General features: G+C 62.5%; 53 protein-coding genes and 1 pseudogene (1 of these 54 cut by a window edge). 38 read left to right on the top strand and 16 right to left on the bottom strand.

Annotation, left to right across the window (positions count from 1 at the left end):
• Positions 1-1019 carry the 3' portion of a hybrid sensor histidine kinase/response regulator gene (locus tag HKK57_RS12330; protein WP_029297680.1) on the top strand. It extends 1759 nt beyond the left edge of the window, so the window shows 1019 of its 2778 coding nt (coding positions 1760-2778); the start codon falls outside the window, past its left edge; the stop codon is at positions 1017-1019.
• A 242-nt stretch (positions 1020-1261) separates the two neighbouring features.
• Complete coding sequence (locus tag HKK57_RS12325) at positions 1262-1858, top strand: MarC family protein (protein WP_029297681.1); 597 nt, start codon at positions 1262-1264, stop codon at positions 1856-1858.
• A gap of 8 nt (positions 1859-1866) precedes the next feature.
• Here HKK57_RS12325 and HKK57_RS12320 read toward each other — a convergent pair whose 3' ends face one another.
• From HKK57_RS12320 to cobG, 5 genes are all read right to left on the bottom strand, one after another.
• Positions 1867-2649 (bottom strand): hypothetical protein, encoded by a 783-nt coding sequence (locus HKK57_RS12320; protein WP_092233159.1) that lies wholly within the window; start codon positions 2647-2649, stop codon positions 1867-1869.
• A 297-nt stretch (positions 2650-2946) separates the two neighbouring features.
• A complete protein-coding gene (cobJ, locus tag HKK57_RS12315; protein ID WP_169390221.1) occupies positions 2947-4584 on the bottom strand; it encodes a precorrin-3B C(17)-methyltransferase in 1638 nt (545 codons plus the stop codon).
• The gene (locus HKK57_RS12310; protein WP_370694595.1) at positions 4584-5318 is read right to left on the bottom strand and encodes a precorrin-2 C(20)-methyltransferase; all 735 of its coding nucleotides are present in this window, start codon (positions 5316-5318) and stop codon (positions 4584-4586) included. The genes cobJ and HKK57_RS12310 overlap by 1 nt, the downstream gene beginning before the upstream one ends.
• Entirely contained in the window at positions 5315-5941 is a 627-nt protein-coding gene (locus tag HKK57_RS12305) for a precorrin-8X methylmutase (RefSeq protein WP_029297694.1), read from the bottom strand. The genes HKK57_RS12310 and HKK57_RS12305 overlap by 4 nt, the downstream gene beginning before the upstream one ends.
• Positions 5934-7238, bottom strand: a complete 1305-nt coding sequence (gene cobG, locus HKK57_RS12300; RefSeq protein ID WP_169391194.1) for a precorrin-3B synthase — start codon at positions 7236-7238, stop codon at positions 5934-5936. The genes HKK57_RS12305 and cobG overlap by 8 nt, the downstream gene beginning before the upstream one ends.
• A gap of 111 nt (positions 7239-7349) precedes the next feature.
• Here cobG and cbiE point away from each other — a divergent pair, with 111 nt between their 5' ends.
• The 13 genes from cbiE (at position 7350) to HKK57_RS12235 (ending at position 20292) form a co-directional block, all read left to right on the top strand.
• Positions 7350-8555, top strand: coding sequence for a precorrin-6y C5,15-methyltransferase (decarboxylating) subunit CbiE (cbiE, locus tag HKK57_RS12295; RefSeq protein ID WP_154907282.1), 1206 nt, complete (start codon positions 7350-7352; stop codon positions 8553-8555).
• Positions 8552-9277 carry a cobalt-precorrin-6A reductase gene (locus HKK57_RS12290; RefSeq protein ID WP_169390220.1) on the top strand — a complete coding sequence of 242 codons (726 nt, stop codon included), beginning with the start codon at positions 8552-8554 and terminating at the stop codon, positions 9275-9277. Before cbiE ends, HKK57_RS12290 begins: the two co-directional genes overlap by 4 nt.
• A gap of 56 nt (positions 9278-9333) precedes the next feature.
• Positions 9334-9666, top strand: coding sequence for a type II toxin-antitoxin system RelE/ParE family toxin (locus HKK57_RS12285; RefSeq protein ID WP_029297703.1), 333 nt, complete (start codon positions 9334-9336; stop codon positions 9664-9666).
• 5 nt (positions 9667-9671) lie between these two features.
• The gene (locus tag HKK57_RS12280) at positions 9672-9995 is read left to right on the top strand and encodes a helix-turn-helix domain-containing transcriptional regulator (protein ID WP_057958200.1); all 324 of its coding nucleotides are present in this window, start codon (positions 9672-9674) and stop codon (positions 9993-9995) included.
• A gap of 102 nt (positions 9996-10097) precedes the next feature.
• Positions 10098-10490 (top strand): DUF2946 domain-containing protein, encoded by a 393-nt coding sequence (locus HKK57_RS12275; RefSeq protein WP_029297708.1) that lies wholly within the window; start codon positions 10098-10100, stop codon positions 10488-10490.
• Between the two features lie 45 nt (positions 10491-10535).
• Complete coding sequence (locus tag HKK57_RS12270) at positions 10536-11018, top strand: copper chaperone PCu(A)C (protein WP_029297710.1); 483 nt, start codon at positions 10536-10538, stop codon at positions 11016-11018.
• Positions 11019-11037: 19 nt separating this feature from the next.
• Entirely contained in the window at positions 11038-11460 is a 423-nt protein-coding gene (locus HKK57_RS12265; RefSeq protein WP_029297711.1) for a DUF2946 domain-containing protein, read from the top strand.
• 94 nt (positions 11461-11554) lie between these two features.
• Positions 11555-13630, top strand: a complete 2076-nt coding sequence (locus HKK57_RS12260; RefSeq protein ID WP_070994292.1) for a TonB-dependent copper receptor — start codon at positions 11555-11557, stop codon at positions 13628-13630.
• Positions 13631-13778: 148 nt separating this feature from the next.
• Positions 13779-15161 carry a PepSY-associated TM helix domain-containing protein gene (locus HKK57_RS12255; RefSeq protein ID WP_169390219.1) on the top strand — a complete coding sequence of 461 codons (1383 nt, stop codon included), beginning with the start codon at positions 13779-13781 and terminating at the stop codon, positions 15159-15161.
• A gap of 153 nt (positions 15162-15314) precedes the next feature.
• Positions 15315-17423: a TonB-dependent receptor gene (locus tag HKK57_RS12250; protein WP_169390218.1), complete on the top strand. Its 2109-nt coding sequence runs from the start codon at positions 15315-15317 to the stop codon at positions 17421-17423.
• Positions 17424-17552: 129 nt separating this feature from the next.
• Positions 17553-18341, top strand: a complete 789-nt coding sequence (locus HKK57_RS12245) for an ABC transporter ATP-binding protein (protein ID WP_029297725.1) — start codon at positions 17553-17555, stop codon at positions 18339-18341.
• Positions 18338-19285: an ABC transporter substrate-binding protein gene (locus tag HKK57_RS12240; RefSeq protein WP_070994288.1), complete on the top strand. Its 948-nt coding sequence runs from the start codon at positions 18338-18340 to the stop codon at positions 19283-19285. The genes HKK57_RS12245 and HKK57_RS12240 overlap by 4 nt, the downstream gene beginning before the upstream one ends.
• Positions 19282-20292, top strand: coding sequence for a FecCD family ABC transporter permease (locus tag HKK57_RS12235; RefSeq protein WP_029297729.1), 1011 nt, complete (start codon positions 19282-19284; stop codon positions 20290-20292). Before HKK57_RS12240 ends, HKK57_RS12235 begins: the two co-directional genes overlap by 4 nt.
• Before the next feature lie 33 nt (positions 20293-20325).
• Here the strand turns inward: HKK57_RS12235 and HKK57_RS12230 are convergent, their stop codons facing one another.
• A complete protein-coding gene (locus HKK57_RS12230) occupies positions 20326-26220 on the bottom strand; it encodes a DUF4329 domain-containing protein (protein ID WP_169390217.1) in 5895 nt (1964 codons plus the stop codon).
• 284 nt (positions 26221-26504) lie between these two features.
• On the opposite strand from HKK57_RS12230, the gene urtA reads away from it, so the two are divergent.
• The 12 genes from urtA (at position 26505) to HKK57_RS12170 (ending at position 37911) form a co-directional block, all read left to right on the top strand.
• Positions 26505-27770, top strand: coding sequence for an urea ABC transporter substrate-binding protein (gene urtA, locus HKK57_RS12225; protein WP_029297732.1), 1266 nt, complete (start codon positions 26505-26507; stop codon positions 27768-27770).
• 96 nt (positions 27771-27866) lie between these two features.
• Complete coding sequence (gene urtB, locus HKK57_RS12220; protein WP_029297735.1) at positions 27867-29369, top strand: urea ABC transporter permease subunit UrtB; 1503 nt, start codon at positions 27867-27869, stop codon at positions 29367-29369.
• Positions 29369-30448 carry an urea ABC transporter permease subunit UrtC gene (urtC, locus tag HKK57_RS12215; protein ID WP_029297736.1) on the top strand — a complete coding sequence of 360 codons (1080 nt, stop codon included), beginning with the start codon at positions 29369-29371 and terminating at the stop codon, positions 30446-30448. Before urtB ends, urtC begins: the two co-directional genes overlap by 1 nt.
• A complete protein-coding gene (gene urtD / locus HKK57_RS12210; protein ID WP_029297738.1) occupies positions 30445-31305 on the top strand; it encodes an urea ABC transporter ATP-binding protein UrtD in 861 nt (286 codons plus the stop codon). Before urtC ends, urtD begins: the two co-directional genes overlap by 4 nt.
• A gap of 142 nt (positions 31306-31447) precedes the next feature.
• Complete coding sequence (gene urtE, locus HKK57_RS12205; RefSeq protein ID WP_029297740.1) at positions 31448-32146, top strand: urea ABC transporter ATP-binding subunit UrtE; 699 nt, start codon at positions 31448-31450, stop codon at positions 32144-32146.
• 30 nt (positions 32147-32176) lie between these two features.
• Positions 32177-33016 carry an urease accessory protein UreD gene (locus HKK57_RS12200; RefSeq protein ID WP_070994284.1) on the top strand — a complete coding sequence of 280 codons (840 nt, stop codon included), beginning with the start codon at positions 32177-32179 and terminating at the stop codon, positions 33014-33016.
• 176 nt (positions 33017-33192) lie between these two features.
• On the top strand, positions 33193-33495 hold the full coding sequence (locus HKK57_RS12195) for an urease subunit gamma (protein WP_032862374.1): 303 nt from the start codon (positions 33193-33195) through the stop codon (positions 33493-33495).
• 9 nt (positions 33496-33504) lie between these two features.
• Entirely contained in the window at positions 33505-34035 is a 531-nt protein-coding gene (locus HKK57_RS12190; RefSeq protein WP_029297747.1) for a GNAT family N-acetyltransferase, read from the top strand.
• Between the two features lie 5 nt (positions 34036-34040).
• On the top strand, positions 34041-34574 hold the full coding sequence (locus tag HKK57_RS12185; protein WP_029297748.1) for a GNAT family N-acetyltransferase: 534 nt from the start codon (positions 34041-34043) through the stop codon (positions 34572-34574).
• Positions 34571-34876 carry an urease subunit beta gene (locus tag HKK57_RS12180; RefSeq protein WP_070994282.1) on the top strand — a complete coding sequence of 102 codons (306 nt, stop codon included), beginning with the start codon at positions 34571-34573 and terminating at the stop codon, positions 34874-34876. The genes HKK57_RS12185 and HKK57_RS12180 overlap by 4 nt, the downstream gene beginning before the upstream one ends.
• A 111-nt stretch (positions 34877-34987) precedes the next feature.
• Positions 34988-36688: an urease subunit alpha gene (gene ureC / locus HKK57_RS12175; protein ID WP_029297750.1), complete on the top strand. Its 1701-nt coding sequence runs from the start codon at positions 34988-34990 to the stop codon at positions 36686-36688.
• A 95-nt stretch (positions 36689-36783) separates the two neighbouring features.
• Complete coding sequence (locus HKK57_RS12170; RefSeq protein ID WP_169390216.1) at positions 36784-37911, top strand: sensor histidine kinase; 1128 nt, start codon at positions 36784-36786, stop codon at positions 37909-37911.
• Positions 37912-38112: 201 nt separating this feature from the next.
• Here the strand turns inward: HKK57_RS12170 and cbpA are convergent, their stop codons facing one another.
• Positions 38113-39057, bottom strand: a complete 945-nt coding sequence (cbpA, locus tag HKK57_RS12165; RefSeq protein WP_070994280.1) for a curved DNA-binding protein — start codon at positions 39055-39057, stop codon at positions 38113-38115.
• Positions 39058-39329: 272 nt separating this feature from the next.
• Between cbpA and HKK57_RS12160 the strand changes: the two genes are divergently transcribed.
• A complete protein-coding gene (locus tag HKK57_RS12160) occupies positions 39330-40598 on the top strand; it encodes an Hsp70 family protein (RefSeq protein WP_029297755.1) in 1269 nt (422 codons plus the stop codon).
• A gap of 37 nt (positions 40599-40635) precedes the next feature.
• Here HKK57_RS12160 and HKK57_RS12155 read toward each other — a convergent pair whose 3' ends face one another.
• Positions 40636-40977, bottom strand: a complete 342-nt coding sequence (locus tag HKK57_RS12155) for a thioredoxin family protein (protein ID WP_029297757.1) — start codon at positions 40975-40977, stop codon at positions 40636-40638.
• Positions 40978-41086: 109 nt separating this feature from the next.
• Here HKK57_RS12155 and HKK57_RS12150 point away from each other — a divergent pair.
• Positions 41087-41266, top strand: a pseudogene (locus HKK57_RS12150) (Hsp70 family protein); the annotation flags it as partial.
• A 136-nt stretch (positions 41267-41402) separates the two neighbouring features.
• Here the strand turns inward: HKK57_RS12150 and HKK57_RS12145 are convergent.
• From HKK57_RS12145 to HKK57_RS12135, 3 genes are all read right to left on the bottom strand, one after another.
• Complete coding sequence (locus HKK57_RS12145; RefSeq protein ID WP_029297762.1) at positions 41403-42416, bottom strand: AI-2E family transporter; 1014 nt, start codon at positions 42414-42416, stop codon at positions 41403-41405.
• Between the two features lie 177 nt (positions 42417-42593).
• Positions 42594-42893: a PsiF family protein gene (locus HKK57_RS12140; protein WP_029297763.1), complete on the bottom strand. Its 300-nt coding sequence runs from the start codon at positions 42891-42893 to the stop codon at positions 42594-42596.
• A gap of 71 nt (positions 42894-42964) precedes the next feature.
• Positions 42965-43753 carry an AraC family transcriptional regulator gene (locus HKK57_RS12135; protein ID WP_029297765.1) on the bottom strand — a complete coding sequence of 263 codons (789 nt, stop codon included), beginning with the start codon at positions 43751-43753 and terminating at the stop codon, positions 42965-42967.
• Between the two features lie 97 nt (positions 43754-43850).
• Between HKK57_RS12135 and HKK57_RS12130 the strand changes: the two genes are divergently transcribed.
• Positions 43851-44729, top strand: coding sequence for a DMT family transporter (locus HKK57_RS12130; protein WP_029297767.1), 879 nt, complete (start codon positions 43851-43853; stop codon positions 44727-44729).
• 14 nt (positions 44730-44743) lie between these two features.
• Here the strand turns inward: HKK57_RS12130 and HKK57_RS12125 are convergent, their stop codons facing one another.
• Positions 44744-45634, bottom strand: coding sequence for an esterase/lipase family protein (locus HKK57_RS12125; protein ID WP_169390215.1), 891 nt, complete (start codon positions 45632-45634; stop codon positions 44744-44746).
• Between the two features lie 176 nt (positions 45635-45810).
• Between HKK57_RS12125 and HKK57_RS12120 the strand changes: the two genes are divergently transcribed.
• Positions 45811-46341 carry a ferritin-like domain-containing protein gene (locus tag HKK57_RS12120; protein WP_029297770.1) on the top strand — a complete coding sequence of 177 codons (531 nt, stop codon included), beginning with the start codon at positions 45811-45813 and terminating at the stop codon, positions 46339-46341.
• A gap of 124 nt (positions 46342-46465) precedes the next feature.
• On the opposite strand, the gene HKK57_RS12115 is transcribed toward HKK57_RS12120, so the two are convergent.
• The gene (locus tag HKK57_RS12115) at positions 46466-48535 is read right to left on the bottom strand and encodes an AsmA family protein (protein WP_070996403.1); all 2070 of its coding nucleotides are present in this window, start codon (positions 48533-48535) and stop codon (positions 46466-46468) included.
• Between the two features lie 371 nt (positions 48536-48906).
• On the opposite strand from HKK57_RS12115, the gene HKK57_RS12110 reads away from it, so the two are divergent.
• Both HKK57_RS12110 and HKK57_RS12105 read left to right on the top strand, forming a co-directional pair.
• Positions 48907-49245, top strand: coding sequence for a hypothetical protein (locus HKK57_RS12110; RefSeq protein ID WP_169390214.1), 339 nt, complete (start codon positions 48907-48909; stop codon positions 49243-49245).
• Positions 49246-49397: 152 nt separating this feature from the next.
• A complete protein-coding gene (locus tag HKK57_RS12105; protein ID WP_029300780.1) occupies positions 49398-50030 on the top strand; it encodes a TetR family transcriptional regulator in 633 nt (210 codons plus the stop codon).
• Positions 50031-50035: 5 nt separating this feature from the next.
• Here HKK57_RS12105 and HKK57_RS12100 read toward each other — a convergent pair whose 3' ends face one another.
• Positions 50036-50557: a C40 family peptidase gene (locus HKK57_RS12100; protein WP_029300782.1), complete on the bottom strand. Its 522-nt coding sequence runs from the start codon at positions 50555-50557 to the stop codon at positions 50036-50038.
• 309 nt (positions 50558-50866) lie between these two features.
• On the opposite strand from HKK57_RS12100, the gene ureE reads away from it, so the two are divergent.
• The 5 genes from ureE (at position 50867) to HKK57_RS12075 (ending at position 54692) form a co-directional block, all read left to right on the top strand.
• Complete coding sequence (gene ureE / locus HKK57_RS12095; protein WP_029300785.1) at positions 50867-51367, top strand: urease accessory protein UreE; 501 nt, start codon at positions 50867-50869, stop codon at positions 51365-51367.
• A complete protein-coding gene (locus HKK57_RS12090) occupies positions 51364-52038 on the top strand; it encodes an urease accessory protein UreF (protein WP_029300786.1) in 675 nt (224 codons plus the stop codon). The genes ureE and HKK57_RS12090 overlap by 4 nt, the downstream gene beginning before the upstream one ends.
• 9 nt (positions 52039-52047) lie before the next feature.
• Positions 52048-52662 (top strand): urease accessory protein UreG, encoded by a 615-nt coding sequence (ureG, locus tag HKK57_RS12085; protein WP_029300789.1) that lies wholly within the window; start codon positions 52048-52050, stop codon positions 52660-52662.
• 22 nt (positions 52663-52684) lie between these two features.
• Entirely contained in the window at positions 52685-53257 is a 573-nt protein-coding gene (locus tag HKK57_RS12080) for a HupE/UreJ family protein (protein ID WP_169390213.1), read from the top strand.
• A gap of 313 nt (positions 53258-53570) precedes the next feature.
• Positions 53571-54692 carry an AGE family epimerase/isomerase gene (locus tag HKK57_RS12075; protein ID WP_169390212.1) on the top strand — a complete coding sequence of 374 codons (1122 nt, stop codon included), beginning with the start codon at positions 53571-53573 and terminating at the stop codon, positions 54690-54692.
• A 120-nt stretch (positions 54693-54812) separates the two neighbouring features.
• Here the strand turns inward: HKK57_RS12075 and HKK57_RS12070 are convergent, their stop codons facing one another.
• Complete coding sequence (locus tag HKK57_RS12070; protein ID WP_029300498.1) at positions 54813-55718, bottom strand: cation diffusion facilitator family transporter; 906 nt, start codon at positions 55716-55718, stop codon at positions 54813-54815.
• A gap of 172 nt (positions 55719-55890) precedes the next feature.
• Positions 55891-56655: an SDR family oxidoreductase gene (locus tag HKK57_RS12065; RefSeq protein WP_029300500.1), complete on the bottom strand. Its 765-nt coding sequence runs from the start codon at positions 56653-56655 to the stop codon at positions 55891-55893.
• Positions 56656-56853: the final 198 nt, after the last annotated feature.

Genomic DNA, 56853 nt, shown 5'->3' with positions numbered 1-56853 from the left:
GCCACCTCGGCCTGGTGATCGCCCGCCAACTGATCCTGCTGATGAATGGCGAGTTCGGCATCAAGGCCGGCAGCCAGCAAGGCAGCACCCTGTGGCTGACCTTGCCGCTGGACCCCGAGCGCCTGGAGCACCCGACCTCCGATCTCGACGGCCCGCTACAAGGCGCGCGGGTGTTGGTGGTGGACGACAACGACACCTGCCGCAAGGTGCTGGTGCAGCAATGCACCGCCTGGGGCCTGAACGTCAGCGCCGTGCCATCGGGCAAGGAAGCCCTGGCCCTGCTGCGTACCAAGGCGCACCTGCGCGACTATTTCGACGTGGTGCTGCTGGACCAGAACATGCCCGGCATGACCGGCATGCAACTGGCGGCGAAGATCAAGGAAGACCCGAGCCTGAACCACGACATCCTGCTGATCATGCTCACCGGCATCAGCAATGCCCCGAGCAAGATCATCGCGCGCAACTGCGGGATCAAACGCATCCTGGCCAAGCCGGTTGCGGGCTACACCCTCAAGACCACCCTGGCCGACGAACTGACCCAGCGCAGCAAAGGCGTGGTCCAACCCCGCCACATCGCGCCGAACGTTCCTGTGGCCGTCACCGTGCCCAGTGATTTCCGCATCCTGGTGGCCGAAGACAACAGCATCTCCACCAAAGTGATTCGCGGCATGCTCGGCAAGCTCAACCTGCAACCCGATACCGCCAGCAATGGCGAGGAAGCCTTGCAGGCGATGAAGGCCCAGCGTTACGACCTGGTATTGATGGACTGCGAAATGCCGATCCTCGATGGATTCTCTGCGACCCAACAGCTGCGGGTCTGGGAAGTCAGCAACCAGCGCACCCGCACGCCGGTGGTGGCACTGACCGCGCACATTCTCTCGGAACACAAGGAACGCGCACGCCAGGCCGGGATGGATGGGCATATGGCCAAGCCGGTGGAGTTATCGCAACTGCGCGAGCTGGTGGAGTACTGGGTGACACAGCGCGAGCAGCCGGCGGAGCAGGCGCACACTTCCTGAGGCAAGGAGGCTCCCTGTGGCGAGGGGGCTTGTCCCCCGCTGGGCTGCGAAGCGGCCCTAAAACCTGCTATCCGGATTTAACTGAAAGAACTCAGTGAGGCGGGTGGGGCCGCTTCGCGGCCCAGCGGGGGACAAGCCCCCTCGCCACAAAAAGCCCAATCTCCACAGAAGCCCCCTAGCCACAGAAAGCCCACAAGCCTGATAGACTCCCCCTCGCCCTTCCTTCGCTGTGAGCTTCCACCATGCTCCATGTGTTGTTCAGCGTTTATTTGAAGATGCTGGTGCTGTATAGCCCCTTCTTTGTCCTCTCCTGCTTTATCAGCCTGACCCGCGGCTATTCCAGCAAGGAACGGCGGCGCCTGGCCTGGAAGGTCGCCCTGGCGACGCTGGTGTCGAGCGTGTTGCTCTACCTGTTTGGCCGGGTGATTTTCAGTGTGTTTGGCATCACCGTGGATGCCTTCCGCATCGGCGCCGGCAGTGTGTTGTTCATTTCGGCCCTGGGCATGGCCCAAGGCAAGTCAGCGGTACAGACCGACAATGTGCAGCAGGACGTGACCATCGTCCCCCTGACCATTCCCCTGACTGTCGGCCCGGGCACCATCGGCGCGCTGCTGGTGATGGGGGTCAGCCAGCCCCATTGGGACGACAAGTTCATGGCGATTCTCAGCATCGCCCTGGCCAGCCTGACCGTAGGCGTGGTGCTGTACCTGTCCAATCGGATCGAACGCATCCTCGGTGACCAGGGCCTGCAGATTGTCAGCCGCTTGATGGGCCTGTTCGTGTGCGCGCTGGCCGCGCAGATCATTTTTACCGGGATACGCGGTTATCTGGTGCCCTGAGGCAGCGGTCAAATCCGGTATTGGGCAATGGCCTGCAAGACCTTGTCGCCTGCACTCCTGCGCAACTGCTTGAGGGTTGCCTCGTTGACCACCGCCGGGTTGAGCATCAGGCAGGTCTGACCACTGAAGGCTTCGACCGTGGAGCTGTCCCATTCGAAAAACGGGACGCCCAGTTTCTTGCTGACGCCATGGGCGCTGTAGGTCACCAAAATCATCAGCACTTCGCCATCGACTTCAGAGCAGGACGCCAGGCCAAAGTCACCGCCTTCATGGGTGACAATGTTGCGCTTGAACAGATCAAACGGCGCCGCCTGCTGCTTCAGCGCGTCGAAGGCGTCCGCTGCCAATTTGGGCAGCGCCATGGCCAACGGGCCCGCAAGGGACGTCGAAGCCACGGTGGACGAGATGATGTTGAGCGCCGCCATCTGCACCGTCAGGCCTTTCCTGGAGGTCGTCACCCGCTCAAAACTGCTGCGTATCGGCAACCACCCCAGGCTGGTCATGACCTTGATGAACTCGTCATACCAGGCCTGGCTGCCGCGCGTCACGTTCAGCACGTCACTCACATAGCTGCTGGCCAACAGGTAGCTCTTGCGGGTGTATTCCTTGTTGAGATGGCTCATGCCCGCGACAAACGAGAACACACTGTTGTTAATCACCGCGCCATTGAGGTCGACCTGCGCCTCGGCGGGTAAAGGGCCCCCCGACGACTGCGCGCTCTCCGGTAAACGGTAAGTGGCAATCAACTTGCTCTTTTTCGCCATATTGATTCGTTTATGTTTTCGCTCCATGAATGTTTCTCCACAAAAACCCACACGGGTCTACTGCCAACACTAGCCGGCCCAGGCGTTTTTTTCAGGGGCCCGGGCAGCGCCGAATGCGGTGGGCAAAAAGCACCTGCCAGCGCCAGCTCCCGCAAACACTGGGGAGGGCGCCAAGCCTGATAAAGCGCAGGTTTGCTTCTGTAGCAATAAGGTGAGAAACCGTGGCTGGCGTGTCGAAACAGCCCCATCGGATAGGGAAACGTCATCGCCGGGAGTTGGTCTTTTCCTACCCGTCAGCGGCCCCATTGCGGGGCCGCTGTTGCATCAGGAGAGCGGTTTTTCACCGTACCAGCGTGGCGTGTACACCCACTCGCCACCGCCCAGCCGAGGGAACGCACAGGTGGTGGACGAACCGATCAGCACCATGGTGCGCATGTCCACCTGGTCCGGTGTCAGTTGGCCCAAGGTGAGGGTGCGCAGCGTCTGCCCAGGACGACCAATATCCCGCCCCAACACCACCGGTGTTGCCGCATTGCGGTGCAGGGCGACGATTTCCAGGGCGCGCCCCAGTTGCCATGGGCGCGAACGGGAGATTGGGTTGTAGAACGCCAGAGCCAGGTCGGCCTGGCATGCCAGGTCCAGGCGTTTTTCGATGATCGACCAGGGCTTGAGGTTGTCCGACAGCGACATCACGCAGAAGTCATGCCCCAGCGGTGCACCCGCCTGGGCCGCGGTGGCGAGGGAGGCAGAGACCCCCGGCAGGATTTCCAGCTCGACCCGCTGCCAGGCCGGGTCGCTGGATTCATGCAACGCCTCCAGCACCGCCGCCGCCATGGCGAATACGCCAGGGTCGCCAGAAGACACCACCACCACCGAACGCCCCTGGGCCGCCAGCTCGAAGGCGTGCCGCGCCCGCTGCATTTCTTCACGGTTGTCGGTGCAGTGCTGCACTTGGTCGGCGCGAAACGGCCCGGCCATGCGCACATAGGTTTCGTAGCCCAGCACATCGGTGCAACGCGCCAGTTCAGCCTTGACCGCCGGCACCATCAGTTCGGCAGCGCCGGGGCCCAGGCCGATCACGGCGAGACGGCCACGGGGGCGGCCCAGTTGCGCCAGGTCTACCGGCGCAGCAGCGCCATGGATGACGATATCCGGCCCGGCAGCCAGCGTCGTAAACCGCAGTGGCACACCCAGTTCCAGCGCAGCTTCCTGCAATTGGCCGCTGGCCATGTCGGCATCGTCGGCCAACAGGCACGCCAGCGACTGCACAGCGATACCGTCCTGCTGCAACGCCTGGCGAACCCGCGCCGCCAGTTCGGCGCCCGGGCGGCAGGCGACCCAGGTGTTCTTCGGATAGATCAGTAGCTCATTGGCCGCCGGCACACGTTCGGCGCTGCCCACATGAATGCTCAGGCGCGCCTGCTGGTCCTGCGCCAGATTAGCCTGATCCAGCCACGGCGCCGCGCCTTCGATACGCACTTGCTCACCGGCCAGCAGGTCCGAGACAAAGCGCTTGCCCAGCTCCAGGTCGGCCAGTTGATAGCCCTGGGGCGGGTTGAGCAGGCAGGTGCCAAAGCGCAGCTCGCCACTGGTGGTGATCGCGGCCGCCACACCCAGGGCCGCCGCGATTTCCCGCGCCATGCCATTGACCCCACCCAGGCCACCGAGCAACGGCACCACCGCGCTGCCGTCTTCGGCAACAGCCAGTACCGCCGGCTCTTCGCCTTTTTCCAGCAACAGCGCGGCCAACGTGCGGATCACAATGCCTGCCGCGCACAGGGCAATGATCGGCGTGCCCTGCTGATACAACTGGCGCAGGGTCGCGCCAAACTCACTGTAGGTCTGGTCGGCACCGTCCACCCGACCGGCCAAGCCGTGGATCTGCGCGCCGGGATACACCTGCTGGATGCTGCGAGCCGTGGCCAGGCTGCCCTGGCCGAGGATTACGATCGCCGGCGTCATCACCCTTGCCACCTTTCGCCCGGCACGATGATCAACGAGAAATACGGCGACGACATCGGCTCGACCTGATCCAGCGCGACGATTTTCTGGTTGGCCATGGTCGCGCGCTCGACATACAGCGCACGCCCGGCCAGCCCCAGTTCCTCAAGCACCTGGCGCACCTTGGTGAAGTTGCGCCCCAGCTTCATGATCACCGCCGCATCGGCATCCGCCAGGCGCCGCTTGAGCTCGTCATGGGGCAGCACCCCGGACAGTACCGACAGGCTCTGGTTGCGATACACCAAAGGCGCGCCCAGCACCGAAGCGCCGCCGAGCATCGAGCACACGCCGGGGATGACCTGGGCGTCGTAGCGCTCGGCGAGGCGGTCATGCAGGTACATGTAGGAGCCGTAGAAGAACGGGTCGCCTTCGCAGATCACCGCCACATCACGCCCGGCATCCAGGTGCGCGGCCACGTCGACACTGGCGGCGTCATAAAAATCGCTGATCACCTGCTCATAGGACAGCGGCGCCGGCAAGGCTTCGGTGGTCACCGGGTACACCAGAGGCATCAGCGTCTGCTGGGGCACCAGGTGCTCTTCGATAATGCCAAACGCATTACCCTTCTTGCCCTTGGCGACGAAGTACGCCACCACCGGCGATTCGCGCAGCAGGCGCAGGGCCTTGAGGGTGATCAGTTCCGGGTCGCCAGGGCCAACGCCCAGGCCGATCAAACGTCCACGCGCCTGCATCATTCGACCTCCGTGGCCAGGGCGTTGACCGCCGCAGCGGCCATCGCGCTGCCGCCCAGACGGCCCTGCATGATCACAAACGGCACCCCACGGCTGTCGGCGGCGAGCATCGCCTTGGACTCGGCGGCGCCGACAAAACCTACCGGGAAACCGAGGATCAGCGCCGGCTTTGGCGCGCCAGCGTCGAGCATTTCCAGCAGGTAGAACAGGGCGGTAGGCGCATTGCCGATCACCACCACACTGCCGGCAAGATGCGGGCGCCACAGTTCCAGGGCGGCAGCGGAACGGGTGTTGCCCAACTCGCGGGCCAACTGCGGCACGCTGTCGTCGCGCAACGTGCAGATCACTGGGTTGTTGGCCGGCAGGCGGGCCCGGGTCACGCCTTCAGAAACCATCCGCGCATCACACAGGATCGGCGCGCCAGCGGCCAGGGCCTCACGGCCGGCCTTGCCTGCGCCTTCGGAGAACTGCAGACCGTCGATCGCCTCGACCATGCCGCAGGCGTGAATCACCCGCACGGCGAGTTTTTCCAGGTCGGCCGGGATGCGATCAAGCTTGGCCTCTGCGCGAATGATCGCAAAGGAGTTGCGATAGATCTCCTGACCGTCGCGGATGTAATCAATCATCGGTGTTGCTCCGTGGACGGGCACGCAACACGGCGCCCGCCGCTTCAATAGAAAGGTTGTGCGCGTGCAGGCGGCCGAAACCCGGCTGGCCTGCATCGCGAAAATAGAGGTCGTAGTGCCCAACGCCCACCGCCAGCAAAGTGACCGGGGCAATGTGCGCCGCAGCGCAGGTGCGCGGGCAGCCGGACAGGTGCACGTCCAGGCCCTGGCCGTGGTCCTGGAGCAGCGTGGCCAGGTGCAGGGCATCGGCCTTGGTGTCGGCCTGGGCCTTGGCGCAGCCGCTGGAACCGGTGCAGGCAATCATCCGCGCCAGGGCCTGGTCGGCCGAACACAGGAAGCCCAACTGCGCCAGGCCGTCAGTCACGCGTGGGGCTGCGTGCGGCGCCAGGTTAGGTAGCAACAGGCCTTGCCACGGGGTGAAGCGTAATGTGCCGTCGCCACATTCGAGGGCCAGTTGCGCAGCGCCGCGCAGCATGCCCGAGTCCAGGCGCCCCAATGGCGCGACCGCAGCCACATAGACCCGCTCGGGTTGGCGCTGTGGATAAGTCCCCAGGCGCAAGCGGCTCGCAGTGGCGCGACGACGATAGCCATCGGCGGGGAGCAAGGGCAGGTTCAAACGCCCGACAAAGTTATCCACAGACGTTTGCGCCAGCAGGTCGCGCATGCGGTTCTGGTCGGGCCGGGCCAGGTCGAGAAACAGCTCCAGCACCGCGACGACCAGGTCATGCCCCTGATCCACGCGGACCGCGGCCAGCGGCAGGTCGCGCGCGGGGCAACCGGCCAGGCCGAACGCCAACAACGTCTGGCCCTGCGCGGCATAGGCCGATAACCACAGGTCGTGATGATGGTCGAGCATCGCCAGGGCTTCACCGCCATCCAGTTGCACGGCGAACTTGGCCGACAACTCATGAAACCGTGGATGGGCTTGCAGGGTGGCGAGGATCTGGTCCGCCAGGGGCCGGGTGTCCAGCAGCATCGCGCGGTCGATGCCAGCGCCGGGGCTGAGCATCACATTGCGTACGTCATCGCCGCCGGCGGTGGTCGGGCCCAAGCCCGCAGCCAGCAGGTGCGTGATCAAGCCATCATGCTGCGGGCCAATGCCGCGAATCTGCAAGTTGGCGCGGTTGGTCGCCTCGATCACCCCGCCGGCGTAAGCCTGCGCGGCGTGCGCCACGGCCAAGGCCTGCGCAGCGGTGATGGCCCCACCGGCCAATTTGACCCGGCAAATCCCGCCATCCAACGCCTGGACAATACGCAGCAACCCCGGGCAACCCGAGGGGCGTTTGCTATTGGACAGAGGAAGTGGCTTCACGGGGGCTACCGGTTCACGGGTAAAGGCGCGGTATTATGCCTGCTTTGTCCGGCAGCATGAAAAGCCTGCCCGTCGGATGTCGTTCAAGGAATCAATATGTCGCCCTGGCTGACGGTAGTAGGCATCGGTGAAGACGGCTTCAAGGGCCTGGGCAGGAATGCCCGGCATGCTCTGTTGCGCGCCTCTCGTATCATTGGCGGCCAGCGCCAGCTGGATTTGCTGCCGGTGTGCATTCGTGCTGAGCGCGAGTTGTGGCCCAGCCCGTTTTCCCTGGCGCCGCTGCTGGCGCGGCGCTTTGAGCCGATATGCGTGCTGGCCAGTGGCGACCCGATGTTCTACGGCGTCGGCGCCAGCCTGGCGCGGCAGGTGGCGGCGGATGAACTGTTGATCCTGCCGGCGCCCTCTTCCGTGTCGCTGGCGGCCGCACGTTTGGGCTGGCCGCTGCAGGATGTGGTGACGCTGTCGGTAGTCGCCCGCCCGGTGGCTGCGCTCAATGCCCATCTGGCCAGCGGTGTGCGCTTGCTGGTGTTGAGCAACGACGGCCAGAGCCCGGCCGCTATCGCCGCCATGTTGCGCAGCAGCGGTTTTGGCCCGAGCCGCCTGAGTGTGTTTGAACACCTCGGTGGCAGCGCTGAACGGCGCATCGATGGCAACGCCGAAAGCTGGCAGGACCCGCCGGTTGCGGCGCTGAACCTGATCGCCATCGACTGCCTCGCCGACGCCAATACCCGGCGCCTGTCGCGCCTGGCCGGCCTGCCGGATGCGGCCTTCAAGCATGACGGCCAACTGACCAAGCGCGATGTGCGGGCCATGACCCTCGCGCGCCTTGCCCCCGCCCCCGGCGAGTTGCTTTGGGACGTCGGCGCGGGCAGCGGCTCCATCGGTATCGAATGGATGCGCGCCCACCCCAGCTGCCGCGCCCTGGCGATTGAAGCCGACGCCGGCCGCCAGCAGTTGATCGAACACAACCGCGATGCCCTCGGCGTGCCCGGCCTGCATTTGATTCGCGGCAGCGCACCCCAGGCCCTTGCGGGGCTGGAAGCGCCCGATGCGATCTTCATCGGCGGCGGTGTGACCCGCGACGGCGTGCTCGACACCTGCTGGCAACACCTGCGCCCGGGTGGGCGACTGGTGGCCAATGCCGTGACCCTGCAAAGCGAAATGACCTTGATGAACTGGCGTGCACAACACGGCGGCGAACTGACCCGCATCCATGTGGCCCAGGCCCAGCCCCTGGGCGAGTTCGACACCTGGCGCCAGGCGCTGCCCATCACCCTGCTGGAAGTGATCAAGCCGCTATGAAGCGCATCCTGCTGCTGGGCGGCGTGACTGAAGCCCTGGCCATCGCCCGCACCCTGGGCCCGCAACATATCTACAGCCTGGCCGGGATCGGCCGGGTGCCCACCGACCTGGCATGCCAGGTACGCGTCGGCGGTTACGGCGGTGCCGAGGGGCTGGCGCAGTTTGTCCGCGCCGAGCACATCAGCCTGATCCTCGACGCCACCCACCCCTACGCCGCACAAGTCAGCGCCAACGCCGCCCAGGCCGCACAAAGGTGCAATATCCCCTGCTGGGCCCTGCGCCGCCCCGCATGGCAGCCACAACCCGCCGATGACTGGCGCGAAGTGCGCGACTGGGCCGGGCTGATCGAGGCCTTGCAACCCTTCCAGCGCCCGTTGTTCACCCTGGGCCGCGAACCGCTGCAACACCTCGACGAAATCCCCGCCGGGCAGTTCTGGACCTTGCGCGCACTGGACACCTACCCCGGCAACGAACGCTGCGAAGTGATCGGCGCCCGCGGGCCGTTTTTGCTCGCGGATGAACGGGCGTTGTTCGAACGCCGGCAGATCGATGTCTTGATCAGCAAGAACAGCGGCAGCAGCGCCACCGAACCCAAGCTGGAAGTGGCCCGCGAGCGCGGCGTACCGGTGCTGATATTGCAACGGCCGGTGTTGGCGGGGGTGGATCGGGAGTTTTTGACGCCCCAAGAAACACTCACAGCATTGGCAAGTTTCACTCAATAAGTCAGGATCGCCCGCTTGCTTGATTAGTAACCTATTTGTTACCTTCGAGGCGGGCGATGATTGAGATTGAGGAATATAAACGCGACGGCCAAACCAGCCCATTCAAGCAATGGTTTTTATCCCTGAGCGTCCAGGCACGCCTTAAGGTATCAACCTCATTGCTTCGGCTGGAAATGGGCAACACCAGCAATATCAAGTGGTTCGATGGTATGGGCGAGTACCGGATCGATTGGGGCCCGGGGTATCGAATTTATTTGGTACGGGAGGGCCTGCGCCTGATCATCCTGTTCGGCGGCGGTGACAAATCCAGCCAGAAAAAAGATATCAAAACTGCAAAGTCGCTGATCCGCGACTATCAACGCGACAAAAAACTGGAACAAAAGAGGTAGCCAGCATGGCACTTACCCGCAGTTATAAACTCACGATTGCCGAAGCCGCCCAGCGCGACCCAGAGTTTGCCCAGGCACTCCTCGATGAGGCTGCTACGCTATTTCTCAACGGCGAACCCGAATTGTCCCGCATCATTCTGCGCGACCTGGTCAACGCCACTGTTGGTTTTGAGAGTTTGGCAAAAGAGACGGCCAAACCGAGCAAAAGCTTGCACCGTATGCTTTCGGCCCATGGCAACCCCAGCATGGATAACCTGGCGGCGATATTTGCGGTACTCCGAAAGGGGCTTGGCGTCGATATGCAGGTGCATGGCGTTCCCGTCGCATAACTTGACATCACTGCGACACCAAACCACACCGCCACTTTTTACTTATGCCCCCCGATCAGGCTAAATACCTACCTGATCGCTTAACCCTACGGATTGTCCGCCATGGCCCGTCAACGCTTTGCATTTGCCTGGATCGCCTGCCTTGCAGTGCTGTTCAACGCGTTTGCCATGCCGATGGCCGGGGCGATGCAGCAGGGTCAGAGCCCTGCAGAGCAATTGCTGTGGGGCAGTTTCTGCTCCTCCAATGGCAGCAAGCTGGTGGCGATCTCCCTGGGCAAGCTGGATATACCGGCGCCGCAGCAGGACGAGCATTCCTCCATGCAGCATTGCTGGTGCTGCTCCGGCTCGCCGCCGCTGCTGGCACTGGGGCATGTGCCGCAGTTGTATCTCACACGGATCGACCCGGCCCCTGGCCTGCCATCACCCACCCTGCAAGCCCCGACTCCGCGCCAGCAATGGCCGAGCCTCAACCCCCGCGCCTCTCCTGCCGTTTGATCACTTCGCAATTGAACTGCGTTTGAATCGTTCTGGAGAACTGCCATGCTCAAATCTTCCCTGCTTCTGGCGGCCTTGCTGCTGCCTGTGTTCAGTGCCGCCAATGCCGAGGACTACAAGGCCGGCGACCTGCTGGTCAGCGATCCCTGGTCCCAGGAATTGCCGCCCAATGCGCCGACGGTGGCCGCGTACTTTGTGATCCATAACCAGGGTGAAGCCCCGGACCGCCTGCTCAGCGTCGACACGCCGGTGGCGGCCAAGGCCGAGCTGCATGAACACGTCATGCAGGGCGACTTGATGAAAATGCAACAGGTGCCCAGCGTGGCCGTGCCGCCCAAGGGCGAGCTGACCTTCGCACCGATGGCCTATCACGTGATGCTCCTGGACCTGAAGGATCGCAGCCAATTGCGCGACGGCCAGCACTTCCCCCTGACCCTGAACTTCGAAAAGGCCGGGCCGGTAAAAGTGGAAGTCTCGGTACAAAAAGTACCGCCGATGGCCGGCCACGAGCAAAAGCACGCCCATTAACCACCCCAGGCCGCTCCCCATGGGTGCTCCCGCCAACAGGTCAACCACGCACCGCCGCCAGCCCCTGAAGCTGGCGCGCGGCAGTTGGATCAGCCTGTTCGCCATGCTGATGATCTTTATCGGACCGCTGATTTCCCAAGCGATGCCGATGGATCATCACGCCGGCATGTCCATGCAGATGTCCATGGACGACACCTGCCACGCCGCGCCAAAGCATCCCGCCGAGCACACCAAGACCCCCGCCGCCGACCACGTCATGTGGGAGAAATGCGGCTATTGCAGCCTGTTGTTCAGTTGCCCGGCCCTGCCGGGCAGTGTTTCATTCGTGGCCCTTGGCACCCCACCACCGGCCAACGCCCTCACCCCTGCAACGCGCCTGGGCCATGCCCGGCAGAGCATTTTCCCTGGCGCGCGCAGCCGCGCCCCGCCCGGCCAGTCGTAAACCGCCAATCACACACAACTTCGCACGGCCGCCTTCACACAGACAGCCGCAGGCTGCTGGCCGTGTTGTTTACGACTGACTGATGGAATTTTTCATGTCCAGGTTTCCTGCTGACACCCGTATGGGATGTACCCCCGTGCTCGCCGTTTTGTGCGGCGCACTCTTGGCCCCACAGGCGTATGCCGACGACCACGCCGAACACCACAACGAGCTCAGCCCGACGGTGATTACCGGCGTTGCCCCAAGCTCCCCACTGACCATCGTCACCAACCCCAAGGACCCACGCCAGCCGGTGCCGGCCAGTGACGGCGGCGACTACCTCAAGACCATCCCGGGCTTTGCCCTGGTGCGCAACGGCGGCACCAATGGCGACCCGGTGCTGCGCGGCATGTTCGGCTCGCGCCTGAATATCCTCACCAACGGCAGCATGATGCTCGGCGCCTGCCCGGGCCGCATGGACGCGCCCACCTCCTACATCTCGCCGGAAACCTACGACAAGCTCACCGTGATCAAAGGCCCGCAAACCGTGCTCTGGGGCCCCGGCGCCTCGGCCGGCACGGTGCTGTTCGACCGTGAGCCGGAGCAGTTCGGCGAACTGGGCACGCGGGTCAACGCCAGCATCCTCGCCGGTTCCAACGGGCGTTTCGACAAAGTGCTGGATGCCGCCGCCGGTGGCTCGCTGGGGTATATCCGCGTGATCGGCAACCAGGCCCACGCCGATGACTACAAGGACGGCAACCACGACACCGTCGCCTCGCGCTACGACAAATGGAATGGCGACGTCGCCCTCGGCTGGACCCCGGACGCCGACACGCTGCTGGAACTCACCGCCGGTCGTGGCGATGGTGAAGCGCGTTACGCCGGACGTGGCATGGATGGCTCGCAGTTCCTGCGCGAAAGCCTCGGTCTGCGCTTCGAGAAATCCAATATCGGCGAGGTCCTCGACAAGGTCGAAGCCCAGGTCTACTACAACTACGCTGACCATGTGATGGACAACTACAGCCTGCGCACGCCCTCGGGCACCGGGATGATGGCCGGGCCCATGGCATCCAACGTCGACCGCCGCACCCTCGGCGCGCGGATCAAGGCCACCTGGCGCTGGGCCGACGTGCAACTGATCAGCGGCATCGATGCGCAGACCAACGAGCACCGCCAGCGCAGCAGCGCCGGGGTCGACACCTACAAGAACCTGCCGCGCAACAAGGACGCCGACTTCCACAACTACGGAGTGTTTGGCGAATTGACCTGGTACGCCGCCGACAATGACCGGCTGATTACCGGCGCCCGCCTGGATCGCGCCTCGGCCAAGGATTACCGCCAGCGCACCGGCAGCGGCATGATGAGTCGCGCCAACCCTACCGCCGGCGATACCCGGGCCGACACGCTGCCGTCCGGTTTCGTACGTTATGAACATGACTTGGCCGACAGCCCGACAACCCTCTACGCCGGCCTCGGCCACGCCGAACGCTTCCCGGACTACTGGGAGTTGTTCTCCCCCAACCGTGGCCCTGCGGGCTCGTTGAATGCCTTCGACGCGGTAAAACCGGAGAAAACCACCCAGCTGGATTTCGGCCTGCAATACAAGACCGCAGACCTGGAAGCCTGGGCCTCCGGTTATGTCGGCCAAGTGCGCGACTACATCCTGTTCAACTACACCCCTGGGATGATGGGCATGACCTCCCAGGCGCAGAACATCGATGCGCGGATCATGGGCGGTGAACTGGGCGCGGCGTACAAACTGACGTCCAACTGGAAAGCCGACGCCACCCTGGCCTACGCCTGGGGCAAGAACAGCAGCGACGGCAAGGCGCTGCCGCAAATGCCGCCCCTGGACGCACGCTTTGGCCTGACCTACAGCGAAGACGATTGGAGCGCCGGCGCCTTGTGGCGTGTGGTGGCGGCGCAAAACCGCATCGACCAGAACAAAGGCAACGTGGTCGGCAAGGACTTCGCCAAGAGCGGTGGTTTTGGCGTGTTCTCCCTCAATGCTGCATACCGCATCAACAAGAGCTTCAAGGTCAGCACTGGCGTCGACAACCTGTTTGGCAAGGCCTACGCCGAGCACTTGAACCTGGCCGGCAACGCCGGGTTCGGCTACCCGGCCAACGACCCACAAGCCATCAATGAACCGGGGCGCACGCTCTGGACCAAGGTCGACATGAGCTTCTAGCCACCACCGTTGTAGGAGCGAGCTTGCTCGCGAAGAACGTGAACGATGACGCAGCAAATCAGACTCAACGCGGCAACCTCAGGTTTTTCGCGAGCAAGCTCGCTCCTACAAGTCATGCACAAAAATAACGTCCTTGCGGAGCACCCTGATGAACCCTCCAAAGATCTCCTTCTACAACCTGGCCTGGCGCTGGCATTTCTACGCCGGGCTGTTTGTCGCCCCCTTCATGGTGTTGCTGGCAGTGACCGGCATCATCTACCTGTTCAAGCCCCAACTTGACCCGCTGATGTACGGTCAGTTGCTCAACGTGCAGCCCGCCGCGCACGTCCTCAGCGCCGACGAGCAATTGCAGCGGGCCAAGGCCGCCTATCCACACGCCACCCTCAGCAAATACCTGCCGCCCGTGGACGCCAGCAGCAGCGCGCAGTTTGTCCTGCACAACGCAGGCAACGAGCTGACCGTTTTTGTCGACCCTTACCGCGGCAGCGTGCTTGGCGAGCAGGACGCGACCTACAACCTGCAAGCCATCGTTCGTGCGCTGCATGGTGAATTGATGATCGGCACCACCGGCGACCGCCTGATTGAACTCGCGGCCGGCTGGGGGGTGATGCTGGTGGTGTCCGGCCTGTACCTGTGGTGGCCGCGCGGTCGCTCTGCTGCCGGGATTCTGTGGCCGCGCCTGGGCAGTCGCGGGCGCCTGTTCTGGCGCGACCTGCATGCCGTCACCGGGTTCTGGGGCGCGGCGTTTCTGCTGCTGATGATCCTCAGCGGCATGACCTGGACCGGCTTCTGGGGCAAGCAGTACGCCGACCTGTGGAACCGCTTCCCGGCGGCGATGTGGAACGATGTGCCGCAGTCCGATCAACAGGCCCGCAGCCTCAATACCGCGACGCAGCAGACCGTGCCCTGGGCCATGGAAAACACCCCCATGCCGGTGTCCGGCGAGCATGCCGAACACATGCAGCACGGTGGCATGCACCACGGCCCGGCCGCGCCCTCGATCAGCCTGCAACAGGTGGTGGACCTGGCCACCGCACGCCAGGTCGAGCCGGGCTACAGCATCACCTTCCCGACCACGGCCACAGGCGTATTCACCATCGCCGTGTTCGCCAACGACCCGCGCAATGACGCAACCCTGCATGTGGACCAATACACCGGCAAGGTCCTCGCCGATGTGCGTTGGCAGCACTACAACACCGTGGCGCGGGTTACCGAGTCCGGGGTGATGCTGCACGAGGGCAAGATGTTCGGCGTGATCAACCAGATCATCGTGCTGCTGGTGTGCCTGATGATTCTGCTGAGTGCGGTCAGCGGCGTGGTGATCTGGTGGAAACGCCGGCCCCAAGGTGGCCTGGGGGTTCCACCGTTGCGCCATGATTTGCCGAAGTGGAAAACCGCCATGGTGATCATGCTCGCGCTGGCGATCATTTTCCCATTGGTCGGTGCGTCGCTGATCCTGGTGTGGGTCCTGGATCGGCTGGTGCTGGCGCGCTTTTTCAAGCAACGTGAATCGGCCTCATCTTCCCCATGAGGCAGGCGAGATGCCCTACATAGAGACGTTATGTAGTCTTACGCGGGCTTTCATCCCAAACGTAAGAAGTGTTAACTTATAACACTTACTGCACCGTCCCCACTCGCCGCGTCCAGCGGCGAGTACCGTCTCGAAGAAGCGATCTGTCGTCCGATGAACAAGTACCTTGCCAGCGGCCTGTGCCTGCTTGCCTTGCAAAACAGCGCCCAGGCCCTGACCCTGCCCACCAGCCCCGTGACCGCCCCGGCGGTGGACAGCGAATATATCGACCTGAGCACTCCAACCACAGCCGGTTCGCGCCTGGGCCTCACAGCCCTGCAAACCCCCGGCAGTGTCGAAAGCCAGACCGGCACGCAGATCCGCGAACGGGGCGACGCCAGTGTGCAGGACGCAATCTCCCGTGCCACCGGCATCAGCCGCACCGGCACCCCGGGCGACGGCGGCACCTCGCTGCAAGCCCGTGGTTTTACCGGCCAGGGCTCGGTGATGCAGTTGTATGACGGCAACCGCCTGTACACCGGCATGGGCACCTCGACCTTCCCGGTCGACACCTGGGCGGTCGAGCGCGTGGACGTGCTGCGCGGCCCGGCCTCGGTGCTGTATGGCGAAGGCGCCACCGGCGCAGTGGTCAACACGATCTCGAAAAAACCCTTCACTGGCGAGATCGAAAACCACATCCGCCTGGGCTACGGCTCCTATGATCGCCAGCAACAAGCCCTGGACAGCGGCGGTTCGCTGACCGACACCTTGAGCTATCGCCTAAACCTCAACCGCCTGCGCAGCAATGGCTTTATCGACCGTGGCGACTCGGCCAGCGATTTTGCCAGCGGCGCCCTGCGCTGGCAGGCCGCCGATGACCTGAGCTTCACCCTGGCCCACGACTACGGCGACCAGCGCCCACAGAACTACTTTGGTACACCGCTGCTCAACGGCCACTTGCACAAGGGCCTGCGCGACAAGAACTACAACGTCAGCAACGACACCCAGCATTACAACGACCAGTGGACGCGCCTGAGCAGCGAATGGCAGATCAACGATGCCGTCAGCGCGCGCAACGAGCTGTACTACCTCAAGGCCCAGCGCCGCTGGCAGAACGCCGAGAACTACAACTTCAGCGCCGGGCAACTGACCCGCAGCGGGTTCTACGGCATCAAGCACAACCAGGAGCAGGTCGGCGATCGCCAGACCTTCACCTTCAAGCACACCCTGTTCGGCCTCGATAGCCAGACCGTGACCGGCGTGGAATACAACCGCATCCGTTTCCGCCTGGCCAGCAACTCACCGTTTGAAGACGTCGTGACCGGTGGCCAGCCGATTGATGTGAAACACCCGGCCCAGGCCCCTTTTGAAAGTGCCGACCCGTTCCTGCCGCTGTTCGCCACCACCACCAAACAGTTCGCAGGCTTTGCCGAAAACCGCCTGCAACTGACCGACCAGCTCTCGCTGATCACCGGCATCCGTCGCGACTACGTGCACCTGGACCGCGATGACCTGCGCAACGGTGAGCGCAGCGACAGGACCCTGACCGGCAACAACTGGAAGGCCGGCCTGGTGTTTGCCATCACTCCAGACACCTCGGTCTACGGCCAGTACGCCACCAGCACCGATGGCGTCGGCGGGTTGATCTCCCTGAGCTCAAGCCAGCAAGCGTTCGACCTGTCCACTGCCAAGCAGACCGAGATCGGTATCAAGCAGGCCTTCTGGGATCAGCGCGGCGAGTGGACCCTGGCGGCCTACCATATCGTCAAAAAGAAACTGCTGACCGATGTGCCGGGCAACCCGCAGTTCAAACAGCAGGTGGGCCAGCAATCCTCCAATGGCCTGGAAGCCAGCCTCGACCTGCAACTGCTCCACGCCTGGCAGCTGCAAGCCAACGCGGCCATCGTGCGGGCGCAGTACGACGACTTCCAGCAGAATGTCGGCGGCGTACAAGTCTCGCGCGATGGCAATCGCCCGGTGGACGTGCCGCGCCGCACCGCCAACCTGTGGCTGAGCAAGGCCGTGACCGAAGACATCCGCGCCAGTGCCGGCGTACGTTATGTGGATGCGCGTTACGCCGACATGGCCAACCAGAACGAGCTGCCCAGCTACACCGTGGTCGATGCCAGCGTTTCGTGGAAAGCCCTGCGCAACACGACATTGGGCCTGCAATTGAATAACCTGTTCGACCGCACCTATGCCGTGAGCCAATACAATGAAGGCCAGCAATGGATACTGGGGGAGCCGCGCTCGTTCTTTGTGACGGCCGACTACACCTTCTAACCCCCCCACAATGTGGGAGCGGGCTTGCCCGCGATAGCGGCGGATCAGTCAAAGATGCACTTACTGACAGAGCGCAATCGCGGGCAAGCCCGCTCCCACACTGGATCGCTGTTTGACTTGAGAGATTTGATGCCCACCCTCGACCTTCACCACCTCGCCTGGTCCCCCCTGGGCCACAGCCACTGCCATCACCAGTTCCAGCTGCGTGATGCCAGCCTGCAGGTGGGCGCCGGGGAGTTTGTCGGGCTGATCGGGCCCAATGGCAGCGGCAAGACCAGCCTGTTGCGCTGCGCCTATCGGTTCAGCAAACCCGAGCAGGGCGAAGTGCGGTTCGATCACCAGAACGTCTGGAAGCAGCCTTCACGCTGGTGCGCCCAGCGCATCGCCGTGGTGTTGCAGGAATTCCCCGATGCCTTCGGCTTGCGCGTCGATGAAGTCGTTGCCATGGGCCGCACGCCCCACAAAGGGCTGTTCGACGGCGATACCCAACACGATCGCCAACTGGTGCAGCAAGCCCTCGACTCCGTCGGCCTGCTGGGCTTTGAGGACCACGCCTTCGCCACCCTTTCCGGCGGTGAAAAGCAGCGCGTGATCCTCGCCCGCGCCCTGGCCCAGCAACCGCAATTGCTGATCCTCGATGAACCGACCAACCACCTCGACCCACGCTACCAGCTTGAGTTGCTCAAGCTGGTCAAGCGCCTGCAGATCGGCACCCTGGCCAGTATCCACGACCTGAACCTGGCGGCAGCCTTCTGTGATCGCCTGTACGTGATAAACCACGGGCGCATCATCACCAGCGGTACGCCGCACGAGGTGTTGACCACCGAGTTGCTGCGCGAGGTCTTCGGTGTCGAGGCCTTGATCGATGCCCATCCTTTGTCCGGCTACCCTCGAATCACCTGGATAACCCAACCATGATCCTGCGCTCCCTGCTCTCCCTCGCTTTGCTGCTGGGCACTGCCCAGGCGTTTGCCGAAGCGACCCATTACCCGCTGAAAATCCAGAGCTGCAACCGCGAAGTGACCTTCAACCAGGCGCCGGAACACGCCGTCAGCCACGACATCAACATGACCCAGATGATGCTGGCCCTGGGGCTCAAGTCGCGCATGGTCGGCTACAGCGGCGTGACGGGCTGGAAATCCGTGACCCCGCAAATGGCCCAGCTACTCGATGGCCTGCCAGAGCTGGCGAGCAAGTATCCGTCGGTGGAAACCCTGCTCAATGCCAACGTCGATTTCTTCTTCGCCGGCTGGGACTACGGCATGCGCGTGGGCGGCGACCTCACGCCGCAAACCCTGCAACCTTTGGGCATCAATGTGCTGGAGCTGACCGAGTCCTGTGCGTTTGTGATGAAGCGCCCGGCCGCGACCCTGGATGACACCTACAACGACCTGCGCAACCTGGGCAAGATCTTCGACGTGCAGGAGCGCGCCAATGCCTTGATCACCCGGATGCAGGCACAGGTCGCCGATATACAAAAAAACCTGCCGGCGGAAAAACCCCGGGTATTTCTCTACGACAGTGGCGAAGACCGCGCCATGACCTCGGGCCGCCTGGGCATGCCGCAAGCGCTGATCGAGGCGGCGGGCGGGCGCAATATCCTCGATGACGTGGACGCCAGTTGGACCCGCATCAATTGGGAAACCGTGGTCGAGCGCAACCCACAGGTCATCGTGATCGTCGACTACAGCGAAATCAGCGCCGCACAGAAGCAGCAATTCCTGCTGGACAACCCGGCGCTGCAAGCGGTGGACGCCATCAAGCACCAGCGCTTTATCGTGATCCCCTACGTGCAGGCCACGCCCGGTATCGACAATGTGCTGGCGGTCCAGACCCTGGCCAAGGGGTTTCACCACCCATGATTGACCGTCGCTACGCCCTGCTGCTGGTGGCCCTTGGCGCGTTGTTGCTGGTGTCTTGCGTGATGTCTTTGGGCTTCGGCCCCGCGCGGGTGCCCCAGGACGTGGTGTGGCGGATTCTGCTGCATAAGGTAGCGGGCGTTGGCGAGGTGAGCTGGAGCGCCGGCCAGGAACATATCGTCTGGTTGATCCGCGTGCCGCGCATGCTGCTCGGCGCCCTGGTGGGCGCGGGCCTTGCGTTGATCGGCGCGGTGCTGCAGGCCGTGACGCGCAACCCGCTGGCCGACCCCCATCTGCTGGGCGTGACCTCCGGCGCCACCTTGGGCGCGGTGATTGTGGTGCTGCATGTCGGCCAGGTCATCGGCTTGCTGACGCTGCCGCTGGCCGCGTTTATCGGCGCGCTGTTGAGCATGCTCGTGGTGCTGGCCGTGGCCAGTCGCAACGGTCGCCTGGAAAGTGATCGCCTGTTGCTGTGCGGCGTAGCGGTGTCGTTTGTGATGATGGCGGTGGCCAACCTGCTGCTGTTCATGGGCGACCATCGCGCCGCGTCGGCGGTGATGTTCTGGATGCTCGGCGGCCTGGGCCTGGCACGCTGGGAGTTGCTGGCAATTCCCTCTGCGACTGTGCTGCTCGGGCTGCTGTTGCTGTTGGGCATGGCGCGCCCGCTCAACGCACTGATGGCCGGCGAACAGACCGCCGTCACCCTGGGCCTGAACGCACGCAATGTGCGCCTGAAGGTGTTCCTGATTACGTCGCTGATGACCGGCGTACTGGTGTCCATCAGCGGCTCCATCGGCTTTGTCGGGTTGATGGTGCCGCACATTGCCCGGCGCCTGGTGGGCGCCGAGCATCGGCGACTGCTACCGGCCTGCGGCTTGCTCGGCAGCCTGTTCCTGGTGTGGGTCGACGTCGCTGCACGCACCCTGATCGCCCCCGAAGACCTGCCTATCGGCGTAGCCACGGCGGCGATTGGCGGGCTGTTTTTCATTGGCCTGATGCGCAAGCGTTAGGCCGCCGGCCCCCTGAAAAAACCGGGCCTGCGCTTACAGCTCATCCCGGTCCCGTATGTTCAGCGGCTCATCCCCCCCGATCGCTTCCAGGCTCAGACCATTGGCATATCCCAACTGCTGCTCGGACAGCTGCCCTTCGTTGATCCAGAATCCGTCTTTATCCAGGACCAACAGCTTGCCAGCGTTGACCATGCCTTTGAGAAACACGCTGGGATAAACCGTGGGCCCGGTCACCAGCGTCTTGCCTTCGAAGGGCATAAAACTTGGCACGTATTTCAATAGCGCACCGCCCTGGCACGAGAGATAAAGAGCGGCGGATTCACGGGGCAAGCTACGCAATATCCAGATGAAATAGCTCATGAGTTCCGGCCCCACAAAATTACGCAACAGGGCCTGGTCCGCTGGATCCAGGCTGTCCGTGGCAGGCATGCTGCTGTAGAGCAGATGCACCCCGACGACCCCATGGTTTGGCGGGAAGTCCGGCACCGGCGCCGGGGGTTCCAACGGCTGAACGGGCCCTTGAGGGCCGCTGTAGAACAGCCGCAAAATCAGCGCGCGCCCAACCCCAGGAGCCACGGGGAGCGTGACCAGGAACGAGGAGCGCGTGGCGTCGGCCAGAACGGCAGCGAGGTACTGCTGATCCTGATAAGGCGAGAGTCGCCGCTGCAGATAGCGCACCGCATCATCCCCATGGGAGAACACCGGGCCACATGCCGCCGCCCATGGGTCGACCCAGACCTCGACCACGCCAGGCCGCCAGAACTGATCCACACGATTGCGCGTGGTCCACTCTCGCCCCTGGATCAGCGTGCTCAGATCGCCAATCGCCACCAGGTCCTGCACGTAACTGAGTACGGTCCGCTTGCCTTCCAGTAACTGCTGGCGCAACTCGACCAATAGCCCAAAATCCTCCAATTGAGCCTCGGTTCCCTGGTACTCATAGCGGAGCAAGGCGCCGTCCTGGCACGACAGGTACATCCCCAGGCGCTTGCCTTTCAAGCCATGCAGGGAGAAGCGAATGCCGGTGTCGATATCCGTGGGCGTAAAGAACGCCTGGCGCAGTGGATCGTCGGCGGGCGCCTGGGCTACGTTGCTGGCGCACAGGTAGAAACCTTCGAGCCCATAGTCCTGGGGAAACTGGCCATTGGGAAAAACTTGCCAGAAGTCGCGATAGCTCTGGCGCACCATCGGCAGGCTGGCCATATAACGCGCGGTTTTCTTCGACTTGAAGAGATAGCCAAACTGTAGATTTTCGCCATGTCGGCAGCGCTCATGGACATAACGTATCGCATCCTTTTCGTTGGCAAAGAGCGGACTGAACGCCGGGTCTGCCAGGGCGTTGCGGATCATCAACGGCGCGACCTGGAACGCAATGAACTCCCCGCTGATCCGGCGTGGAATACCCCAGGCAGGGCTGCCCTGCACCACTCGCAACACCCCGGTTTTGCCCAGGCGGGTGACAAACTCGGTGGGGGTCAGTTCGCCCTTGCGGATCTGCCGCTCAATGCGGTTATCCAACAGATCTGCGCGCACCGGGTTCAACGCCTGCAGGTCTTTTTTCAGTTGCTCTTCCAATGGCGTCCCGCTGCGGGTGTAACTCACCACACAGCGATCGGCGCCCAACAGGTACTCGTCAGTCAAGCTGGCGTCCTGCCCCCAAAGCGCTGCGCCAATCACCCTGGTGGACGGCATATTGCGATACAGCTGCTCCTGGTGGGTCTCCAGGGCGAAGGGCAACTCGCGGACCGGGCTTGAGCGGTAGCGCCCCACAAGGGTGTGGGCGGCGGGGAAGCCGCCCGTGCTGACCACTTCATCCGGGAAGATCCATTTGGGGTCGAAATCTTCACGCGGCACTTTCAGCGGTTCGGTGGCCACAAACAGGCCGTCGGGGCGCTTGAGGATCACCCCGCCCATCAAGCCATTGCCCTGGAGCAACAACGATTGCGCATGGCGTACCGCATCGTCCTGATGATGGAAGGCCGGCCCCAGGCGACGGCGCAGGAAGTTGGCATAAGGTCGCCATGGCTCGGAGCCTCGGTTCACCGCCCCTCGCCGATCCCAGCACTGGCTGCTGTACAGCACCCGCAAGCCCCCGGCCTTGGCGACCAATGAAACAAACTTGGCGGTGTCAAACGTGCCGTTGCGCAGGCTCATGCCCTCGATTGTCACGTCCTCACCCAGGGGGGGCTGTGTGAGCAGGGGCGCGAGTTGCGGTTGATGACGCAACAAGGCGCCGTCCAGCGTCGACAGGTAGACCGGCAATATGCCTGTCGCTGAATCACGCGGTATCGAGCGGGCGTCGTCTTCGGCACGCATCAGCACATTCGGGGTGACAAAAAACCGCATCAGCCAGGCCTCGACCGGCGGCAACCCCGACGGTAGCCATTGCTGCGAATAGAGCAGCCCCACCACCGTAAAGCTCCTGGCGAAAGCACCACCAGCCAGATAGCCGGCCCCTTTGGATACGTCACGTAACCAACGCCCGCTGAGGGCTACCGGTAACAGTTCGCTGACCACAAACTCATCCGCCGCTGGGTGCTTGAGCACATAGGCGATGTAGCCCTGGGCATCCAGGTTCCTGCCAGCCCAGCGCAAATGGGCATTGAGCGCCGCGCCATCCTGGCTGCTGAAAATCGCGCCGAATGCCGGGTTCAACGGATCGACATCGGCGTAGTCGAAGTTTGGCGTCCAGTCGCTGTAGACCCGGCCACGGGGGCCCCACAACGAACTGCGGACCAGCACTTGCAGGTCGCCCGCGTCCGCCAGCCGGGTAACGATGTCTGCCGGTTTGAGCACACCCGATTCCAATCGCTCGAAATACCCATGCTTGCCAGCCTCACGGGTGGTGTTGCTCTGCACCACCAGCTCCCTGGCCGAGCCGCCGGGGACATAGCCGATCAGGTTGTTCGGCGAGCCGCTCAAGTAGGCCGGTCGGCGCGACGCAATCACCGCCTGGAGTTCCTGATCCGAGAACATCGTGGTCATGACTTCCAGGTCCTCCAGCGTCCAGTTCAACCGCTGCTGGCGCTCGCGGTCACTGGCCGACAGTGCGGCGTGGGAGGCGTAGCGCGCATACAGCTCATAACCTCGCGGCGGTACCAGCACCCCATTACCGGCAACCGGCGTGAGCAGGTCGGCAGTGAATCCATTGCCGTGGATAATCAACGGCTCAGTGAAGACAAATCGCCCATCCAGCCCCTTGAGGATATAACCGCCATACGCCTGCGCTCGGCGAAAGCCGATCCGCTCATGGGCATGCCGAGCGGCATCCTCGGCCGTCAGGAACGCCGCACTCAACGCCACGGAACCCGTGCCCAATGGCAGGCTCTCGCTGTCATACACCGGCCCCTGGGTTTGCCATAACGCGCCCTGCTGAAGCACCGACAACGCACCGGCACGGATTACCCGGCGCACGAAGTCCCGTGGAGACAACGAGCCGTCGAGCAAGGCGGCCTGGTTACCTTTATCAGTCACCGTACTGCCCGTCACGGTCACCAGTTCGTTGTCGGGCGCGGCACCTGGCACCTGCCACTGCAGCAATGCGTTGTCGGCGGTGCGCAGATACAACTTCAGCCCCAGCCCGGCGACCTGCAATGCGAAGGTTTCCAGCCCCTGTTGCACGCTCTCCACCAGCAATTTCGGGCTGGTAAAGCGCCTGTACAGCCACTCCTCCCGAACGAGCAGTTGTGCGGCATCAAGGGGCGGCGCATTGCGGTAGATGCCGACCAGTCGGTAATTGGACGGCAGTTTGGGCTGACCGTCGGCCCGCAGCGGAAACAGGCTTGCCACGCTCGTGCCGGCCGCAACGGGCAGCGTCGCGGCGTAGGTTTGCGTGGTCTTGTGCTTGAGTACAACGCCTTGGTACGCCCCCGTTGGCAAGGCGGCCAGGTGGTTCAGTGCAATCAGCGCAGCCACTTGCCCCATGTTCGTGGCAGGCGTAAGGAACGGCTGCTCCTGCACGACGCCTGCGGGGCTGACCGGCGTGCCGACTCGCCATCCTCGGGAGACCCGGCCGCGAGCGCCACCCCAGACACGACTGGGCACTACCACCCGCAGGTCTCCCACATCGGCAAAATTCCAGATCGCCCCTTCAAACTCAGTGAACGTTTCGATCCGCAGCTCACCGGTCAGTTGCTTGAGCAGCTTTTGCTCCGCTGCCGACCCGCTGCTCACGTATTTGAGCAACGACCCCTCTGGCCCCGACAGATAGTGAGCGGGCGTAAACTCGCGGTTGCCGATGACAAACGCCTGGTCTGCCGACGAGAAAAAACTGATAAATACCGCAACCTGATCAGCGGAAAACTGCGCGTGCAGTTGTTGCTCGCCAACGGAACCGGCCGGATGTGAGTGGTAGAGGGCATGGCAATCATAGGGGGACGGTGCGATGAAGTAGTCATGCTCATCAGTGGCAAGGATGGAGCGGAAATCAAATTGAATGGCCGCACCGGCCACCGGCTCGGTGGCGAAATAGCGCGCGCCCTGTTTCAACACGGCGCCGCCGTACTCCTTGTCGCGCTGGTTGCCGATCCGGTCGTGGGCCCAGCGGGCAGCATCGTCAGCGCTGATGAAGGGCGGGCTCAAGACCGGTTTGGGAATCAATGAAAACGCGCGCCACTGAGCATCCACGGGGCCGCTCCTGTCCCAGACTTTTCCCGTGCGGGTGACGGTCAGATGCCCTGCTTCGGCCACACGCAACACAAACGCCCGAGGGCGCAATGTACCGTCGAGTAACGCCGAATCGATCTGGTTATCCACCACCCGACCGTCAGCCTCGACGCGAAAAAGATCGGCCTCGGCCGCCGAGAACGAACAGGTGTATTGCAGCAAGGCCCCATCATTGACGCTGCGATAGAACACCAGCCGCCGCTGTGGCCCCAGCAAGTCCCTGGACTGGTGCCCTTGATAAAGCTGGGTTGCCAGTTCGGCGGGCGCAAAAAAGTTGCGGTACAACCACGGCTCCAGGGCGGAGAGCCTGGCAGGCACCGGAGTGGGGCCCTGGTAGACGCCGTACCAATGGAACTGATCGTGCTGCACCCGATTGCCATCGGGGGGCAGTGCAAAAAGCTGTTGGATGGTCGCCGGGGCCGCGCCGCCGGCCAGCGGCTCGGTCAGCACGTAATCTTCTCTATCGATGTGCTTGAGGATAAACGCCGTTTGGCGCTGTTCAAGCAATGCCAACGTGGCTTGCAGCCCGGACTGCACAGCCCCGCACGCCGGCAGATCGTAGGTACGCGAGACGAAGGGGGAAAAAGGCTGCCATTGCTTGGGCACTGTACCTACCGATCCGCCCCATAAAGCACTGGGTACCACGAAGGACAATTGACTGACACTGAGCACCTTCTTGATAAGGCTCTCAGGTTTCACGTCGGGAACACCGTCCTCATGGCCGAAGTGCAAGCGTTGCTTCAACCACACGCCAAAGCGCCGCTCCTCCTCCGACCCGGTGGTGACATGCTTGAGCAGCGCGCCATCCGGACCGGACAGGTAAGACGCCGAAAAAAAACCGCGCTCCAAAATATTGATGCTCAGGTCGATATCCGAAAAAAAGCTGTTCAAGGCCTTGGCCTGGCGTTCGGAAAGCGCAGGATTATTGGCTGCAAACTCCTCGAACATATCGGGATGTGAGTGATATTCGGCCACACACCGATAGCCTTGCGGGTGCAAGTACTGACTGTTGCTGTCGACCTTGAGCACGTCCCAGAAGTCGAAAGTATTGCGCTGCCCCGCAATAGGTTCGGTGCTATAGAAATAGCCATCTGACAAGCTCTCCAGAATCACCCCCCCATACTCGATAGCACGCCGGCTGCCGATCTGCCGGTGGGCGTAGCGGGCCGCATCGTCCATGGTGATAAAGGCAGGCCCCACAGGTGGTAGCGCCACATCGGACTTCAGGCCACTGCCGAACCATCCGCGTTTAGGTCGTTCCATGACATCCCCTCAAATTTGCCGTGGCCAGACGCTGGCCAAGGTCACGGCGATCTTTGCCCCTGGCGCCATCCCCAGGGCGCTAGATAGTTATCCACACCCTGCCCCGTTCAGGCGCGCGCTCTGCACCAACACCTGAAACAAGCCCTGACTTGGTGCATCGCTCGCGATCCAGACGCCTGACTCCCCGCATAACCAGGGGCCACTCGCAATAGGCACAGCCTTTGCAAAAGCTCCCTCAGCGCCCTACCTGCCCCCTAAAAATATTGAGTTCTGGAGACCACACCATGAAGCGTCGCAGCTTGATAAAGGCTTTCACTCTGTCGGCATCCATTGCCGCCATGGGCATGACCTGGACTGTCCAGGCCGCCGAGACCATCAAGGTCGGCATCCTGCATTCGCTGTCCGGAACCATGGCCATCTCCGAAACGTCCCTCAAGGACATGGCGCTGATGACCATCGACGAGATCAACGCCAAGGGTGGCGTGAACGGCAAGATGCTCGAGCCGGTGGTGGTGGACCCTGCGTCCAACTGGCCGCTGTTTGCCGAGAAAGGCCGGCAGTTGCTGACCCAGGACAAGGTCGCGGTGGTGTTTGGTTGCTGGACCTCGGTGTCGCGCAAATCGGTGCTGCCGGTGTTCGAAGAACTCAATGGCTTGCTGTTCTACCCGGTGCAGTACGAAGGTGAAGAAATGTCGCCCAACGTGTTCTACACCGGTGCGGCGCCCAACCAGCAGGCAATCCCGGCGGTGGAGTACCTGATGAGCGAAGAAGGCGGCAGCGCCAAGCGCTTCTTCCTGCTGGGCACCGACTACGTTTACCCACGCACCACCAATAAGATCCTGCGCGCGTTCCTGCATTCCAAAGGCGTGGCCGACAAAGACATCGAAGAGGTCTACACCCCGTTCGGCCATAGCGATTACCAGACCATCGTTGCCAACATCAAGAAGTTCTCGGCGGGCGGCAAGACGGCCGTGGTGTCCACGGTCAACGGCGACTCCAACGTGCCGTTCTACAAGGAACTGGCCAACCAGGGCCTGAAAGCCACCGAGGTTCCGGTGGTGGCGTTCTCGGTCGGCGAAGAAGAACTGCGCGGCATCGACACCAAGCCGCTGGTGGGCAACCTGGCGGCGTGGAACTACTTCCAGTCGGTAGAGAACCCGGTCAACGCCAAGTTCGTCGCCGACTGGAAAGCCTATGCCAAGGCGAAAAACCTGCCGGGCGCCGACAAGGCCGTGACCAACGACCCGATGGAAGCCACCTACGTTGGCATCCACATGTGGGCGCAGGCCGTGGAAAAAGCCAAGTCCACCGACGTCGACAAAGTGCGTGAAGCCCTGGGCGGCCAGACCTTCGCCGCGCCGTCGGGCTACACCCTGACCATGGACAAGACCAACCACCACCTGCACAAGCCGGTGATGATTGGTGAGATCCAGTCAGACGGGCAGTTCTCGGTGGTGTGGCAGACCGAAGGGCCGATCCGCGCCCAGCCTTGGAGCCCGTACATCCCTGGCAATGACAAGAAGCCGGATCACGCGGTGAAGAGCAACTAAGCCCCAACACAGATCAAATGTGGGAGCGGCGGTGCGACGATTCGACTTGCTCGCTCCCACATAAACCTAGTCCGTGCATGACCAGGACATTTGTTTATGCCCACTGCCCTCCACCGTTTCATCCTGGCCTGCCTGCTGTTGCTGCCCCTGGCCGCACACGCAGGCGATGCCGAAGACTTCCTCGCGGCCAACCCCATGCAACAGGCCAAACTGTTGCAAGACTGGGCCGCCCAGCCCGACCCGGCGCGCATCGAGTTGGTCAACGCCCTGCAACAAGGCCAAGTCAGCGTCAACGGCGAAACCAAGACCGTACGCCTGAACAACCGCCTGCGTGGCTTGATCAACAACGTGCAGGCCAGCCAGCAACTGCTCGCCGCCGACCCCAAGGTCCGCCTGGCCGCCGCCCAGACCCTGCAAAAAAGTGCGCAACCTGCGCAACTGAAATTCCTCGACCAGCAACTCGCCAGCGAAACCAATGACGAGGTACACAGCGCCCTGAGCCTGGCCCTGGCCAACCTGCAACTGGTCGACCCCGACCCGGCCGTGCGCCTGGCCGCCGTGCGTCTGCTGGGCAGCACCGGCGACCCACTGGCCCGCACGCGCCTGGAAGCGCTGCTGGCGCCTGGCGTAGAAACCGATGCCGGGGTGCACACCGCCGCCGAAACCAGCCTGGCCCAGGTCAAGCGCAAGCTGCTGGTGGGCGAGGTGCTTGGCCAGGCCTTCAGCGGCATGTCCCTGGGCTCGATCCTGTTGCTGGCGGCCCTGGGCCTGGCGATCACCTTCGGCCTGCTCGGCGTGATCAATATGGCCCACGGCGAGATGCTGATGCTCGGTGCCTACTCCACCTATGTGGTGCAGTTGCTGATGCAGCGCTACGTGCCCCAGGCCATCGAGTTCTACCCGTTGCTCGCGCTGCCGGTGGCGTTTTTTGTCACCGCCGGCATCGGCATGGCGCTGGAGCGCACGGTGATCCGTCATCTCTACGGGCGGCCGCTGGAAACCCTGCTGGCCACCTGGGGCATCAGCCTGATGCTGATCCAACTGGTGCGCTTGCTGTTCGGCGCACAGAACGTCGAAGTGGCCAACCCGGCCTGGCTGTCGGGCGGGATCCAGGTGCTGCCCAACCTGGTGCTGCCGTACAACCGCATCGTCATCATCGGCTTTGCGTTGTGCGTGGTGGTGCTGACCTGGCTGCTGCTGAACAAGACCCGCCTGGGCCTCAACGTGCGCGCCGTGACCCAGAACCGCAACATGGCCGCCTGCTGCGGCGTGCCCACCGGGCGCGTGGACATGCTCGCCTTTGGCCTCGGCTCGGGCATCGCAGGCTTAGGTGGCGTGGCCCTGAGCCAGATCGGCAACGTCGGCCCGGACCTGGGCCAGAGCTACATCATCGACTCGTTCCTGGTGGTGGTACTCGGCGGCGTCGGCCAACTGGCCGGCAGTGTCATGGCCGCCTTCGGCCTGGGGATTGCCAACAAGATTCTTGAACCGCAGATCGGTGCCGTGCTCGGCAAGATCCTGATCCTCGCGCTGATCATTCTGTTTATCCAGAAACGCCCGCAAGGACTCTTCGCACTGAAAGGACGGGTGATCGACTGATGAACCAGCCATTGATGCTCACGGCCGCGCAAAAGGCCGGCCCCAAGGTGACGATTGCGGTGGGCGCGGTGATCCTCGCCGTGCTGCTGGCGTTGCCGCTGCTGTCGCTGTTGCCCGCAGAGAGTGCATTCCACGTCTCGGCCTACACCCTGACCCTGGTGGGCAAGATCCTCTGCTACGCCATCGTCGCCCTGGCCCTGGACCTGGTGTGGGGCTACGCCGGCATGTTGTCCCTGGGCCACGGCCTGTTCTTCGCCCTCGGCGGTTACGCGATGGGCATGTACCTGATGCGCCAGGCCGCCGGCAGCGAGTTGCCGGCGTTCATGACCTTCCTGTCGTGGACCGAATTGCCGTGGTATTGGGTCGGCACCGAACACTTCCTCTGGGCCCTGTGCCTGGTGGTATTGGCACCGGGCTTGCTGGCGCTGGTGTTCGGTTTCTTCGCCTTCCGCTCACGGATCAAGGGCGTGTATTTCTCGATCATGACCCAGGCCCTGACCTTTGCCGGGATGCTGTTGTTTTTCCGCAACGAGACCGGCTTTGGCGGCAACAACGGCTTTACCAACTTCCGCAGCATCCTGGGCTTTGGCATCACCGAACCCGGCACCCGTGCGGTGCTGTTCCTGGCCACGGTGCTGCTGTTGGTGGGCAGCCTGTTTATCGGCTGGCGCCTGGCCCGGAGCAAGTTCGGCCGTGTGCTGACGGCCCTGCGCGATGCAGAAAACCGCCTGATGTTCTGCGGCTACGACCCCCGTGGTTTCAAGCTGTTTGTCTGGGTATTGAGCGCCGTGCTGTGCGGCCTGGCCGGGGCGCTGTACGTGCCGCAGGTGGGCATCATCAACCCCAGCGAAATGTCACCGACCAACTCCATCGAAGCCGCCGTGTGGGTCGCCCTGGGCGGGCGCGGCACGCTGATCGGCCCGCTGCTGGGTGCCGGCGTGGTCAACGGCATGAAGAGCTGGTTCACCGTAGCCTTCCCGGAGTACTGGCTGTTCTTCCTTGGGGCGCTGTTCATCATCGTCACCCTGTACCTGCCCAAGGGCATCATCGGCCTGTTGAAGAAAAGGGGCGAACAATGAGAGTCACGGCAACCGACCAGTTCATGCTCGAACCGATCATCGAACCGAACCGCGACCAGGGCACCAGCCGCGATGCCATCGGCCTCGGCCAGGCCGCCGGCAAAGGCCTGAACACGCGCCACGGCACGATCCTGACCCTGGAAGACATCAGCGTCAGCTTCGACGGCTTCAAGGCACTCAATGACTTGAACCTGTACATCGGCGTTGGCGAACTGCGCTGCATCATCGGCCCCAATGGCGCAGGCAAGACCACCCTGATGGACGTGATCACCGGCAAGACCCGCCCCAGTCACGGCAAGGCCTGGTTCGGCGAAACCCTGGACCTGACCCGCATGAGCGAAGTGCAGATCGCCCAGGCCGGCATCGGCCGCAAGTTCCAGAAGCCCACGGTGTTCGAAGCCCTGAGCGTGTTCGAGAACCTGGAGCTGGCGCAGAAGACCGACAAATCGGTATGGGCCAGCCTGCGCGCACGCCTTGGCGGGGAACAGAAGGACCGCATCGAAGAGGTGCTGGACACCATCCGCCTTAGCGCGTCGGCACAACGCCCGGCCGGCTTGCTGTCCCACGGCCAGAAGCAGTTCCTGGAAATCGGCATGCTGCTGATGCAAGACCCACAGCTGTTGCTGCTCGACGAGCCGGTGGCCGGCATGACCGACGCCGAGACCGAATTCACCGCCGAGCTGTTCAAGCGCCTGGCGGGCAAGCATTCGCTGATGGTGGTGGAGCACGACATGGGCTTTGTCGGCTCGATCGCCGACCACGTCACGGTGTTGCACCAGGGCAGTGTGCTGGCCGAAGGGTCGCTGGAACAGGTGCAGGAAAACGAGCGCGTCATCGAGGTGTACCTCGGTCGCTGAACCCGATGCGGATTGCTCTCTGTAGGAGCGAGCTTGCTCGCGAAGATCGTCAACGATAACGCGCCGAGCCTGAATGCCCGCGGTGCCTTGGCGTTTTTCGCGAGCACGCTCGCTCCTACAGGGAATTGAGGAGAGTTTGAACATGCTGCAAGTCGACAAACTGCACCAGTACTACGGCGGCAGCCATATCCTGCGCGGCCTGTCCTTTGACGTGAAAGTCGGTGAAGTCACCTGCCTGCTCGGCCGTAACGGCGTGGGCAAGACCACCCTGCTCAAATGCCTGATGGGCCTGTTGCCCGCCAAGGAAGGCGCGGTGAACTGGGAAGGCAAGGCCATCACCGGTTTCAAGCCGCACCAGCGGGTACACGCCGGCATTGCCTACGTGCCCCAGGGCCGGGAGATTTTCGGCCGGCTGACGGTGGAAGAAAACCTGCTGATGGGCCTGTCGCGTTTTCCCGGCAGCGAAGCCAAGCAAGTCCCGGCGTTTATCTACGAGCTGTTCCCGGTGTTGCTGCAGATGAAGCATCGGCGCGGTGGCGACCTGTCTGGCGGCCAGCAGCAACAACTGGCCATCGGCCGCGCCCTGGCCAGCCGCCCACGCCTGCTGATCCTCGACGAGCCCACCGAAGGCATCCAGCCCTCGGTGATCAAGGAGATCGGTGCGGTGATCAAGAAACTCGCCGAACGCGGCGACATGGCGATTTTGCTGGTGGAGCAGTTCTACGACTTCGCCGCCGAACTGGCCGATCAATACCTGGTGATGTCCCGCGGGGAAATCGTCCAGCAAGGCCGTGGTGAAAATATGGAGGCCGAGGGTGTACGCGGCCTGGTTACCATCTAATCTGTAGCGTCTTGTCGATAAGCCCAAACCATGACTGTTCCTGCCCCCACCGCCCTGTTCACCCCCAGCTGGCACGCCGCGCTGGAGTTGGGCTATGCACGATTCGGCGCGACCACGCGCCCGGTACTGCGCCGCCACCTGGGCCCGCTGCGGGTGCAAAAACACCTGTACGCCGAAGGCCCCGAGGTGTGCCAGCACATCATCGTGCACCCGCCGGGCGGGATTGCCGGGGGGGATCGCCTGGATATCACCGCCCATCTGGCTGAGGGCGCGTGGGCGCAATTGACCAGCCCCGGCGCCGCCAAGTGGTATCGCGCCAGCGGGCCGGCCTACCAGCAGGTGGTATTGACCGTCGAGGCCGGCGCCACCCTGGAGTGGCTGCCCCAGGAAACTATCGTGTTCAGCGCCGCCCAGGCCGAACTCAGCACGCGCATCAACCTCGAAGGCGACGCCCGGCTGTTCTACTGGGACGTGGTGGCGCTAGGGCGCCCGGCCAGTGGCGAGCGTTTCGACCGGGGGCACTTTCAGTCGCACCTGGATATCCGCCGCGACGGCCAGTTGCTGTGGCATGAGCGCCAACGCATTGTGGGCGACGACGGCCTGCTCGACTCGCCGATTGGCCTGGATGGGCAGCCGGTGTTTGCCACGTTGCTGGTGAGCGGGGAAATCGATACCGAACTGCTTGAACAATGCCGTGCGCTGCCCCATGCAGTGCGTGGCGACCTGACCCAACTGCCCGGTTTGCTGGTGGCGCGCTGCCTGGCCAGCGAGACGCTACTGGCGCGGGCCTGGTTGATTGATCTGTGGCGGCTGTTGCGCCCGGCATTGCTGGGGCGTGAAGCTGTGCCCCCAAGAATTTGGAACACCTGAACATTCAAGGTGGAACTGAACTTGTGTGGGAGCTGGCTTGTGTGGGAGCTGGCTTGCCTGCGATACAGGCGACTCGGTCCCCCAGACAAACCTAGGTGCTGCCATCGCAGGCAAGCCAGCTCCCACATTGGATTTTCGGTGTTTTTTAGAATGCTTTTTATGACGGATTGCTGACCATGGACCTGACCCCACGGGAAAAAGACAAACTGCTGATCTTCACCGCAGGCCTTGTGGCCGAACGCCGCCTGGCGCGCGGGGTGAAGCTGAACTACCCGGAAACCATCGCCTACATCTCCGCCGCCCTGCTCGAGGGCGCGCGCGACGGGCGCACGGTGGCCGACCTGATGCACTTTGGCACCACCCTGCTCAGTCGCGAGCAAGTGATGGAAGGCATCCCGGAGATGATCCCGGATATCCAGGTCGAAGCCACCTTCCCCGACGGCACCAAGCTGGTGACCGTCCACCAACCCATCGCCTGAGGCCCGGCCATGTCCTTGCTGATTCGTGACGCGGTGCACGGCGACCTGCCGGCGATCCGCGATATCTACAACGATGCCGTGCTCAACACCACGGCGATCTGGAACGACCAACCGGTGGACCTGGGCAACCGCCAGGCCTGGTTCAGTGCGCGCCAGGCACAGTTCTATCCGATCCTGGTGGCGGTGGAGGCCGAGCACGTGGTCGGCTATGCCTCGTTCGGTGACTGGCGGCCCTTCGACGGCTTTCGCCATACCGTCGAGCATTCGGTGTATGTGCGCAATGACCAGCGCGGCAAAGGCCTCGGCCCCCTGCTGATGCAGGCCCTGATCGAACGCGCCAGGGCCTGCGACAAACACGTGATGGTCGCCGCCATCGAAAGCGGCAACCAGGCCTCGATCCGCCTGCATGAGCGCCTGGGCTTTGGCATCACCGGGCAAATGGCCCAGGTGGGCACCAAGTTCGGCCGCTGGCTGGACCTGACCTTTATGCAACTGATGCTCAACCCTGGCGCCCAGCCGCCGGCGGTTCACAAGGAGTAACAGCAATGAGCGCCGCCCAACTGCGTCGAGTGAACACCGAAAGCTTTGCCCATTACCGCCAGGGTTTGATTGAGCTGTTGCTGGACGCCGTGCAGCACGGTGCATCGGTGGGCTTCATGGCCGACCTCGACGCGGCTCAGGCACGGGACTATTTCGACGGCGTACAGGCCGGTATCGAGGATGCCAGCCTGCTGCTGTGGGTGGTGGTGCGCGATGAACAGGTGCTGGCCAGCGTACAACTGGCGCTGTGCCAGAAAGCCAACGGCCTCAACCGCGCCGAGGTGCAAAAGCTGCTGGTGCGCAATGACGCCCGGCGCCACGGCCTCGGCCAGCAATTGATGAGCGCCCTGGAGCTGTGCGCACGCCAGCACAAGCGCGGCCTGCTGTACCTGGACACCGAAGCCGGCTCCCCCGCCGAAGCTTTCTACCAGGCGCTGCGCTACACCAAGATCGGCGAACTGCCGGACTACTGCCAAAGCCCGGACGGGCGCTACAGCCCGACCGCCATCTACTACAAGACCCTGGGGCAACCTGCATGATTCCTGGTGAATATCAGATCCAGCCTGGTGAAATCGAACTCAACGTGGGCCGCCGCACTGTCACCCTGAGCGTGGCCAACAGCGGCGACCGGCCGATCCAGGTCGGCTCCCATTACCATTTTTTCGAGACCAACGACGCGCTGGCCTTCGATCGTGCCCTGAGCCGCGGCATGCGCCTGAACATCCCGGCGGGCACGGCGGTGCGCTTTGAGCCAGGGCAGAGCCGCGAGGTGGAGTTGGTGGAGCTGGCGGGGTTGCGCCGGGTGTTCGGGTTTGCCGGACGCATCATGGGCGACCTGTAGGGCCGCATCGCAGGCAAGCCAGCTCCCACATGGGAATGCATTTCAAATGTGGGAGCTGGCTTGCCTGCGATAGCGGATTCACATTCAACACAAATTCTTCAGGACACCCCTATGAAAATCAGCCGCCAAGCCTACGCCGACATGTTCGGCCCCACCGTCGGCGACAAGGTCCGCCTGGCCGATACCGAGCTGTGGATTGAAGTGGAACAGGACTTCACCACCTACGGCGAAGAAGTGAAGTTCGGCGGCGGCAAAGTTATCCGCGACGGCCAGGGCCAGAGCCAACTGCTGGCCGCCGACGTGGTCGACACGGTGATCACCAACGCGCTGATCATCGATCACTGGGGTATCGTCAAGGCCGATGTCGGCCTGAAGAACGGGCGTATCGCCGGGATCGGCAAGGCCGGCAACCCGGATATCCAGCCGGGCGTGACCCTGGCCATCGGCGCCAGCACCGAAGTGATTGCCGGCGAAGGCATGATCCTCACCGCCGGCGGCATCGACACCCATGTGCACTTCATCTGCCCGCAGCAGATCGAAGAGGCGCTGACCAGTGGCGTCACCACCATGATCGGCGGCGGCACCGGGCCGGCCACCGGCACCAACGCCACCACCTGCACCTCGGGCCCGTGGCACCTGGCGCGCATGCTGCAGGCCAGCGATGCGTTCCCGATGAACATCGGCTTTACCGGCAAGGGCAACGCCAGCCTGCCTGAGCCGTTGATCGAACAGGTCAAGGCCGGGGCGATTGGCTTGAAGTTGCATGAAGACTGGGGCACCACCCCGGCGAGCATCGACAACTGCCTGAGCGTGGCCGACGAATACGATGTGCAGGTGGCGATCCACAGCGACACCCTCAACGAGTCCGGTTTTGTCGAAACCACCCTCGCCGCGCTCAAGGGGCGCACCATCCACACCTACCACACCGAAGGGGCCGGCGGCGGGCATGCGCCGGATATCATCAAGGCCTGCGGTTTCCCCAACGTGCTGCCCAGCTCCACCAACCCGACCCGGCCATTCACCCGCAATACCATCGACGAGCACCTGGACATGTTGATGGTCTGCCATCACCTGGACCCGAGCATTGCCGAAGACGTGGCCTTCGCCGAAAGCCGCATCCGCCGCGAAACCATCGCCGCCGAAGATATCCTGCATGACCTTGGCGCATTCTCGATGATCAGCTCCGACAGCCAGGCCATGGGCCGCGTGGGCGAGGTGATCATGCGCACCTGGCAAACCGCCGACAAAATGAAAAAACAACGCGGGCCACTGCCGGGGGACGGAGCAGGCAACGATAACTTCCGTGCCAAGCGCTACATCGCCAAGTACACCATCAACCCGGCGATCACCCATGGCATCAGCCATGAAGTGGGCTCGATCGAGGTGGGCAAGTGGGCCGACCTGGTGCTGTGGCGCCCGGCGTTCTTCGGGATCAAGCCCACGTTGATTCTCAAGGGTGGGGCGATTGCCTCAAGCCTGATGGGCGATATCAACGGCTCGATCCCTACGCCGCAGCCGGTCCACTACCGGCCGATGTTCGCCAGCTTCGGCAGCGCGCTGCACGCCACCAGCCTGACGTTTATCAGCCAGGCGGCGCTGGCCGAGGGCCTGCCGCAAGCCCTGGGCCTGAAAAAGCAGATCGGGGTGGTCAAGGGCTGCCGCCAGGTGCAGAAAACCGACCTGATCCACAACGACTACCTGCCGCAGATCGAGGTAGATCCGCAGACCTATCAGGTCAAGGCCGACGGGGTATTGCTGTGGTGCGAACCGGCGGATGTGTTGCCGATGGCCCAGCGTTACTTTCTATTCTGACCGTTCATCGGCATTAACCCTGTGTGCCAGTGAAGCGAAGAGGCGTAAGGCGCTACGATGCGCCTCTTTACTGTCTTGCACTTGGGAACCTGGCTATGGGCCTATCCGAATTCATCGTGTTGCATGCCGAGCGGATCGTCGATGAATGGGAGCAGTTTGCCGAAACATTGACCCCGGCCGCCGACACCCTGAACCGCACGCAACTGCGCGACCACGCGCACTCGATCCTGCTGGCCGCCGCACGGGACATGAACACCCGCCAGAGCGCCGACGAACAAGCGGCCAAGGCCAAGGGCGAAGGCCCGGAGAAAACCCCAAGCCTGGACGAAGCCGCCGCCAGCCATGGCGAGCTACGTCATACCGTGGGTTTTGACCTGGTGCAGATGACCTCCGAGTTCCGCCACCTGCGGGCCTGTGTGATCCGGCTGTGGGTCGATAGCCTCGAGGTGCCGGACATGACGTACTTCCAGGACATGATCCGCTTCAATGAGGCCATCGACGAAGCCCTGGCCGAATCCACCGCGGCCTACGCCGAGCAGGTCAATCGCTCGCGGGATATTTTCCTCGCCATCCTCGGCCACGACCTGCGCGCACCGCTGCAGGCGGTGAACATGTCCACCGAGATGTTGTTGCGCAAAGTCGCGCTGGACAGCCAAGGCTTGAGCCTGGTGGGCAATATCAAAAATGGCGCCCGGCATATGGGGGCAATGGTCCGTGATCTATTGGAGTTTGTGCGCAGCCGGCTGGGCAGCAGCCTGCCGATCGAACCCAAGCCGATGAACCTGGCTGACGCCGCGCAGGCCGCCATCGACGAAGCATACGCTGGTCGCCCGGATTGCCAGGCCCATTTGCATGTCGAGGACGACACCCAGGGGCAGTGGGATCGTGGGCGAATCGATCAACTGCTGCAGAACCTGATTGGCAACGCGTTGCAGCACGGCCTCAACAGCCAGGCCGTGACCCTGAACCTCAAGGGCACGCCCGACACCGTGGAACTGAGCGTGCACAACTACGGCATCCCGATTCCCCAGGCGGCGCTGGGCACCGTCTTCGACCCGCTGGTACGCAGCGCCACTGAAGAACTGGGCAACACCTCGACCAGCCTCGGGCTGGGGCTGTTTATCGTCAAGGAAGTGGTGCTGGCCCATCAGGGCACGATTGAAGTGACCTCCAGCGAGGCCGAAGGCACCACATTCACCGTGGTGCTGCCGCGACGGTGCTAGTGCGATTGTTTATTGTGGCGAGCGGGCTTGCCCCGCGCTGGGGGGCGAAGCAGCCCCAATAAAGTCACTGCATTCTTCCAGATACACCTCAGCGGCAGGGGATAGGGCTGCTTCGCACCCCAGCGCGGGGCAAGCCCGCTCGCCACGACAGGCCCGCTTGCCACAACAAGCCCGCTGGTCACAGTAAGCCCGCTCCCCCCCTTAGCGACCCCAGTTTTCCCGCGGATCAAAATCAGCCTTTTTCGCCAGCTCCTGCCACAACGCCTTGACCTCTTCGTCGCTGCTTTTGGGCATCACGGCCTTGAGCTGCACAAACAGATAGCCGCGTTGCCCGGCCTTGTTCAGCAAGCCATGGCCCTTGGCGCGCATGCGCTGGCCATTCTGGCTGCCGGCCGGGACCTTGAGGTTGATCTTGCCGGTCAACGTCGGCACCGCGACTTCCGCGCCCAACGCCAGCTCCCAGGGGGCCAGAGGCAGGTTGATGATCAGGTTTTCGCCGTCGACTTCGAACTTGGGATGCGGCGCAAACTTGATGATCAGGTACAGGTCGCCATTGGCCCCACCGCCAATTCCCGGCGCGCCCTGGCCCTTGAGGCGGATGCGCTCGCCATCGGCCACACCGGCCGGGATTTTTACATTCAGGCTCTTGGTGGTGTTGCTGACATGCCGGCCAGACGCATCGTATTGCGGAATCTGGAAGCTGATCGCCTTGGACTCGGTAGACAGGGTCTCTTCCAGGAACACCGGCAGTTCCATCTCCACATCCTGGCCGCGACGGCCGGGGCTGCGCCCTTGGGCACCGCCAAAACCATTGCCGCGCGAGCCGAAGATCGAGCTGAAGAAGTCCGAAAACTCGCCCGTATCCTGGCCACCGCCAAACCCGCCACGGCTCTGCCAACCTGGCGGCCCCTGGAAGGGCTGACCGTGCTGCCCATAGCGGCGCAACTCGTCGTATTCGGCGCGCTTGTCTGCGCTTTTCAACGCTTCATAGGCTTCCGAGGCGTCCTTGAACTTCGCTTCCGCGTCCTTTTCCTTGCTGACGTCGGGATGATACTTACGCGCCAGCTTGCGATAAGCGGCCTTGATTGTCTTGTCGTCGGCCGTCGGCTCGACACCAAGAATCTTGTAATAGTCTTTGAAATCCATGGGGGCATCACCATCCGTTATCGAGATCGCACAGTCGCGCCCTGCCTGCCGGGGCATTGCGGGGCGATTCGAGGTGCGTCAGAAAATTATCGGCGGCTTGCAGGACAAACTTGATCCTTTCGACAGCCACCAACCGTATGCACAGGAGTTGGGGGCAAAGAGCCGACCTTTCAAGGTAACAAGTCTGCTGTATTTAGCGGATAGTCGGCCTACGCATCTGCACGCGAGTGACATACACTGCGCGGCCGTTTTTTAACCGGAACCTGTTAGACATGAACAACACCTCCCCAGCCCGTGCCTGCGGCATCGACTTCGGCACGTCCAACTCCACTGTCGGCTGGATCCGTCCCGGCATGGAAACGCTTATCGCGCTGGAGGACGACAAGATCACCCTGCCGTCAGTGGTGTTCTTCAACTTCGAAGAACGCCGCCCGGTCTATGGCCGCCTGGCGCTGCACGAGTACCTGGAAGGCTACGAAGGCCGGCTGATGCGCTCGCTCAAGAGCCTTTTGGGCTCCAAGCTGATCAAGCACGACACCAGCGTGCTGGGCACGGCCATGCCGTTCAAGGACCTGCTGGGCCTGTTTATCGGCCAGCTCAAGAGCCGCGCCGAAGCCACCGCCGGTCGTGAGTTCGAGGAAGTGGTGCTGGGCCGCCCGGTATTTTTCGTCGACGACGACCCGATGGCCGACAAAGAGGCCGAAGACACCCTGGTGGACGTAGCCCGCAAGCTCGGTTTCAAGGAAGTCTCGTTCCAGTACGAGCCGATTGCCGCAGCCTTCGACTACGAGTCCACCATTGAAAAGGAAGAGTTGGTACTGATTGTCGACATCGGCGGCGGTACGTCCGACTTCTCCCTGGTGCGCCTGTCGCCCGAGCGACGCAAGCACGACAACCGCCACGACGACATCCTCGCCACCGGCGGCGTGCATATCGGCGGTACCGACTTCGACAAACAGCTGAGTCTGCAAGGCATGATGCCGCTGTTCGGCTACGGCAGCCGTATGAAAAGCGGCGCCTACATGCCCACCAGCCACCATATGAACCTGGCCACCTGGCACACCATCAACTCGGTGTACTCGCAAAAATCCCAGATTGCGTTGGGCAGCATGCGCTACGACATCGAGGACACCGGCGGCATCGATCGCCTGTTCAAGCTGATCGAACAGCGCGCCGGGCACTGGCTGGCGATGGAGGTGGAAGAAACCAAAATCCACCTCACCCACGACGACAGCCGCCATGTACCGCTGGACCGGGTAGAACCAGGCCTGAGCGTGGAACTGAGCCGCGCCCTGTTCGAGTCCTCCATCGACAACCTGCTGGAGCGGGTGCGCAACAGCGTGACCCAACTGCTCGACGACGCCTCGGTAGACGTGGCCCAGGTCGACACGGTGTTCTTCACCGGCGGCTCCAGCGGCATCCCGGCCCTGCGCCAGAGCATTTCGGCGATGCTGCCCAATGCCCAACATGTAGAAGGCAACATCTTCGGCAGCATTGGTAGCGGGTTGGCGATCGAGGCCAGTAAGCGTTACGGCTACTGAGTGAAGAAATCGCCTCGTGATGGCACGGGGCGATTCATTAGGCCTTACCTTTGGCCAACTGATCGACCCATGTCTTGAAGGTATCTGCATAGTCATAAAAACCGACAACCGTGCGGACTAATTTTCCGTCCCGGAAAAAGAGCGTGGTTGGCGCAGACTGCACGTCATAAGCAGGCGTTTTCTCGATCGGGCCATTTACCTCCAGCGTCTTGTCGAGGAACTCAATAGCCTTGCCCTGATCCTGGGCTGCTGCCTCCAGTGTCGCGACCATTCTGTTTGAAGATTGTTTGCTGGCATTACTGAACAGCACAATCACTGGGGTTGTGGACTTGAGCACACGACTTTCAAAGCTGCTGGCATCTACCGTAGGCAAAGACATGATTTAGCTCCTGTCGAAACAAAAGATGATATTGCGCACGCAAGAGCAGACCATCAAACCCGTGGTGGGTCTACTGTCAGAAATAACAGGTCTGAACCACTTCGACGACGCCTCGGTAGACGTGGCCCAGGTCGACACGGTGTTCTTCACCGGCGGCTCCAGCGGCATCCCGGCCCTTCGCCAGAGCATTTCGGCGATGCTGCCCAATGCCCAGCATGTAGAAGGCAACATCTTCGGCAGCATTGGTAGCGGATTGGCGATTGAGGCCAGTAAGCGTTACGGCTACTGATCTTTAGTTAAGACCGTGGTGCGGCCTTCGCGAGCAAGCCCGCTCCCACATTTAGATCGAGTTCCGCCTGGGGAATGCAGTCCAAATGTGGGAGCGGGCTTGCTCGCGAAAGGGCCAGTCCAGGCACCCTCAATCCTCAGACCATCCCGCCCAGCTTCAACTCACTCTTCAAATACGCATAGTAGATCGGCCCCGCCACCACGCCCGGCAGGCCGAATGCGGCTTCAAATACCAACATCGCCAACAGCAACTCCCACGACTTGGCACTGATCTGCCCGCCGACGATGCGTGCGTTGAGGAAGTACTCGACCTTGTGGATCACGATCAGATAACCCAGCGCCGCCACCGCCACCCAGATCGACATCGACAACGCGACGATAGTGATCAGGGTGTTGGACATCAGGTTGCCGATCACCGGCAGCAGGCCCAGCAGGAATGTGAGGACGATCAGGGTCTTGGTCAGCGGCAGGTGGATCCCCGCCAACGGCAGCACCACCGCGAGGAATATCCCGGTGAACACGGTGTTGAGGGCAGCGATTTTGATTTGCGCGAAGACGATGTTGCGAAAAGCCTGGACCAGCAGGTGCAGGCGGTCGAACAGCGCGGCGGCCAGGGGTTTGCGTTTGGTCAGGTCGGGGACCCGCTGCAGGGCGATGATTGCCCCCAGGACCATGCCAATCAGCAGGGTCACGAACATATGCGCCGCGTCCTTGCCCACCAGTTGCAGGTCGCTCAGGTGCTTGCTCAACCATTCGCCGATGGCTACGCGAAACTCGGCGGCGCTGGCCGGCAGGTAGGCGTCGAGGAACGGCGGCAACTGGCCGCGCGCGCGGTCGACCACGCCCATGAATTTATCCAGGGAGGCCCCGGGGTTTTCCGCTTCGTGCAGCAAAAAGCTGATGGCGCCAGCGAAGATCAGGGTCAGCACGCTAACAATCACGGTACCGAGCAATGCCACCGCCAGCCAACGCGCGCGGCGGCCTTCGATCAGGCGTTGCAGCTGTGGAGTGAGCATGTTGACCAGTTCGAAAACCAACAGGCCGGCCAACAGGCTAGGCAGCAGTTTTAACGGCAGGACCAGCAGCAACCCGCCGAAGATGATGATGTAGCTGGCCAGCAACAACACATGACGCGAAGAAAACGTTGGCATACAGCCTCTAAACGAACGGCGTTAAAGGACATGTAGGAGCGGGCTTGCCCGCGAAAAACTCACGGGCAACGCGTGCATTCAGGATGAGCGCGATACCGTTCACGTTCTTCGCGAGCAAGCTCGCTCCTACAGGGTAAGGGCTGTGCGAGTGTCGCAGCCTTAGGTAGTCCGGGGCTATTAATTCTTCAGGCAGGTGCTCATAAAGGTTTTACGCGCATCGCCAGTCAACGCCTTGGTTTTCGCCGACGCGTTGCAGTCCTTCATTTTTTGCTGCTGCGGGGTCAGGGTCTTGGCGTCGTTGGCAGCCGGGGCCGAGAGGCAGGTTTTCATGAAGGCCTTGCGCTCGTCGCCCTTCAAGGTCTTGGTGGTGGCTTCGGCGTTGCAGGTGGTCATTTTGTTTTGCTGGGCAGTGGCCGCAAACCCTTGGGAACAGAGCAGCAGACCGATCATCAACAACGGAATACGCAACATCTTCATGGAGTTTTCTCCCTGTTACCACGCCGAGGGGCGCGGCCTCCCCTGCAGTGTAGACAAAGCCTGTTACACCTTCACCTGCTACGTAGATTCGTCCGCCGATACTGCTCCGGCGTACTACCGGCCTGGCGCTGGAACATCGCAATAAACGCCGAGGCGGTGCTGTAGCCCAGGTCAAAGGCCACTTCCTGCACGCTGCGGCTGCTTTCCAGGGCTTCGATGGCCGCAAGAAAGCGCAGGCGCTGGCGCCATTCGCCAAAACTCATGCCCAGTTCCCGCGCAAATTGCCGGGCCAGGGTGCGTTCGCTGACGTGCACCTGCTGTGCCCACTGCGCCAGCGCGCGGTTGTCTCCAGGATCCACCTGCATGCCTTCAAGCACGCTGAGCAGGCCGGGACTGCTGGCATAGGGCAGGAAACAATCATGCACCGGCGCCTGCCGGAGTTGGTCCACCAGCACCTGGGCCAGGCGCACGTCGGCCTCGTTGGCGGGGATGTTGACATCGCGCTCGGCAAAGTCACTGAGGATGGCCTTGAGGATGTTACTGATGGTCAGGGTGCAGGGCTGCGAGGGCAATTGCTCGCACAAGGACGGCGCCAGGTACACCGAGCGGTAGACAATCGCCTGGGCATTGTAGGAACTGTGCTGGGTGTTGGGCGGGATCCACACCGCGTATTGCGGTGGCGACATAAACCGGTTGCCGCCCACTTCAAAGCGCATCACGCCACGGGCCGAGTAATCCAGCGAGCCCCAGGCATGCTGATGGCTGGAGGCGCGGCTGTCGGCGGCAAATTCCGAATAGCGAAAGTACACCGGGGCCGGCAGCACCTCGAAATCGGGCAGGTTGATGTAGGTCTGGGACATGTTGTCTGGATCCAAAGGTGGCTTGGCCGGATCGAAGTATAGGCTTCGATCCAGACAAAGGATAATCAGCCTTCACTAACGTTCCTGGTTCCTTGCAATGCAATACGCTTATCCACTGCTGGCCATCTTTATCTGGGCCGGCAATACCGTGGTCAACAAACTCGCCGTGGGTTCGATTTTCCCGGCCGAGATCGGCTTTTATCGCTGGCTGCTGGCTGCCATCCTGTTTACCCCGTTCATGCTCAAGCCGGTCATCGCCAACTGGGCGCTGATCCGCCCCAACCTGGGCAAGATCGCCGTGCTTGGCGTGCTCGGCATGGCGGTCTACCAGAGCCTGGCGTACTACGCCGCGAGCCTGACCAGCGCCACCAATATGGGGATCATCCTGTCGCTGATGCCGTTAATGGCCCTGACCGCGGCCATTATCAGCCTCGGCCAGCGCCTGACCTTTGGCGCCCTGACCGGTGCGGTACTGTCGTTTGCCGGGGTCGCGGTGGTCGTCTCGTCCGGCAGCCTCGGCGCGTTGCTGCAACACGGGGTGAACCTGGGCGACGCGATGATGCTGGTGGCCACCCTGGCCTATGCGATCTACAGCACCCTGCTGAAGAAATGGCAGCTGCGCCTGCCACCGCTGGTGTTGCTGTATTTGCAGGTGCTGGTGGCGGTGGTGGTGCTGTTTCCGCTGTTCCTGGCCTCGGACAAGGTCGGCCTGGGCCCGTCGAACATTGGCCTGGTGGTGTATGCCTGCCTGCTGGCCTCGATGATCGCGCCACTGGCGTGGATGCATTCGGTGAAAAACCTGGGACCGAGCCGGACCACGCTGTTTTTCAATCTGCTGCCGTTGATCACCGCACTGATTGCAGCGGTGGTGCTCAAGGAGCAGTTGGCGCTGTATCACCTGGTGGGGGGGGTGTTGACGTTGGGTGGGGTGATTCTGTCGGAGCGGTGGACGACACCGGTCAGGCGCGTCGCCTGACCGATTGCTATCGCCTAGACCCCGGCCGCCTTCAACCGCTGCGCATGTTCGACAAATAGCCGAACGGGCTCGGCGCCCTTGCCCACCAGGCCCAGGGACTGGTTGACGATATCGAAATGGTCCAGCGCATAGTCATCGCCGATCACCGTACCCAGGTGTGAGCTGTAGCGCCCGACCATGCCATCGCACTGGCCCTTCTCCTTGACGAAGGTCCGCGCAAACAGCCGGCAACTGCGGTTTGTGCCGTCCAGCAGGTTGCGCCCGCGATCGGTCTTGCCCGGCTGCAAGGTGCCGGACCAGGAGTAATAGCGCACACCGTTCACTTCCTCGGCGCCCTGCCCGCCCCAGGTGTGTGGCAGGCCTTGGGGGTATTGGCGATTGAACAGCGCCACCCCCGCGCTGGTCAGGGATTGATGGGAGGCATGGATATCCGCGGCAAAGCGCGGCCCGCGATAACCGGTTTCGAGCAGGCCCATCACCACGCCCACCAGGCGCAACAGCGCACTCATGATGCGGCCCTTGGCGCTGTCGGCCGGGTAATGGGTGTGCAGGTAGTCCGCCAGTTCCGACCCGTGGTTGGGCCCGGCCACCGAAGTGACCGAAGCCACCCATTCCGGGCGTTTGGCCGCCGCGTAACGGGCGGTGAGCGAACCCTGGCTGTGGCCGATCAGGTTGACCTTGTCGGCGCCGGTCTGGCGGCGTATCTGCTCGATCTGCACCAGCAACTGCTCGCCGCGCACCTCACTGGAGTTGAGCGGCGCCACCAGCACCGCAAACACCTGAGCCCCACCGGCACGCAAGGCCGGGACGATGCCGTACCAGTAGGGGTACAGCACCAGCCTTACAAACCCGAGCATGCCCGGCACCAAAACCAGGGGATAACGTGTAGCCAATGTCTGCGCCATGGCGGCGAACATCCTTGAAAAGGGGCGACTGAGCTGATCCTAGACCAGCTCCTGGGTAATCGATATGACAGCCGGCAACATCCGATAAAACTTTTTGCGCCGCGCAGCACTCACAACTTTGAGCGATCACACCACCAGAGTGTGGCGCAAAACCGGATTAGCCTCAGGAGATTGAAATGACCGACATGCATTTGTCTGACGTAAGCACCCTTCGCGAACGTGCGCGCAAGAATGTGGAAAACGGCGCAGTGACCGAAGGCTACAGTGCCGACCGCGAAGAGATCCTGCGCCTGCTCAATGAGTCGCTGGCCACCGAACTGGTCTGCGTCTTGCGCTACAAGCGCCACTACTTCATGGCCAGCGGCCTGAAAGCCAGCGTGGCTGCCGATGAGTTCCTGGAGCACGCCAACCAGGAGCTGGAACACGCCGACAAACTCGCCGAACGCATCGTACAACTGGGCGGCGAGCCGGAGTTCAACCCGGACCTGCTGTCCAAGAATTCCCATGCGCAATACGTGGCCGGCAAGACCTTGAAGGAAATGGTCTACGAAGACCTGGTGGCCGAGCGCATCGCGGTGGACAGCTACCGCGAGATCATTCAGTACATCGGCGAGAAAGACCCAACCACCCGCCGGATCTTTGAAGACATCCTGGCCCAGGAAGAAGAGCACGCTGACGATATGGCGGACATTCTCAAAGACCTGTAAGTCACACTACAAACCAATGTAGGAGCTGGCTTGCCTGCGATGCATGCACCTCGGTTTTTCAGTAAACCCGAGGCGATGCTATCGCAGGCAAGCCAGCTCCTACATTTGGTTGTGGTTCAGTCAGTTAGCCCTTCACCGTCTTCGGCGCCTTGCCTTCCTTCATCTGCTGCAACAACGGCACACACTGATTCGGCTCATCCCCACTGGGCGCCACCAGCGCCAGCAAGCCCGCCGCAGGTGCGACGATCACACCCAGCGCCACCATCCCTGCGCCACGCAGCAACAGCGGCACCGTCTTGACCCCGGCATTGGGCTTGATGAACGGCCCGTTGACGTACAACGGCGAACGCAGTGAGAACAAGCGAAAGCCCTTGGACTCTGGCGTGATGGTCAGGTCCAGTTGTTCGCTGGCCATGTTCGCGGTGCCATCGATGTAGATGATCGCGTTCTCGGTATCGAACACAAACAGCCGGCTGGTGGCCAGGCCGGTCTTGATCCCGAAGTCCGCCGCTGCGCAGTTGATCTTCACTTCCTTGTCGCCAAACAACTTGCCGATCACATAGTTGCCCACGTTCAACCCGGCAATTTCCATCAGGCTGCGGCTGATCGCGCCGTCGTTGATGAGCATTTTCAGATCGCCATTGGCACTGCCCAACAGCGCCGCCACCGAGTTGCCGCGCCCGGCGATATCGGCGTCGCCGTTAAGCTCGCCGAAGCTGGTTTTCATCGGTTCAAAGGTTGGGAACAGCTGCTTGAGCTTGAAGTTGCGCGCCGTCAGCTTCGCCCGGCCTTCCAGCGGCGTGATGCGGCCATTGAGGCGGATCTGCGCATCGAGCTTGCCACCGGCCACGCCGAAGCGCAGGGGTTCGAGGCTTAATTGGCCATCGTTGAGCACCAGGTGGGTGTAGAGGTCGGTAAAGGGCAGTTCGGCGCTGTGCACGATGCGCTTGCCGGTGAACTCGACGTCGGCGTCCATATCGCGCCAGCGCTCAGTGCGGAACTCCTCCACCGGCAGCACTTTGGTCGCCGGTTGCTTGCTTTCACCGCCACGGGCCTTTTGCTTGGCGTTGGAGTCGGCACCGATCAGCGGCGCCAGGTCGGCCAGCAGCAGTTGGTTGGACACCAGCGCGCCACTGAGCTTGGGCCGTGGCTGGCTGGCGACATAGGCCAGGTCGCCGTGGATATCGCTGTTGCCGATCTTGCCGTTGAAGTTTTCATAGCGGAACGACGCGCCGCCGGCTTCATGCAACTTGGCGATCAAGCGACCATCGGTGGAATAGGCCGGCGAGTCCGGCAGGGTCACGCCGGTCAGGGGGTAAAGGTTGCCCAGGCTGGTGCCGGACAGTTTCAGGCGCAGATCCAGGGCGCCGAGGTTCAGGGGGTCCGTCAGGGTGCCGGCCAGGGCGATGCTGGTATCACCGACCTTCGCCTGGGCCTGCAAGGGGAATGGCTTGGCCGCGTCTTGCAAAGCCAGCAGCCCGCCGATCTTGCCGCTACCCGCCAGTTTCTGCCCGTGGTACTGGCCGCTGACCTTGAGGCCAAACGCATAGTCCTGGGGCGTGGCGCCCTGCTCCAGGGCCTTTTTTGCATCGCGCTCGCCGACGATCTCACTGAACGCAATCGGCTTGCCCAGGGGGTCGATCAGCACATCGAGGCGGGTCTTGAGGGTCTGGTCGTCGAGGGTCACATGGCCTTTATCGAAGCCTATGGCGCCGATGTCTACCACCCAATTGGAGGGTTCGGCATTCGGATCCTTGGGATCAAAGGTGAAGGTCCAGTTGGCGCGACCATCGGCCAGACGCTGCAATTGGGCGCTCGGCTCGGTCAGGTCGATGCGCGGGATCACCACGCGTTGGGCCAGCAACGCCAAGGGCGAGATGCGCAGTTCGACGCGTTTGAGGGTGACCATCTGCGGTTTTTTCGACCACTCGGGGTTGCCCAGGCTCAGGTCCTCGGCCACCACATGGGGCCACGGCACCCAGGCCCGCCAACCGCCCTCGTCCGGCTCGCGCTGCCAGACCACAGCCAGGTTGCCATTGATGGCAAAGGCGCGGTGCAGCTCTTCAGAGACCTTGGCATTGATTTGCGGCTTGATCCGGTTCCAGTCGAAGAACACCAGGATCAACACCACGGCGGCGATTAACAGAACGAAGCAGGCACTGCTCCAGGCGAGAATTTTACGAGTGCGCGTCATTGCACAGGGCTCCTGATTACGGCTGCGCGTGCCACCGGCAACGCGCGCAAGGACTAAAGCTTATATGGCTACGACTGGCAAATGGCCTGGGGGTTTAACCGCAGATGACAATTAGTAGCGGTGAAAAGCGCTTTTTCTGACTGATCCGACAGTTTGTCTCATGGCCAGCGCACCGTTGTTACCCATGCCCGTATCGAAAATACCCACCCCGGTGCAAAAGCGCGTGCTTGAGAGGCGCGATCTAGAGCCTCGGCGCAGAACAATCAATTCTGTTGATTATTACCATTGTGTTTATGAACTTTTATATCGAGATATCGAGAGTAGCATTGCCTCCGTACCCACTTTATCGCCCTCCCAAGGAGCAACTCATCATGAAACGCCAATTACTGCTCAGTGTTGCACTCTCTGTCCTGGCCACCAGTGCTTTTGCCCTGCCAGCGGCCGAACAAGCCATCCCACAAGCCAAGGCTGACGCTTCGCACATCGGCCAGACCGTTGCCGAAGGGGGTCGTGATCGCCTGGAACAGAAAGGCCTGGTTGAAGGTGGTTCGGACCGTCTGCAAAAACGCGAATTCGTCACTGAAGGCGGCCGTGATCGCCTTGAACAGAAAGGCCTGGTTGAAGGTGGCTCGGACCGTCTGCAACAACGCGAATTCGTCGCCGAAGGCGGTTCCGACCGTCTGGAAGAAATGCATAAAGCAACGAGCTAAGCCGGTGCTGGCCCTGAAAAAAGCCCGATCCCCTGAGATCGGGCTTTGACTTTGTACGATCCGCGCCACCTTTGTCCTGCTTCAAGTTCGACGCCGGTAAAGTTGTTTTGCTAGAGTGCGTCGCTGTCCTTGTCTACAAAGCTCACCCGCCCATGCTGCCCCGCGCCGAACAGAAGCAACAGACCCGCCTTGCCTTGATGGACGCAGCCCGCCATCTGATGGAGGGTGGCCGAGGGTTTGGCAGCCTGAGCCTGCGGGAAGTGGCCAAGAGCGCCGGCATCGTGCCCACCGGTTTTTACCGTCACTTTGCCGATATGGACCAACTGGGCCTGGTGCTCGTCAGTGAGGTCGGCCAGACCTTTCGCGCCACCATCCGCCTGGTACGCCACAACGAATTTGTCATGGGTGGCATCATCGATGCCTCGGTGCGCATCTTTCTTGATGTGGTGGCGGCCAACCGTTCGCAGTTTTTATTCCTGGCCCGCGAGCAATACGGCGGCTGCCTGGCCGTGCGCCAAGCCATCGGCGCCTTGCGCGAAGACATCACCTCGGACCTGGCGGCCGACCTGACGCTGATGCCCAAGCTCCAGCACCTGGATGCCGAGGGCCTGCATGTGATGGCCGACCTGATCGTCAAGAGCGTGTTCGCCACCCTGCCCGACATCATCGACCCGCCCGCGGCGGCCCTGCCGGCGCACCTCACGCCCCAGGCCAAGATCACCCAGCAACTGCGCTTTATCTTTATCGGCCTCAAGCACTGGCAAGGCCTGGGCAGCACCGAGTAGCGCGCTCAACGCACCGCGTGGAAACGCTTGGCCGTGGTGTAGTTCTTCTTCCAGTAATTGTTGGCCAGCGAGTCGATGCGCACGCTCTTGCCCTTGCGTGGCGAGTGAATGAATTTACCCTCCCCCACATACAGGCCGACATGACCGACCTGGCCACTGCCATTGGCCCGGAAAAACACCGCATCGCCGGGTTGCAGTGCGTTGCGCTTGATCGTCGCCGCCGTTGAACGGTGCATCGCTGCCGTGGTGCGCGGGATGACAATGTTGGCTTCAGTCTTGAACAGATAGACCAGCAAGCCGCTGCAATCAAACCCCTGCTCCTGGGAGGTACCGCCCCAGGTGTAGGCGGTGCCCAGCAATTGATGGGCGCGGTCGATCACATTGTCGATGGTCGGCTGCGGCACGGCCTGCAGCGAAGAGCCGAACGGGGCCAGGCCAGTGTTGTTGCGCTTGGTGAAGTTGGCCGAGGCCGATGAAACGATGCCGAACAGACCGACAAGAACTACACATAAAAAAGACTTGAACATGATGAACGTCGCAATGGATTAAACACGGGGCGAAATCCTAGTAAAACGACGCGTAGCATGATGAACGGAAAATCCAAGATTCTCGTAGGACAAATCCCAAACATCACCACCGATAAATACCCCACGTTCAAATCGCCCAATTCGAGTGCTTGCACACCCCATCGCGCACCAAATTGGATCACCCTCTTCCAGAACGCTCGCCCCGTTTAGTGGCGTAACGCCCAGAACCTACGGCGTTTTCCTACATCCAGCCTGGTTGGCAAGCCCCTTGCTCTAGCCTGTTTAACGCTTATAGCTGGAAGCTTTCCGATGCTGGTGATCCACCGCAAAATTGCGCCCCAATCCACCTGGGCTGCGGAGTTGTTGCTGAACTTCGAAGCCCGCAGCAAAAGCCGTCTGCGCTGTTTCAGTGCCGAGGGCGAAGACGTCGGCCTGTTTTTGGAGCGCGGCCAGCCGCCGCTGCATGATGGTGAATTCCTACAGGCCGAGGACGGACGTGTCGTACGTGTCTGCGCGCGCCCTGAACAACTGCTGCACGTCACCTGCAGCAGCGCCTTCGAGTTGACCCGCGCGGCCTATCACCTGGGCAACCGCCACGTAGCATTGCAAGTGGGTGACGGCTGGCTGCGTCTGCTCGATGACTACGTGCTCAAGGCCATGCTCGAGCAACTGGGCGCCCATACCCAAACCCTCGAAGCGCCCTTCCAGCCCGAGCACGGGGCCTATGGTGGCGGTCATCATCACTCGCGCCACGGTGATGAAGACTTCAACTATCCGCCCAAACTGCACCAGTTCGGCGTGCGCCTGTGAACCCGGCCTGGGCGCTGCTGCGTCTGGCCAGTCCGCAACTGCCGATTGGCGGCTACAGCTACTCCCAGGGCCTGGAAATGGCCGTGGACAATGCCCGTGTGTGCGATGCCGCCAGCGCCCGACGCTGGATCAGCGACCAACTGTTGCTCAACCTCGCGCGTTTCGAAGCGCCGCTGCTGCTTGCCCATTGCCAGGCCGCTGCGGACCACGACTGGGAGGCGCTGCGCCACCTGTGTGAAGAACACCGCGCCAGCCGCGAAACCCGCGAGCTGTTCCAGGAGAGCCGGCAAATGGGCTACTCCCTGCAACAACTGCTCAGCGGCCTGCCGGAGCTGGATGAGCCGGCCCGGCGTTTTCTCGACGCCACCCACGAACCCCACCTGGCCCTGGGCTGGGCACTGGCCGCACGCGCCTGGGCGATCAGCCCCGACGATGCCCTGGCCGCCTGGCTCTGGAGCTGGCTGGAAAACCAATTGGCGGTGCTGATGAAAACCCTGCCCCTGGGCCAGCAAGCCGCCCAACGCCTGACCAGCGAACTGCTGCCGTTGCTGCAACAGGCCCAGCAGGACGCCCGCCAGCGCGATCCCCATCATTTTGGCAGCGCCGCGTTCGGCCTGTCCCTGGCATGCATGGCCCACGAGCGCCAGTACAGCCGCCTGTTCCGTTCCTAGGAGAGCCCCATGAACACACAACCCCTGCGCGTCGGTATCGGCGGCCCCGTTGGCTCCGGCAAGACCGCCCTGACCCTGGCGCTGTGCCTGGCCCTGCGTGATCGCTACAACCTGGCGGTGGTCACCAACGATATCTACACCCGCGAAGATGCCGACTTCCTGGTGCGTAACCAGGCGCTGGCACCCGAGCGCATCATCGGCGTGGAAACCGGCGGCTGCCCGCACACGGCCATTCGCGAAGACGCGTCGATCAATCTGGAAGCCGTAGACCAGTTGAACCGGCGTTTTCCAGGCCTCGACCTGATTCTGGTGGAGTCGGGCGGCGACAACCTGTCGGCCACCTTCAGCCCCGAACTGTCGGACCTGACGATCTACGTGATCGATGTGTCGGCCGGCGACAAGCTGCCGCGCAAGGGTGGGCCGGGGATCTGCAAGTCGGACCTGCTGGTGATCAACAAGATCGACCTCGCGCCGTTGGTCGGCGCCTCGCTGGAACTGATGAACAGCGACACCCAGCGCATGCGCGGCGGCAAGCCGTTCGTGTTCAGCAACCAGAAAACCGGGGTCGGCCTCGAAGAAATCGTCGCCTTTATCGAACGCCAAGGCCTGCTGAGTGCAGCCTGATCCACTCACCAAGGAGCTGTTTATGAGCCTCAAAAAACTGTTTGCCGCCGCCACCCTGCTGCTGGCCCCGGCCCTGGCCTTTGCCCATCCGGGTCATGGCGACAATGGCCTGGTGGCCGGTATCAGCCATCCACTCGGCGGGCTGGACCATTTGCTGGCGATGCTGGCGGTCGGCCTGTGGGCGGCGCAGCAACAAGGCGCGGCGCGCTGGGCGCTGCCGTGTACCTTTGTCGGCACCATGCTGCTGGGCGGCATAATGGGTTTTGAAGGGTTGGCATTGCCAGCCCTGGAAAGCGGGATTGCCGCATCGGTACTGGCCCTGGGCCTGGCGGTGGCCTTGGCGATTCGCCCACCGGTGGCGGTGGCCATGGCCGCAACAGCCGTGTTCGCCCTATTCCATGGTGTGGCCCATGGCCTGGAGCTGCCGGACATGACCAGCCCTTGGGCGTATGCCGCCGGGTTCGTGGGGGCGACGGCGGTATTGCACGCGGCCGGTTATGCGCTGGTGCGGTTCCTGCCGGCTGCAGCGGCGCCGCTGGTGCGGGTGGCGGGGGCGGCTTCGGCGGCGACTGGGGTTTGGTTGCTGGCGGGCTGAATCATCAGTGCCTGTAAGGCACTCATCGCAGCATGAGTATCTACACAACTCTCTGATACTTCTGGGCTCTGGGTTTTGGGCTGATGTAGGGGGCATATCCATTGCTGCGGCAACGGATATGTACACATACCCAGAAGAGCGAGTTGTGTAGATACTCATGGCTATCGCAGGCAAGCCAGCTCCCACATTTGAAGGGGTTAACACTTCAAATAGGTGGGAGCGGGCTTGCCCGCGATAGCGGTCGCACAGACACCGCCGATCACAAGCCTGCTAACATGCGCGGCAAACACCCCTGCCGTGACGACGCCAGCCGATGCCCATCGCTCCAAGCTCTGCCAACAAGCCTCACTTGAACGCTGTGCTCACGCACTTCAACGACCTGATCGTGCCGCTCTGGCAGGGTCCGGGCTGGAATGCCGAGTTGGCGTTGCCCTATGAGGCGCTGGATGCCGATCACCGCCCCTTGCCCCCGCAGCGCTACCGCGCCATGGCCTGTGCGCGGCAGTTGTACGTGTTTGCCAGCCTGATCGGCGAGCCGGGCCAGGACTTTGCCGAAGAACGTGCCGCGGCGTTGTTTCGCTCGCTGCAACGGCACTTCCACGACGCCGAGCACGGTGGCTGGTTCTACAGCATCGACCCCCACGGCAAGCCGCTGGACAAGCGCAAAGACCTGTATACCCACGCGTTTATCATCTTCGCCTGCGCCCATTACTGGGCCAAGGTCCGTGAGCCGCTGGTGGAATCGGTGCTCAATGCCGCCCTGGAAGTGGTTGCCGAACGCTTTGCCACGGGCGACGGCCTGTATGAAGCGGTAGTGGAGCGTAACTGGTCATCCCTCAAGTCCGGCCCGCTGCAAAACCCGCTGATGCACTTGGCCGAAGGCTTCCTCGCCACCCTCGCGGTGCGTGAAGACGCCGCAGTGCAACAGGCCCTGCTGGCATTGGCGACGGCCATGCAGCAGCGTTTCATCGACCGCCAGCATGGGGTGATGATGGAGAAGCCGCTGGGTGCTGTGGATAACTGGTTCGAACCGGGGCACCAGTTCGAGTGGTTCTTCCTCCTGGAGTCCTCACCCGTATTGCACGGCACTGCGCTGCATGCCTCGCTGAGCCGGGCATTTGCCTATGCCGAGCAGATGGGTGTGGATAACGTGAGCGGCGCCGTCAGTGGCATGTTGGCCCTGGACGGTACCGTGCGTGACGGCACCCAACGCATCTGGGCCCAGGCCGAGTACCTGCGGGCACTGACTTTGCGGGCGGGTAGCGCAGCGGTGCTGCAGCGCCAATTGCTGGCGTTGCAGCAGCATTTCTTGCATGCCCGGGGCTGGAATGAGTGCCTGGATGCCAAGGGAGAGGTGAGCCGCCGGGATATGCCGTCGACTACGCCCTACCATTTGGCGACGTGCTATCAGGGCCTGATCGAATTTTTCGGCTGATCTTTGCGGCCCCTTCGCAGGCAAGCCAGCTCCCACACTTGACCGAGTTCCATCTTTGGAATGCGGTCGAATGTGGGAGCTGGCTTGCCTGCGATAGCCTCACCGCGGTCTAACTGACTATCAGGCAATCCACTTGCGATCGCCGGTAAAGCTGATGGTCAACCAACGCGCCTTGTCCGCCGCGCCCAGCCCTGTGGATATCTCTTCACGCAGCTCATCGAGCGTTGCGACTTTATCCACCGGGTAGTCAGCCGGCAACACCACATGAATCTCGATAAACCGCGCGCGCCCGTGTTTCTGCACGTAGGACACGTAGTCCTCGAAACCATGCCGGGCCTGGGCCGCGTCCATCACTTCGCGCACCTTGTCGTCCAACTGGTCCGGGGCAATCCCCAGCACATCGCGCAAGGCCGGGCGCAGGATCTTCAAGGCCGGCGCCAGCATGCTCAGGGCCAGCAGGATGAGGATCATGGGGTCGACATACACGGCCCACTCGCCATAGCCCTGGGACTTGAGCAGCAACGCGGCCAGGAAGCTCACCAGCAAGCCCACCGAGAGCATCGCGTCCACCAGCCAACTGATGTTGTCGAACTGGATCAACGACGATTGCAGCTTGCGGTTGCGGTGGCGCACATAGAAGAAGTACGCGAACTCGACCACGGTAAACACCGCGGCGTAGATGATCACCAGCCCCAACTCGATCTCGCGCCCGCCATTGATAATGCCGAACACCCCGTTGAGAAACGCATAGATGGCGATCAACAGCAGGAAACTGCCCTCGATCAGCAGCACCATGGGCTCTAGGTGCCAGTAGCCGAACTGGAAACGGTCGTTGCTTTTCTTGGCGATCAGCTTGGCCGTGATCAGCATTAGTACCTTGATAAAGGTCGCGATCAGCGAGAAAAAGCCATCGAATAAAATGGATTGGGCGCCTGATATCACACCCGTGACAATCCCGGCGATCGCCACGGCGAACATCAGGATGGTCGATTGTTTGAGCAGTGCCTGCTCACCTCGGTTACTCACATATCCTCCTGTCAAAACCTTTAAACCGCTGGGTGCGGTGGGGTTTTCAGGAGTGGAGTGTACCTTATGCCCTGTTTTGACCGATCTGACGCCTTCGCGGGCACGTCGAATCGTCGCACCGGCGGTACAATGACTCGACTTGCCCGCGAAACACGCGACGCAGTCTCAAGCCTTACTTGGCCCCACGCTCAATCGCAAACCCAGCCCAGGTCTGGCTCACTGGCATCAGTTCCAGGCGGTTGATGTTCACGTGCGCCGGGGTGTTCATCACCCAGAAGATGGTGTCGGCAATGTCCTGGGGCTGGATCGGCTCGGCGCCGGCATAGGTGGCATCGTAACGCGCCTGGTCACCGCCAAAGCGCACCAGGGAGAACTCGCTCTCGCACAGGCCCGGCTCGATGTTGGTCACGCGCACGCCAGTGCCTTGCAGGTCGCAGCGCAGGTTCAGCGAGAACTGTTTGACGAACGCCTTGGAGCCGCCATACACGTGGCTGCCCGGGTACGGGTAGTTGCCGGCGATGGAGCCCAGGTTGATGATCCCGGCACCACGGCCATGGGCGATCAGGCGCGGCAGCAGCAGGCTGGTGGTGGTCAGCAGGCCCTTGATGTTGGTGTCGACCATGGTTTCCCAATCGTCGAGGCTGCACTTAGGCGCCGGGTCAGTGCCCACCGCCAGGCCGGCGTTGTTGATCAGCCCGCGTAGCTTGCTGAACGACGCTGGTAGGTTGGCAATCGCTTCTTCCATGCCCTTGCGGTCACGCACGTCCACTACCAGGCCATGCACCTCGGTCTGCTTGGAAAGCTCCTCGACCAGCGCATTCAAGCGCTCGGCACGCCGGCCGGTGAGCACCAGTTTCCAGCCGGCCTCAGCGAAGCGACGGGCACAGGCTTCGCCGAAACCTGAGGTTGCGCCAGTAATAAACAGCGTGTTGGACATGGTGTTCTCCTTGCAGGCATCGAGAAAAAATCAGCCAGCAGAATGCCCTTACGCCGCCGTCGCGGCAACCGCTATGCACATAATCCCACGCACACCTGGTCACTTTTTAACCACACCACGTAAAGCCTCGTGAACCGTGGCTTACAGCCATGTGCGCGCAGGTTATCCACAGCTGCGCCCACAGTCTTTGGGGGCAAC

Source organism: Pseudomonas sp. ADAK21, assembly GCF_012935735.1.
GTDB lineage: Bacteria > Pseudomonadota > Gammaproteobacteria > Pseudomonadales > Pseudomonadaceae > Aquipseudomonas > Aquipseudomonas proteolytica.
The sequence above is the reverse complement of the archived record's forward strand: the minus strand, read 5'-3'. Positions and strand labels throughout refer to the sequence as shown.

What these genes read in the sequence shown, in the direction of transcription:
- HKK57_RS12145 (WP_029297762.1), bottom strand. Translation starts at nt 42,416, where the DNA reads ATGCCAACGTTTTCTTCGCGTCATGTGTTGTTGCTGGCCAGCTACATC.
- HKK57_RS12140 (WP_029297763.1), bottom strand. Translation starts at nt 42,893, where the DNA reads ATGAAGATGTTGCGTATTCCGTTGTTGATGATCGGTCTGCTGCTCTGT.
- HKK57_RS12110 (WP_169390214.1), top strand. Translation starts at nt 48,907, where the DNA reads ATGAAACGCCAATTACTGCTCAGTGTTGCACTCTCTGTCCTGGCCACC.
- cobJ (WP_169390221.1), bottom strand. Translation starts at nt 4,584, where the DNA reads ATGACGCCGGCGATCGTAATCCTCGGCCAGGGCAGCCTGGCCACGGCT.
- HKK57_RS12325 (WP_029297681.1), top strand. Translation starts at nt 1,262, where the DNA reads ATGCTCCATGTGTTGTTCAGCGTTTATTTGAAGATGCTGGTGCTGTAT.
- HKK57_RS12200 (WP_070994284.1), top strand. Translation starts at nt 32,177, where the DNA reads ATGACTGTTCCTGCCCCCACCGCCCTGTTCACCCCCAGCTGGCACGCC.
- HKK57_RS12305 (WP_029297694.1), bottom strand. Translation starts at nt 5,941, where the DNA reads ATGATTGATTACATCCGCGACGGTCAGGAGATCTATCGCAACTCCTTT.
- HKK57_RS12230 (WP_169390217.1), bottom strand. Translation starts at nt 26,220, where the DNA reads ATGGAACGACCTAAACGCGGATGGTTCGGCAGTGGCCTGAAGTCCGAT.
- HKK57_RS12185 (WP_029297748.1), top strand. Translation starts at nt 34,041, where the DNA reads ATGAGCGCCGCCCAACTGCGTCGAGTGAACACCGAAAGCTTTGCCCAT.
- urtB (WP_029297735.1), top strand. Translation starts at nt 27,867, where the DNA reads ATGCCCACTGCCCTCCACCGTTTCATCCTGGCCTGCCTGCTGTTGCTG.
- ureE (WP_029300785.1), top strand. Translation starts at nt 50,867, where the DNA reads ATGCTGGTGATCCACCGCAAAATTGCGCCCCAATCCACCTGGGCTGCG.
- HKK57_RS12125 (WP_169390215.1), bottom strand. Translation starts at nt 45,634, where the DNA reads ATGGCGCAGACATTGGCTACACGTTATCCCCTGGTTTTGGTGCCGGGC.
- HKK57_RS12320 (WP_092233159.1), bottom strand. Translation starts at nt 2,649, where the DNA reads ATGGAGCGAAAACATAAACGAATCAATATGGCGAAAAAGAGCAAGTTG.
- HKK57_RS12290 (WP_169390220.1), top strand. Translation starts at nt 8,552, where the DNA reads ATGAAGCGCATCCTGCTGCTGGGCGGCGTGACTGAAGCCCTGGCCATC.
- HKK57_RS12190 (WP_029297747.1), top strand. Translation starts at nt 33,505, where the DNA reads ATGTCCTTGCTGATTCGTGACGCGGTGCACGGCGACCTGCCGGCGATC.
- urtA (WP_029297732.1), top strand. Translation starts at nt 26,505, where the DNA reads ATGAAGCGTCGCAGCTTGATAAAGGCTTTCACTCTGTCGGCATCCATT.
- HKK57_RS12155 (WP_029297757.1), bottom strand. Translation starts at nt 40,977, where the DNA reads ATGTCTTTGCCTACGGTAGATGCCAGCAGCTTTGAAAGTCGTGTGCTC.
- HKK57_RS12080 (WP_169390213.1), top strand. Translation starts at nt 52,685, where the DNA reads ATGAGCCTCAAAAAACTGTTTGCCGCCGCCACCCTGCTGCTGGCCCCG.
- HKK57_RS12265 (WP_029297711.1), top strand. Translation starts at nt 11,038, where the DNA reads ATGGGTGCTCCCGCCAACAGGTCAACCACGCACCGCCGCCAGCCCCTG.
- HKK57_RS12260 (WP_070994292.1), top strand. Translation starts at nt 11,555, where the DNA reads ATGTCCAGGTTTCCTGCTGACACCCGTATGGGATGTACCCCCGTGCTC.
- HKK57_RS12100 (WP_029300782.1), bottom strand. Translation starts at nt 50,557, where the DNA reads ATGTTCAAGTCTTTTTTATGTGTAGTTCTTGTCGGTCTGTTCGGCATC.
- HKK57_RS12105 (WP_029300780.1), top strand. Translation starts at nt 49,398, where the DNA reads ATGCTGCCCCGCGCCGAACAGAAGCAACAGACCCGCCTTGCCTTGATG.
- HKK57_RS12255 (WP_169390219.1), top strand. Translation starts at nt 13,779, where the DNA reads ATGAACCCTCCAAAGATCTCCTTCTACAACCTGGCCTGGCGCTGGCAT.
- ureG (WP_029300789.1), top strand. Translation starts at nt 52,048, where the DNA reads ATGAACACACAACCCCTGCGCGTCGGTATCGGCGGCCCCGTTGGCTCC.
- cbpA (WP_070994280.1), bottom strand. Translation starts at nt 39,057, where the DNA reads ATGGATTTCAAAGACTATTACAAGATTCTTGGTGTCGAGCCGACGGCC.
- HKK57_RS12180 (WP_070994282.1), top strand. Translation starts at nt 34,571, where the DNA reads ATGATTCCTGGTGAATATCAGATCCAGCCTGGTGAAATCGAACTCAAC.
- HKK57_RS12170 (WP_169390216.1), top strand. Translation starts at nt 36,784, where the DNA reads ATGGGCCTATCCGAATTCATCGTGTTGCATGCCGAGCGGATCGTCGAT.
- urtE (WP_029297740.1), top strand. Translation starts at nt 31,448, where the DNA reads ATGCTGCAAGTCGACAAACTGCACCAGTACTACGGCGGCAGCCATATC.
- HKK57_RS12270 (WP_029297710.1), top strand. Translation starts at nt 10,536, where the DNA reads ATGCTCAAATCTTCCCTGCTTCTGGCGGCCTTGCTGCTGCCTGTGTTC.
- ureC (WP_029297750.1), top strand. Translation starts at nt 34,988, where the DNA reads ATGAAAATCAGCCGCCAAGCCTACGCCGACATGTTCGGCCCCACCGTC.
- HKK57_RS12250 (WP_169390218.1), top strand. Translation starts at nt 15,315, where the DNA reads ATGAACAAGTACCTTGCCAGCGGCCTGTGCCTGCTTGCCTTGCAAAAC.
- HKK57_RS12285 (WP_029297703.1), top strand. Translation starts at nt 9,334, where the DNA reads ATGATTGAGATTGAGGAATATAAACGCGACGGCCAAACCAGCCCATTC.
- HKK57_RS12235 (WP_029297729.1), top strand. Translation starts at nt 19,282, where the DNA reads ATGATTGACCGTCGCTACGCCCTGCTGCTGGTGGCCCTTGGCGCGTTG.
- HKK57_RS12115 (WP_070996403.1), bottom strand. Translation starts at nt 48,535, where the DNA reads ATGACGCGCACTCGTAAAATTCTCGCCTGGAGCAGTGCCTGCTTCGTT.
- HKK57_RS12280 (WP_057958200.1), top strand. Translation starts at nt 9,672, where the DNA reads ATGGCACTTACCCGCAGTTATAAACTCACGATTGCCGAAGCCGCCCAG.
- HKK57_RS12065 (WP_029300500.1), bottom strand. Translation starts at nt 56,655, where the DNA reads ATGTCCAACACGCTGTTTATTACTGGCGCAACCTCAGGTTTCGGCGAA.
- cbiE (WP_154907282.1), top strand. Translation starts at nt 7,350, where the DNA reads ATGTCGCCCTGGCTGACGGTAGTAGGCATCGGTGAAGACGGCTTCAAG.
- HKK57_RS12195 (WP_032862374.1), top strand. Translation starts at nt 33,193, where the DNA reads ATGGACCTGACCCCACGGGAAAAAGACAAACTGCTGATCTTCACCGCA.
- HKK57_RS12075 (WP_169390212.1), top strand. Translation starts at nt 53,571, where the DNA reads ATGCCCATCGCTCCAAGCTCTGCCAACAAGCCTCACTTGAACGCTGTG.
- urtC (WP_029297736.1), top strand. Translation starts at nt 29,369, where the DNA reads ATGAACCAGCCATTGATGCTCACGGCCGCGCAAAAGGCCGGCCCCAAG.
- HKK57_RS12130 (WP_029297767.1), top strand. Translation starts at nt 43,851, where the DNA reads ATGCAATACGCTTATCCACTGCTGGCCATCTTTATCTGGGCCGGCAAT.
- HKK57_RS12310 (WP_370694595.1), bottom strand. Translation starts at nt 5,318, where the DNA reads ATGATGCAGGCGCGTGGACGTTTGATCGGCCTGGGCGTTGGCCCTGGC.
- HKK57_RS12135 (WP_029297765.1), bottom strand. Translation starts at nt 43,753, where the DNA reads ATGTCCCAGACCTACATCAACCTGCCCGATTTCGAGGTGCTGCCGGCC.
- HKK57_RS12120 (WP_029297770.1), top strand. Translation starts at nt 45,811, where the DNA reads ATGACCGACATGCATTTGTCTGACGTAAGCACCCTTCGCGAACGTGCG.
- urtD (WP_029297738.1), top strand. Translation starts at nt 30,445, where the DNA reads ATGAGAGTCACGGCAACCGACCAGTTCATGCTCGAACCGATCATCGAA.
- HKK57_RS12275 (WP_029297708.1), top strand. Translation starts at nt 10,098, where the DNA reads ATGGCCCGTCAACGCTTTGCATTTGCCTGGATCGCCTGCCTTGCAGTG.
- HKK57_RS12160 (WP_029297755.1), top strand. Translation starts at nt 39,330, where the DNA reads ATGAACAACACCTCCCCAGCCCGTGCCTGCGGCATCGACTTCGGCACG.
- HKK57_RS12245 (WP_029297725.1), top strand. Translation starts at nt 17,553, where the DNA reads ATGCCCACCCTCGACCTTCACCACCTCGCCTGGTCCCCCCTGGGCCAC.
- HKK57_RS12240 (WP_070994288.1), top strand. Translation starts at nt 18,338, where the DNA reads ATGATCCTGCGCTCCCTGCTCTCCCTCGCTTTGCTGCTGGGCACTGCC.